Source organism: Psychrobacter glacincola, assembly GCF_965118485.1.
In the GTDB taxonomy this organism is placed as follows: domain Bacteria; phylum Pseudomonadota; class Gammaproteobacteria; order Pseudomonadales; family Moraxellaceae; genus Psychrobacter; species Psychrobacter glacincola_D.
Genome location: NZ_CBCPJH010000012.1, coordinates 1 through 57671, shown reverse-complemented (window position 1 = coordinate 57671; position 57671 = coordinate 1). Strand labels below are relative to the sequence as shown.

Annotated in this window: 59 protein-coding genes (1 of these 59 running past the window's edge); 32 read left to right on the top strand and 27 right to left on the bottom strand. The window is 41.2% G+C overall.

The annotated features are described in order from the left end of the window. Positions 1-33 carry the start of a lysylphosphatidylglycerol synthase domain-containing protein gene (locus ACMHKH_RS06460; RefSeq protein ID WP_413519847.1) on the bottom strand. 1167 nt of this gene lie to the left of the window's left edge, so only the first 33 of its 1200 coding nucleotides appear in the window; it begins with the start codon at positions 31-33; its stop codon lies off the left edge, out of view. A 162-nt stretch (positions 34-195) separates the two neighbouring features. After that, the gene (locus tag ACMHKH_RS06455) at positions 196-885 is read right to left on the bottom strand and encodes a hypothetical protein (RefSeq protein WP_413519818.1); all 690 of its coding nucleotides are present in this window, start codon (positions 883-885) and stop codon (positions 196-198) included. Positions 886-1547: 662 nt separating this feature from the next. On the opposite strand from ACMHKH_RS06455, the gene ACMHKH_RS06450 reads away from it, so the two are divergent. The 17 genes from ACMHKH_RS06450 (at position 1548) to ACMHKH_RS06370 (ending at position 16629) form a co-directional block, all read left to right on the top strand. Next, positions 1548-2072, top strand: coding sequence for a cytochrome b (locus ACMHKH_RS06450; protein ID WP_413519817.1), 525 nt, complete (start codon positions 1548-1550; stop codon positions 2070-2072). 180 nt (positions 2073-2252) lie between these two features. Beyond that, positions 2253-2831: a PepSY domain-containing protein gene (locus tag ACMHKH_RS06445; protein ID WP_413519816.1), complete on the top strand. Its 579-nt coding sequence runs from the start codon at positions 2253-2255 to the stop codon at positions 2829-2831. 317 nt (positions 2832-3148) lie between these two features. Next, the gene (locus tag ACMHKH_RS06440) at positions 3149-3583 is read left to right on the top strand and encodes a diacylglycerol kinase (protein ID WP_413519846.1); all 435 of its coding nucleotides are present in this window, start codon (positions 3149-3151) and stop codon (positions 3581-3583) included. Positions 3584-3630: 47 nt separating this feature from the next. Beyond that, positions 3631-4359, top strand: coding sequence for a PAP2 family lipid A phosphatase (locus ACMHKH_RS06435; RefSeq protein ID WP_413519815.1), 729 nt, complete (start codon positions 3631-3633; stop codon positions 4357-4359). Positions 4360-4660: 301 nt separating this feature from the next. Beyond that, positions 4661-5287 carry a cytochrome b/b6 domain-containing protein gene (locus ACMHKH_RS06430; RefSeq protein WP_413519814.1) on the top strand — a complete coding sequence of 209 codons (627 nt, stop codon included), beginning with the start codon at positions 4661-4663 and terminating at the stop codon, positions 5285-5287. Positions 5288-5323: 36 nt separating this feature from the next. After that, positions 5324-5998 carry a response regulator gene (locus ACMHKH_RS06425; protein WP_413519813.1) on the top strand — a complete coding sequence of 225 codons (675 nt, stop codon included), beginning with the start codon at positions 5324-5326 and terminating at the stop codon, positions 5996-5998. Positions 5999-6062: 64 nt separating this feature from the next. Continuing rightward, positions 6063-7541: an ATP-binding protein gene (locus ACMHKH_RS06420; protein WP_413519812.1), complete on the top strand. Its 1479-nt coding sequence runs from the start codon at positions 6063-6065 to the stop codon at positions 7539-7541. A gap of 88 nt (positions 7542-7629) precedes the next feature. Next, positions 7630-8160, top strand: a complete 531-nt coding sequence (locus tag ACMHKH_RS06415) for a hypothetical protein (protein ID WP_413519811.1) — start codon at positions 7630-7632, stop codon at positions 8158-8160. Further along, complete coding sequence (locus ACMHKH_RS06410; RefSeq protein WP_413519810.1) at positions 8153-8479, top strand: hypothetical protein; 327 nt, start codon at positions 8153-8155, stop codon at positions 8477-8479. Before ACMHKH_RS06415 ends, ACMHKH_RS06410 begins: the two co-directional genes overlap by 8 nt. A gap of 52 nt (positions 8480-8531) precedes the next feature. Continuing rightward, complete coding sequence (locus ACMHKH_RS06405) at positions 8532-9704, top strand: FAD:protein FMN transferase (protein WP_413519809.1); 1173 nt, start codon at positions 8532-8534, stop codon at positions 9702-9704. Positions 9705-9706: 2 nt separating this feature from the next. After that, complete coding sequence (locus ACMHKH_RS06400) at positions 9707-10390, top strand: ferric reductase-like protein (protein WP_413519808.1); 684 nt, start codon at positions 9707-9709, stop codon at positions 10388-10390. Between the two features lie 86 nt (positions 10391-10476). Beyond that, positions 10477-11175: a VIT family protein gene (locus ACMHKH_RS06395; protein WP_413519807.1), complete on the top strand. Its 699-nt coding sequence runs from the start codon at positions 10477-10479 to the stop codon at positions 11173-11175. 175 nt (positions 11176-11350) lie between these two features. Then, positions 11351-11980, top strand: coding sequence for a DedA family protein (locus ACMHKH_RS06390; RefSeq protein ID WP_413519806.1), 630 nt, complete (start codon positions 11351-11353; stop codon positions 11978-11980). Positions 11981-12102: 122 nt separating this feature from the next. After that, positions 12103-12717, top strand: coding sequence for a YceI family protein (locus tag ACMHKH_RS06385; protein ID WP_413519805.1), 615 nt, complete (start codon positions 12103-12105; stop codon positions 12715-12717). 88 nt (positions 12718-12805) lie between these two features. Next, positions 12806-14164: a cytochrome c gene (locus ACMHKH_RS06380; RefSeq protein WP_413519804.1), complete on the top strand. Its 1359-nt coding sequence runs from the start codon at positions 12806-12808 to the stop codon at positions 14162-14164. Positions 14165-14253: 89 nt separating this feature from the next. After that, positions 14254-15867 (top strand): flavin monoamine oxidase family protein, encoded by a 1614-nt coding sequence (locus tag ACMHKH_RS06375; protein ID WP_413519803.1) that lies wholly within the window; start codon positions 14254-14256, stop codon positions 15865-15867. A gap of 105 nt (positions 15868-15972) precedes the next feature. Beyond that, positions 15973-16629 carry a c-type cytochrome gene (locus ACMHKH_RS06370; RefSeq protein ID WP_413519802.1) on the top strand — a complete coding sequence of 219 codons (657 nt, stop codon included), beginning with the start codon at positions 15973-15975 and terminating at the stop codon, positions 16627-16629. A gap of 24 nt (positions 16630-16653) precedes the next feature. Here the strand turns inward: ACMHKH_RS06370 and ACMHKH_RS06365 are convergent, their stop codons facing one another. The 5 genes from ACMHKH_RS06365 to ACMHKH_RS06345 form a co-directional block, all read right to left on the bottom strand. Then, a complete protein-coding gene (locus ACMHKH_RS06365; protein WP_413519801.1) occupies positions 16654-17427 on the bottom strand; it encodes a sulfite exporter TauE/SafE family protein in 774 nt (257 codons plus the stop codon). A gap of 221 nt (positions 17428-17648) precedes the next feature. After that, on the bottom strand, positions 17649-19151 hold the full coding sequence (locus ACMHKH_RS06360; protein WP_413519800.1) for a tripartite tricarboxylate transporter permease: 1503 nt from the start codon (positions 19149-19151) through the stop codon (positions 17649-17651). A 5-nt stretch (positions 19152-19156) separates the two neighbouring features. Further along, positions 19157-19612: a tripartite tricarboxylate transporter TctB family protein gene (locus ACMHKH_RS06355; RefSeq protein ID WP_413519799.1), complete on the bottom strand. Its 456-nt coding sequence runs from the start codon at positions 19610-19612 to the stop codon at positions 19157-19159. Positions 19613-19730: 118 nt separating this feature from the next. Beyond that, entirely contained in the window at positions 19731-20768 is a 1038-nt protein-coding gene (locus ACMHKH_RS06350; protein ID WP_413519798.1) for a tripartite tricarboxylate transporter substrate binding protein, read from the bottom strand. Positions 20769-21278: 510 nt separating this feature from the next. Next, positions 21279-22568 carry an SLC13 family permease gene (locus tag ACMHKH_RS06345; RefSeq protein ID WP_413519797.1) on the bottom strand — a complete coding sequence of 430 codons (1290 nt, stop codon included), beginning with the start codon at positions 22566-22568 and terminating at the stop codon, positions 21279-21281. A 312-nt stretch (positions 22569-22880) separates the two neighbouring features. On the opposite strand from ACMHKH_RS06345, the gene ACMHKH_RS06340 reads away from it, so the two are divergent. Next, positions 22881-23606, top strand: a complete 726-nt coding sequence (locus ACMHKH_RS06340; protein ID WP_413519796.1) for a GntR family transcriptional regulator — start codon at positions 22881-22883, stop codon at positions 23604-23606. A 418-nt stretch (positions 23607-24024) separates the two neighbouring features. Here the strand turns inward: ACMHKH_RS06340 and ACMHKH_RS06335 are convergent, their stop codons facing one another. From ACMHKH_RS06335 to ACMHKH_RS06325, 3 genes are all read right to left on the bottom strand, one after another. Next, positions 24025-25020 (bottom strand): diaminopimelate dehydrogenase, encoded by a 996-nt coding sequence (locus tag ACMHKH_RS06335; protein ID WP_413519795.1) that lies wholly within the window; start codon positions 25018-25020, stop codon positions 24025-24027. A gap of 572 nt (positions 25021-25592) precedes the next feature. Continuing rightward, positions 25593-27071, bottom strand: a complete 1479-nt coding sequence (locus tag ACMHKH_RS06330) for a histidine kinase dimerization/phospho-acceptor domain-containing protein (protein WP_413519794.1) — start codon at positions 27069-27071, stop codon at positions 25593-25595. Position 27072: 1 nt separating this feature from the next. Further along, the gene (locus ACMHKH_RS06325; RefSeq protein WP_413519845.1) at positions 27073-27789 is read right to left on the bottom strand and encodes a heavy metal response regulator transcription factor; all 717 of its coding nucleotides are present in this window, start codon (positions 27787-27789) and stop codon (positions 27073-27075) included. A 202-nt stretch (positions 27790-27991) separates the two neighbouring features. Between ACMHKH_RS06325 and ACMHKH_RS06320 the strand changes: the two genes are divergently transcribed. The 5 genes from ACMHKH_RS06320 (at position 27992) to ACMHKH_RS06300 (ending at position 33017) form a co-directional block, all read left to right on the top strand. After that, positions 27992-28165 (top strand): hypothetical protein, encoded by a 174-nt coding sequence (locus tag ACMHKH_RS06320; RefSeq protein WP_413519793.1) that lies wholly within the window; start codon positions 27992-27994, stop codon positions 28163-28165. A gap of 176 nt (positions 28166-28341) precedes the next feature. Then, positions 28342-30765 carry a copper-transporting P-type ATPase gene (locus ACMHKH_RS06315; protein ID WP_413519844.1) on the top strand — a complete coding sequence of 808 codons (2424 nt, stop codon included), beginning with the start codon at positions 28342-28344 and terminating at the stop codon, positions 30763-30765. Positions 30766-30934: 169 nt separating this feature from the next. Next, a complete protein-coding gene (locus tag ACMHKH_RS06310; protein ID WP_413519792.1) occupies positions 30935-31573 on the top strand; it encodes a DUF411 domain-containing protein in 639 nt (212 codons plus the stop codon). Between the two features lie 62 nt (positions 31574-31635). After that, positions 31636-32121 carry a DUF305 domain-containing protein gene (locus ACMHKH_RS06305; protein ID WP_413519791.1) on the top strand — a complete coding sequence of 162 codons (486 nt, stop codon included), beginning with the start codon at positions 31636-31638 and terminating at the stop codon, positions 32119-32121. 143 nt (positions 32122-32264) lie between these two features. Then, the gene (locus tag ACMHKH_RS06300) at positions 32265-33017 is read left to right on the top strand and encodes a DUF305 domain-containing protein (protein WP_413519790.1); all 753 of its coding nucleotides are present in this window, start codon (positions 32265-32267) and stop codon (positions 33015-33017) included. Between the two features lie 710 nt (positions 33018-33727). Here ACMHKH_RS06300 and ACMHKH_RS06295 read toward each other — a convergent pair. After that, positions 33728-33838, bottom strand: a complete 111-nt coding sequence (locus tag ACMHKH_RS06295; protein WP_413519789.1) for a hypothetical protein — start codon at positions 33836-33838, stop codon at positions 33728-33730. Positions 33839-33873: 35 nt separating this feature from the next. Next, entirely contained in the window at positions 33874-33972 is a 99-nt protein-coding gene (locus tag ACMHKH_RS06290; protein ID WP_413519843.1) for a hypothetical protein, read from the bottom strand. 452 nt (positions 33973-34424) lie between these two features. Between ACMHKH_RS06290 and ACMHKH_RS06285 the strand changes: the two genes are divergently transcribed. Continuing rightward, on the top strand, positions 34425-35084 hold the full coding sequence (locus ACMHKH_RS06285) for a hypothetical protein (RefSeq protein ID WP_413519788.1): 660 nt from the start codon (positions 34425-34427) through the stop codon (positions 35082-35084). A 90-nt stretch (positions 35085-35174) separates the two neighbouring features. Here the strand turns inward: ACMHKH_RS06285 and ACMHKH_RS06280 are convergent, their stop codons facing one another. The 3 genes from ACMHKH_RS06280 to ACMHKH_RS06270 all read right to left on the bottom strand — a co-directional run bounded on the left by ACMHKH_RS06280 (position 35175) and on the right by ACMHKH_RS06270 (position 38124). Beyond that, complete coding sequence (locus ACMHKH_RS06280; RefSeq protein ID WP_413519787.1) at positions 35175-36128, bottom strand: EamA family transporter; 954 nt, start codon at positions 36126-36128, stop codon at positions 35175-35177. Positions 36129-36327: 199 nt separating this feature from the next. Then, on the bottom strand, positions 36328-37326 hold the full coding sequence (locus ACMHKH_RS06275) for a WG repeat-containing protein (protein ID WP_413519786.1): 999 nt from the start codon (positions 37324-37326) through the stop codon (positions 36328-36330). A gap of 102 nt (positions 37327-37428) precedes the next feature. Continuing rightward, entirely contained in the window at positions 37429-38124 is a 696-nt protein-coding gene (locus ACMHKH_RS06270; protein ID WP_413519785.1) for a hypothetical protein, read from the bottom strand. Between the two features lie 1337 nt (positions 38125-39461). Between ACMHKH_RS06270 and truC the strand changes: the two genes are divergently transcribed. Together truC and ACMHKH_RS06260 are read left to right on the top strand one after the other, a co-directional pair. Further along, on the top strand, positions 39462-40226 hold the full coding sequence (truC, locus tag ACMHKH_RS06265) for a tRNA pseudouridine(65) synthase TruC (protein WP_413519784.1): 765 nt from the start codon (positions 39462-39464) through the stop codon (positions 40224-40226). An 86-nt stretch (positions 40227-40312) separates the two neighbouring features. Continuing rightward, positions 40313-40591, top strand: a complete 279-nt coding sequence (locus ACMHKH_RS06260; RefSeq protein ID WP_413519783.1) for a peptidylprolyl isomerase — start codon at positions 40313-40315, stop codon at positions 40589-40591. A 506-nt stretch (positions 40592-41097) separates the two neighbouring features. Here the strand turns inward: ACMHKH_RS06260 and ACMHKH_RS06255 are convergent. Next, complete coding sequence (locus ACMHKH_RS06255) at positions 41098-41370, bottom strand: NAD(P)H-binding protein (RefSeq protein ID WP_413519842.1); 273 nt, start codon at positions 41368-41370, stop codon at positions 41098-41100. A gap of 255 nt (positions 41371-41625) precedes the next feature. Here ACMHKH_RS06255 and ACMHKH_RS06250 point away from each other — a divergent pair, with 255 nt between their 5' ends. Beyond that, on the top strand, positions 41626-42054 hold the full coding sequence (locus tag ACMHKH_RS06250) for an Rrf2 family transcriptional regulator (RefSeq protein WP_413519782.1): 429 nt from the start codon (positions 41626-41628) through the stop codon (positions 42052-42054). A 280-nt stretch (positions 42055-42334) separates the two neighbouring features. On the opposite strand, the gene ACMHKH_RS06245 is transcribed toward ACMHKH_RS06250, so the two are convergent. The 7 genes from ACMHKH_RS06245 to kdpF form a co-directional block, all read right to left on the bottom strand. Further along, positions 42335-42877: a DUF3124 domain-containing protein gene (locus tag ACMHKH_RS06245; protein ID WP_413519781.1), complete on the bottom strand. Its 543-nt coding sequence runs from the start codon at positions 42875-42877 to the stop codon at positions 42335-42337. A 75-nt stretch (positions 42878-42952) separates the two neighbouring features. Beyond that, positions 42953-43639: a response regulator gene (locus tag ACMHKH_RS06240; protein WP_413519780.1), complete on the bottom strand. Its 687-nt coding sequence runs from the start codon at positions 43637-43639 to the stop codon at positions 42953-42955. Between the two features lie 43 nt (positions 43640-43682). Beyond that, entirely contained in the window at positions 43683-46433 is a 2751-nt protein-coding gene (locus tag ACMHKH_RS06235; RefSeq protein ID WP_413519779.1) for a DUF4118 domain-containing protein, read from the bottom strand. Positions 46434-46517: 84 nt separating this feature from the next. Continuing rightward, the gene (gene kdpC / locus ACMHKH_RS06230; RefSeq protein WP_413519778.1) at positions 46518-47192 is read right to left on the bottom strand and encodes a potassium-transporting ATPase subunit KdpC; all 675 of its coding nucleotides are present in this window, start codon (positions 47190-47192) and stop codon (positions 46518-46520) included. Between the two features lie 21 nt (positions 47193-47213). Beyond that, a complete protein-coding gene (gene kdpB / locus ACMHKH_RS06225) occupies positions 47214-49352 on the bottom strand; it encodes a potassium-transporting ATPase subunit KdpB (protein ID WP_413519777.1) in 2139 nt (712 codons plus the stop codon). A 136-nt stretch (positions 49353-49488) separates the two neighbouring features. Further along, positions 49489-51201 (bottom strand): potassium-transporting ATPase subunit KdpA, encoded by a 1713-nt coding sequence (gene kdpA / locus ACMHKH_RS06220; protein ID WP_413519776.1) that lies wholly within the window; start codon positions 51199-51201, stop codon positions 49489-49491. Further along, a complete protein-coding gene (gene kdpF / locus ACMHKH_RS06215; protein WP_193032053.1) occupies positions 51201-51281 on the bottom strand; it encodes a K(+)-transporting ATPase subunit F in 81 nt (26 codons plus the stop codon). The genes kdpA and kdpF overlap by 1 nt, the downstream gene beginning before the upstream one ends. A 181-nt stretch (positions 51282-51462) precedes the next feature. Between kdpF and ACMHKH_RS06210 the strand changes: the two genes are divergently transcribed. Continuing rightward, positions 51463-51924: a Fic family protein gene (locus ACMHKH_RS06210; RefSeq protein ID WP_413519775.1), complete on the top strand. Its 462-nt coding sequence runs from the start codon at positions 51463-51465 to the stop codon at positions 51922-51924. A gap of 600 nt (positions 51925-52524) precedes the next feature. Here the strand turns inward: ACMHKH_RS06210 and ACMHKH_RS06205 are convergent. Next, the gene (locus ACMHKH_RS06205; protein WP_413519774.1) at positions 52525-53379 is read right to left on the bottom strand and encodes an AraC family transcriptional regulator N-terminal domain-containing protein; all 855 of its coding nucleotides are present in this window, start codon (positions 53377-53379) and stop codon (positions 52525-52527) included. A gap of 172 nt (positions 53380-53551) precedes the next feature. Here ACMHKH_RS06205 and ACMHKH_RS06200 point away from each other — a divergent pair, with 172 nt between their 5' ends. Together ACMHKH_RS06200 and ACMHKH_RS06195 are read left to right on the top strand one after the other, a co-directional pair. Next, positions 53552-53965, top strand: coding sequence for an organic hydroperoxide resistance protein (locus ACMHKH_RS06200; protein ID WP_413519773.1), 414 nt, complete (start codon positions 53552-53554; stop codon positions 53963-53965). A gap of 300 nt (positions 53966-54265) precedes the next feature. Next, positions 54266-55186, top strand: coding sequence for a glutaminase (locus tag ACMHKH_RS06195; RefSeq protein ID WP_413519772.1), 921 nt, complete (start codon positions 54266-54268; stop codon positions 55184-55186). Positions 55187-55291: 105 nt separating this feature from the next. Here ACMHKH_RS06195 and ACMHKH_RS06190 read toward each other — a convergent pair whose 3' ends face one another. The 3 genes from ACMHKH_RS06190 to ACMHKH_RS06180 all read right to left on the bottom strand — a co-directional run bounded on the left by ACMHKH_RS06190 (position 55292) and on the right by ACMHKH_RS06180 (position 56586). Beyond that, positions 55292-55660 carry a PepSY domain-containing protein gene (locus ACMHKH_RS06190; protein ID WP_413519771.1) on the bottom strand — a complete coding sequence of 123 codons (369 nt, stop codon included), beginning with the start codon at positions 55658-55660 and terminating at the stop codon, positions 55292-55294. 66 nt (positions 55661-55726) lie between these two features. Further along, a complete protein-coding gene (locus ACMHKH_RS06185; protein WP_413519841.1) occupies positions 55727-56113 on the bottom strand; it encodes a transposase in 387 nt (128 codons plus the stop codon). A 167-nt stretch (positions 56114-56280) separates the two neighbouring features. Next, positions 56281-56586, bottom strand: a complete 306-nt coding sequence (locus ACMHKH_RS06180; RefSeq protein ID WP_413519840.1) for an IS110 family transposase — start codon at positions 56584-56586, stop codon at positions 56281-56283. Positions 56587-56716: 130 nt separating this feature from the next. Here ACMHKH_RS06180 and ACMHKH_RS06175 point away from each other — a divergent pair, with 130 nt between their 5' ends. Both ACMHKH_RS06175 and ACMHKH_RS06170 read left to right on the top strand, forming a co-directional pair. Then, positions 56717-56998, top strand: a complete 282-nt coding sequence (locus tag ACMHKH_RS06175) for a transposase (protein ID WP_413519770.1) — start codon at positions 56717-56719, stop codon at positions 56996-56998. 349 nt (positions 56999-57347) lie between these two features. Further along, on the top strand, positions 57348-57671 hold a 324-nt coding region (locus ACMHKH_RS06170; protein WP_413519769.1), incomplete at its 3' end, for a DUF475 domain-containing protein.

Here is a 57671-nt window from a genome sequence, read left to right as displayed (position 1 = left end):
AATCAGCCAATGCCAGTTGATTTTTATTTTCATCATATTCACTGTTTTTATGGACGTTATGAATCAAGCGACTTTAACAATACCAACTATTAGTCAAAAGACTGTATCTATTCAAAATTAAAATTTATTCATTACCTTACTTATAGCACGCTCTTGTAGCAAATATTACTCTAAAGTAAGACTCAACTTTTAGCTTCATGCTTTTTTAACACCCTCTTTGTAAGTCTCATAACCAACTAGGCCCACAATCATCATTAAAAATACGATGCTGATACTAGTAACGCCCAAACCCAGCCCACCATTTTTTATCGGCTGTGACAACCAATCACCAAGCGCCGCACCTAAAGGACGAGTCAAAATATAAGCTAGCCAAAAGCACCAGACATTATTAAGTTTTAGCGCATAAAATCCCACTGCAATAAGTGCAATGCCACTAGCAAATATAAGGGTAGAGTTTTGGTAACCAATTTTGAGCCCTTCTGCAAACCAGTCTCCTGCAGCAGTGCCCAGTGCGAAAGTGGCTAATATGGCAACCCAATAAAACAGTTCACGGGAAAATGTATCAACGTGATGGATAGATAGGGTTTTTTCTCTGGCGTACCAAATAGCGAACACGACTGCTAGCACCATACTAAAACCTATGGTCGAAACAGACAATGGGATACCCAAATTATCGGTCATATTATCAGTGATGAGCGTACCGAGTACACTGACGAATACTACGGTGAGCCAGTATTTCCACGGTATATAGTCTTTGGCTTTTAACTGTATTGTCAAGGCAATCAAAAACAGTACTGTCATGATAAGGGAAGTCGTCGGCAAACCCAGCTTAAAGTTAAAAATCATAAAATCGTCAGCCGTTTCACCCACGGTGGTCGACATCATTTTGATTAGCTAAAACACCAAAGTGATTTCTGGTACTTTATTGAACATATTTGGGTACTTTGATTGTTTGGATGGGCTATTTTCTGATAGCAGTGTTTGAGAGGACGTAGACATGAGCGCTTTCCTTTTTCAGGTAGTTCTAAGAGAGCATCAGTATTTGCTATGCTTTTAACTCATGTTAACTACTTAACTATTAAGAAAGCGTTAAGACACGATAAAAATCATCGGCTCACTTTTAAGATTCTTGTCCTCAGCTATTAATACCTTTAACGCAATAAATAGGCAATTATCATGTTCTATAGCATTATTAGCAGGCTCTTTATCTTGTAGTAGCAGTAGTGATAAATCATCAAAATAATCTTGGATGAAAATCTGCTTTATCTCGCCGAATTCACTGAAGCCAATAAGTATGAAGCCAGAAAACCTTGGCACTGTGTGATTCGAATCTCAACTTTGCTTACCTGGTATTTTCATAAAAACAATTCATACTATTTCTTTAATAGCTTCTATAAATCAATCCTCTCTTAACATTTTCTTAATGATGCTAATCTTATACTGGTATCCAAGTGCTGACCAATGCCTTTCTACACTGCAAGCATTACCACAATAATGATATTACTGATTACACTTTTGATTTTCAAATTTACCAAATGAGGTGACTTATGGACAAGGCAATAAAAGTGCAAAAATGGCCAGTTAGCAGCCGAATATTTCACTGGATAAGTGCGATTTTATTACTGCTAACTTGGATACTCATGGTGATATACCAAAATAATGAACAGGACTTATATATAAACTTGCATAAAGCCTTTGGTCTCAGTGTGTTGTTTTGGATGATTGCGCGTGTATTCAATCGTTTATTAATTAAAGTACCCGCAGCCGTTGTCATGCCAGAGTGGCAAAAAAAAATATCGCAGCTGACTCATTTTGCTCTTTATATACTTCTGATGGCGATGCCTGTGGCAGGGCTATTGATGTCCGTCTATGGTGGTCATCCAGTTGATATGTTTGGGCTGTTTGAAATTCCTGTTTTTGTAACCCCTAATCGTAGTACAGCACGCTTTTATGAAAATATACATACGGGTGTTATTTGGCCGATGATTATAACCTTTACTTTACTGCACATTGGCGCAGCACTCTATCATCAGTTCATTCTAAAAGACAAACTGATCAACCGTATGAAATAGTTGTTTTTAATCACCAGTCTAATAAAGGTGCCTCTATTATTTTTACTTACTAATTAAACTCTAAATTCCCGTTAAGCTTCTCTTAAGTTTCAGGTCGTATTATAGATTCATACCAACAAGGTAGCTGACAAAACCACTGAACGTAATGTCACAATCGACTTAATACAAAGGATGAAGCTTATGAAAAACTTATCGATGTTAACCAAATCAATGATTGTCGCTCTGACGGTTGCTGGTATCGGCGCAACTGCTATTGCAGCACCTGTTGCCAATACTAAAGCTGTGGCAAGCTCAAGTGAAGCGCTCAGCGCTATGCAAAGTAAAATTAGCCTAGCGCAGGCAATCAATATCGCCAAACAAAATGCTAAAGGCGATCTGGTCAGTGCAGAGTTTGATTATGACGACGATGATGCGACTAGCAAATATGAAATCGAGTTTGTGGGAAACGGTATTTCGTATGAAGTGAAGGTTGATGCCAATACCGGTAAAGTCCTCAAGACTAAGCAAGAGAAACTAGATAAAAAGGAGTTGGCTGAGTATAGCGCCATGAAGCAAGCCAAAGTTACGCTGACCAGTGCCATGCAGAAAGCAGCACAAAGTTTGAATGGCAAAGTCATCAGTGCTGAGTTTGAGCTAGAAAAAGGGCAGTCTGTTTATGACATTGAAGTTGTCAAAGGTAATCAAATATATGATGTGAGTATAGATGCCAATACTGGCAAAGTGTTAAGCAGTCAAGTTGATGTAGAAGGTGACGATTAAACTAAACGCTTAACTTATCCCCGTTAATTGTTAACTTATAACCCAAAGAATAGGCAATAGCCGATACTATGATAGACATGGTATCGGCTATTGCTTGTTCGTATTTAACTTCCAAGTCGTTAGTCTTAACGCTATCACAATAACGCTAGAGTAATTATTTTTTTGCGTTTTCTGCCCCTATAAGTCAATACTCCCTTAACGCTTTCTTAATCCCTACTGTCTTATACTGCTTAAAATTTACCATATACCTTGATATTAATGACTATTGAGAACTCAATATGAGCAATGAAAACCCTATTAATCTTGACGACAAAAAGATGAATTATGATACTTCGAGCCAAGAGATCTCTAATCCGCTGCTGGCAGCCGATAGTTATGCGAGTATTGCTAAAGGCAACAAAGGTCTTTCTCGTATTATAAAAGCCGCTGGCTATTCTCTAGATGGTTTTAAAGCCGCTTATAAATATGAGGCCGCTTTTAGACAAGTGTTTTGGCTCAACCTTGTATTATTTATTGCAATCATACTTATCCCTTTTGATATCAGCATAAAAATGATGCTGATAATTACCTCTTTCTTATCTCTTATTGTGGAGCTGTTTAATACTGGTATTGAAGCCAGTGTTGACCATACCTCAACAGAGCAACATCCGCTTGCCAAAATAGCTAAAGACGTGGGTTCTGCTGCACAGTTCTTGGTATTATTACTTTTGTTTATCTTGTGGGTAATGGCGTTATGGAACCTTTTATATTGAGCAATATTTGGATATTTTTGACTTAATATGATTTCAAAGGTGACTCAATGGCTTCAGCAAAAAATTCAACTGATTGGATGTGGCTCAAACTGCTGTGCTTAACCATTATTGCGGCACTGACGTTTGAGCACAGCCAATTTGATGTTCGTATTAGTGAACTTTTCTATACAAATGGACATTGGTTACTTGAAAAAGACGCACAACCTTATGCGTTTGTCTTTTATGACTTTCCTAAATTGTTATTAATATTATTCGGCGTCTATTTAATAACCGTTTTAATTTGGCGCTATTGGCAAAGTCGGCACTCTAACACTGTGGATGCTCAAGCGTTTTTTATTAGACCCATCGCAGCATTGTCTAGCCGAGAAATAGCTTATCTATTAATCACTATAATTATAGTGCCTACAGTTGTCGCAACGCTCAAAAGCTTTACCTATGTTAGTTGCCCAAATACTTTATCTTTATTTAATGGTCACTTGCCATACCTGAATCTGTGGCAAGACATGATAGCTATGACACCAGGAAAATGTTTCCCAGCAGCTCATGCCAGCGCAGGGTTTTCTTTATATGGATTGGCGTTTTTACCGACATTACAAAAACACCGTTATAAAATTTTTGTAGTCGTCACAGTTTTAGGATGGACGATGGGGCTATATAAAATGTCTTTTGGCGACCATTTTTTTAGTCATACCTTAGTATCGATGCTGCTAGCATGGACGATAGCTTGTGGATTGGCGATGTTTTTCTTTGGTAGAACCAATATGAACAAAGAATGAATTTCTCACTTTAACCGTATTATAAGATAATGAATATAGTCCCACATCAAACCAGCATATTCATATCAACCGCATTTCTAAATCAATAACATATCGTTTTTTATCAATGCCATGACATATCACTCGCGGCTTCATTATTTAATTCTTTTATCTTCCTAAGCTCACCTTAAGATTTGTTTGTTGTAATAGCGATAAGACAGACGATGCTAACTCTAGTCTGCTTACGATACCTCGCTTAGCTTTTGTTTATAGCAGCAGGATATCGTCAATCAATAAACAACTTATTAAGGGAGTGACAACCATGCGCCAACAAGACATGCTTGATGTGGTCGACGACTCTGTCATAAAATCACCTAGCAATCCTAAAACTAGGCAAGTCAAAGTTTGGGATATTCTAGTAAGATTTACCCACTGGACAGTCGCGGCTGGTATTATTGCCAATCTACTCTTTACCGAAAATGGCAGCGATCTTCACGTCTATGTCGGCTATACCGTGGTAGGACTAGTGGTTCTACGCTTACTTTGGGGGCCGATAGGGACACGCTATGCGCGCTTTACGAACTTCTTCCCAACACCGACAAGACTTAAACGTCACTTATCAGCTTTAAGTATTCGCCGCGTCGATGAGCAACATCTCGGTCATAACCCATTAGCAGCCATTATGATGCTATCGTTATGGGCAGTGATTATAGGGCTAGGGATAACCGGCTATCTAATGGAATCTCATATTTTTAGTCATATACAGCTACTTGGTAATAAAGATTTACTTGAAGAGGTACACGAGTTATTAGCAAACAGCTTATATCTGCTCGTTCCTCTACATATCATCGCTGCGATTGCCATGAGCTATTGGCAACGCCAGAATCTGATTAAATCGATGATAACTGGGAAGAAAACGGTGACAGATAAGACGTCAGATATGGAATAGACAAAGCGGCAGAATAAATAAAGCGATGGAATACATATGGCACGCATATTACTGATAGAAGACGATAGCAGCATTGCTGAAGGTATTATCCTCGGCTTAAAAAGTCACGGTATGATGGTCGATTGGTTTAGTGATGCCAAACAAGGTGAAATGGCGTTGCAAGATGGTATGTTTGATGCGGTACTGCTTGATTTGACCTTGCCAAAAGGTGACGGTATGACTGTGCTGCAAAACTGGCGAGCCAAACAGATAGATACACCAGTATTAATTATCACAGCACGCGATGCGATTGCCAATCGGGTGGCAGGACTTAATGCTGGCGCTGATGATTATTTGGTCAAGCCGTTTGCTTTAGATGAAGTAATTGCCCGCCTGCAAGCATTAATACGACGCAGTCAAGGACGTAGCCAACCTGAAATTCGTTATGGTGAAGTCACCTATCAGCCTCACAATCAGCAAGTGTCTTATCAAGGTCAAATTGTTGAACTGACCATTAAAGAAGTTGCCATATTAGAGCACATGCTGACCCATCCTAAGCAAATCCACAGCCGAGCAAGCTTAGAAGATAAGCTATATGGCTGGCAACAAGATATTGAAAGTAATGCTATTGAAGTACATATCCATCATTTACGTAAAAAACTGGGTAATGACTTTATCTTAACCAAACGTGGTATCGGCTATTATCTGAATCCAGCCTATAATTATGGTTAGCTCTCACTAGTCATTATCGTATCGACCTTTAGCTTATCAACTTCGTCTCTTAATATGTGAGCCTATGAAAAGTATCCAGCAGCGGCTATTAATATCTCTACTAATTGGTCTACCTTTGCTATGGGTACTTACCTCCAGCTTTATTGCATGGCGTCTTTGGCACGAAATCAATGAGATGAACGATACCCAGATTACTCAAGTTGCGCGTTACTTAATAGGTGTTACTCCTAAAGAAGATAAAGATAGTCATCAGAGAGATGAGGATGGAAATAAAAGTAAAAACAAGCATGCTGCCAAAATATACAACTTAGACAGCAAACAGCTATCAGGTGACCTTGGTGAAGCTGAAGACGACTATATGGGCTTTGCCATTTGGGATAGAAAAGGACGCCTATTGATGGCTGATGAAAATGGTCAGTCATTTGCTTTTTTGCCAGACCAACGTGGGTTTTTAGAAGAACAGGATTCTGCCTATCAGCGCCTGAACCCTTTTAGTAAGCGCTGGCGTTTATTTTATGTGCATGATAACCATGACGATAAGCACGAAGGTCGGGTGATTGCTGTCGGCCAAAACCTTGAATCTCGCCAAGGGATGATTGTTGATGCTATGTCCGTACAAGTGCTACCAATGTTAATTGGGCTATTTGCCTTTATGGCTTTGGTGGTTTTATTGATTCGACGTGGGTTTATGCCGTTAACTCAGATCAGTGCCGAGCTTGAGCAACGTCAACCACAAGACGATAGTCCCATTACTGCCGATGTACCGAAAGAGATTCAGCCTTTGGTGATAGCATTGAATGCTTTATTTGTGAAAGTTGCGGATACCTTAGCCCGTGAGCAACGTTTTACGGCTGACGCTTCGCATGAGCTCAGAAGCCCACTGGCGGCATTAAAATTACAAGCTGACTTATTACAGCAGCAGATATTGCAATTGTCTGGCTTAGAATCTGGCGGGGAAGATGAGAATCAGCTGTTCTATCATGCCCAGAGAATTAGTAATGGTATTGAGCGCGCCACTCATTTAGTCGATCAACTGCTGATTTTAGCCAAAATAGAGCCGCAACAGCTGCTGCCCCCTAAACAACTAGAAAGTCCGGATTGGCTACTGCTTACAGATATTATACTCAGTGATGTCAACCGCCTCGCTCGCGAAAAGCACATTCAATTAAAACGTACCGTGAACTGTGATAATTCTACTGACATTCTCCCCATCCTTATCAATCCCATTTTATTTAAACTGTTAATCCGTAACCTGTTAGACAACGCTATTCGCTATTGTCCCGAAGGCTCGTTGATTGAGCTGCAGCTGGCTAGCAATGCCATTAGCGTGGTTGATAATGGCTTAGGTGTAGAGCCAGAACAACTCACTCGCTTAAGCGAACGCTTTTATCGTCCAGCAGGTCAAAGCCAATTAGGTAGCGGTCTCGGGCTATCAATCGCCAATCGAATAGCAGAGCTTCATGGTCTCAAATTGGAATTTACCAACCGCTCCGAGCCAGAAACAGGCTTTATCGTAACAGTTAGAAATAAAAATGAACTATAAGCATTTAAAACAAGCTGTCTTAAGCTTGATTTAATATTCACCCCGTATGCTATTTGTATTCCCTAATAACATATACGGAGTACATGCTATGAGCCTACCTCTATTAAAACCCTTATTATTGACTGTCGGTGCGACCTCACTAGTATTCTTTGGTGGCGTCATCGCCTTATCTACTCAGTCGTCTAACGCTGATAACGTCCTATCAGTAGCAAACTCCGTCACGCAATCTCAATCTACCCAGCCGTCATTCCTTGCTACGCTCAGCGCTGTGCAAGCAACCGCGCTTACCAAAAAAGACACGCCTGATGCGATATTGCAGGCGACCCCAGAGCTTATCAACTATAACGGCACAGCTGCCTATGAAGTGCTATTAGACAGTGGCGCCACTTATATTGATGCCAATCTTGGTGCCGTCCTAAATCCAATCGTTACCAACAATGATTACGTTGAGAATGACGATCATGACTCTAAAGATAAGCATGCTGACAAACATAAAGCGGATAAACACCATAGCAAAAAACACGATGACAAACGCTATAAAGAAAGTGAGCGTTTAATCGCTACCAGCTATCAGCAACATGATGAAGATGGCTTTGATGAGGCTAGCTATTATGACTAATACTAAATCACATCAGCTTAAAGTCCTTAATTCAGCCGCTACTAAAACTGTTAAAAAAGCAGATCCTTTTGCCTCTCTTAAGAGCAGCATTATGATTGTCTCGATTGCAGGCACCATGGCGGGATGGCTAGTATTACTTAATCAAGAGACAGACACGCCAGCTATGAATACTGCGGTGTTGAGCGCTAGCGTTCCTCAGAATAGCGAAATCGCTGCTGAGCCAGTGCCAATTGTGGATATCAGCAAGTTGCGACAGGTCAATGAAGTGGTGCCTGTTGAGACAATAAGGGTAGTCGCTCGTACACGTTCTTCTCAATAAGTAAAAAGAATAACGCTGATTGAATTTAAGTTTGTGGTAAGGGAGACAGCAAATGCAAACCAATATGCCCGATAAAAATATACCTGAACTGGCAACGATTAAACTATTTGCCATGGGTTGCCACATTCAAGTTAACTTAAATATTACAAGGCTGAGTACGCAGTACTCACAGATGGGAATAGACCAACAAGTCGATTTTCTGACGAGTGATGTGCAGCAGCGTATAGTGCACTGGGAGCAAATCTTCAGTCGCTTTGATGACAGCAGTGAGCTAATGAGACTTAATAACCATACCAATCATTGGTCTGAAGTGAGTGCAGAGTTATTCGAAGTTTTACAACGCGCTATTCATTTTGTCTCAAAGACTGAAGGTTTGGTAACACCGACCTTGCTTAAAGAGCTTTTGGCAACGGGCTATCAGCATTCATTTGAGACTTTGCCCAAAATATCTGTGCCATGCGTGCCCATTACTAGTTCAAAGGCTAGCTCATCAAAGATTAGCTCAAATACATCCTCAAACATTAACTTAAATACCAGTACAGATTTGCAAGATGCCTCTATAACCAACTGTTTTAAATTAAACCACGCCAATCAACAGATAGGACGTATCCAACTTCGCCAATTAGCTGACGGGCAGCATCAAGTATACCTTCCAACTGGCATAGCACTAGATTTAAACGGTTATGTCAAAGGCTGGTGCGCCATGCAATTGGCTAAGCATATTAGCCACATTCATGATTGGAAAATCCCCTGTTTAGTCGATATGGGCGGAGATATCGCGATTGGCGTTCCAACAGAGCAAATAGATAAACCCATTACGTGGGGCGTTGCCATTGCCAAACCTTATCTTTTTGATGGTGAGCAGGTTCAAGACGATGAAGATGTCGCTATTCTTAAGCTTAGCTCCGGTGCCGTCGCTACCTCTGGGCAAGACTATCGTCGCTGGTGGCATAACGGTCGTTGGCAATACCATTTAATCCACCCTCATTATTCTCGTCCAGTAAGCAGTGATGTCCTAACCGCCACTGTACTTGCCACAGATACGCTAATGGCAGAGGTCTACGCTAAATATTGTGTACTTCTTGGTGTTACGGAGGCGATGGCATGGCTTAATAAACATGCTATTGCTGCATTGTTAATCGATATAAATAACAAAGTGTTAGTGACATCTGCTATGCATCCAAATTTAGTCCAAGCAAACTTGATTACTGCTATAGGAGCATAGCCATGCATATCGATAATCCTGTTAGCAGTCACACTGCCTCCAATACAAATCTTCTTACTCAGGCGCTATGGATTGGATTGATTTTAAGCATTGCGATTGGAGTTGGTAGCTATGCACTATTGACGTGGGGAGAGGCAGCTGCCCAGCTACTGACAACCACGGATAAACACTTTTGGTATTTATCACGGGCAAGTGATGTTATCGCCTACACTTTGTTTTGGTTAGCAGTCGTTTTTGGCCTATTGCTAAGTACGCGTTTAGGCAAGCATTTTAATGCAGCGCGGGTATTTGCCTTACATCAGTATTTAAGCCTGATTGCGGTGGGCTTTGCAGCGTTTCATGCGGATATCTTATTAGCGGATAACCTTTTAAACCTTAACCTGTGGCAAATCTTACTACCTTTTGGTTTTCAGACTGAGCGTGGGGGCGTTGCATTAGGGCAATTGGGGTTTTGGCTCTTATTCATCTGTGCCTTTAGCTTTTATATCAAGAAATATATTGGGCAATCAGCATGGCGTTGGCTACACTTTTTAACTTTTATGGCTTATACGTTTATCAGCATTCATGTATTTATAGTGGGCTCAGACAGTCAAGCGCTGCCTTTATTAGTGTTTTATGCTGGTAGTCAGACGTTGGTATTTTTACTGATGACCTATCGATTGGTGGCGCTAAAACAAGCCAAATAATTATCCATTAAGAGTTGTGAAGTTGTGAGCAGTTATAAGCTAAACTGATATATTCAAATTCAAATTCATAATGCTCGAGGGTATCTATGCAGCACTCTATTCATGATGAAGTACATTTAAGCAATCGCAATCATTGGTTGAGAGCAGCAGTATTGGGAGCAAATGATGGCTTGATTTCAACCGCTAGCTTGCTGGTCGGTGTCGCTGCCGCAAGTACGAGTAGTCAGACATTACTACTAACAGGAATGGCTGCGTTAACCGCAGGTGCTTTATCGATGGCAGCTGGCGAGTATATTTCAGTCTCGTCTCAAGCAGATACCGAAAAGGCAGATTTGGATAAAGAGTTGCATGAGCTGACTCATAACGCTGAGCGCGAGCTGTTTGAGCTGACAAAAATTTATGAGACGCGTGGACTCGATCACGTATTGGCACATCAAGTTGCGGTAGCATTGACTGAGCACAATGCACTTGAAGCTCATGCCCGCGATGAGATTGGCTTAACAGATTTAAGTCAAGCAAAACCGATTCATGCGTCAGTGGCTTCTGGATTATCCTTCATTGCTGGCGCGATATTACCGATTATTGGCATTCTGCTGTTGCCGGCGCAAACACTGGTTTGGTCATTATCATCTTTGACCATAATAGGCTTAGCGCTACTTGGGGTAATATCGGCGCGTTTGGGCGGCGCACCTGTTATTCCTGCTACTGCTAGAGTCGTGATTTGGGGCGTGCTAGCAATGGTTGCTACCTCATTGATTGGACGCCTATTTGGGGTGGCGGTCTAGCGTTCACTGTATCTCTGAAAACGACCTATCAATTAAAACTATTCCTAACATTAGCCATCACCTTAACGCTATCTTAACGGCAAGCTAAGTTATGATGATAGAGGTAGAAATAGAAGGGCATGATATATTGGCTCATGGTGCAAAAATCACATCAGTTATTTAACAAGGTATTTTAATGAGTCAGGTAAGCGCGTGGGTACTGGTTATCATGGCAAAATTTGGCTATCTCGGTATTATCTTTGCTATGTTTGCTGAAAACGTTTTTCCGCCCATACCTTCTGAGCTTATCATGCCAGCCGCTGGTTTTGCGGTAGCAAGAGGTGATTTAAACTTAATATTAGTCATCTTAGCAGGTACGCTTGGCTCGGTACTTGGCGCACTGCCGCTATATTACCTAGGGCGCTTACTGAATGAAGATCGCCTAATGGTATTTACGCAAAAGTATGGCAAATACGTGTTCGTTAAGCCTAGCGATATACAGTCCTCTAGTGTTTGGTTTGATAAACATGGCAGCAAGGCTGTCTTCTTTGGACGTATGCTGCCGGGTATTCGCTCATTTATATCCATCCCTGCGGGAATGAGTAAAATGCCGATTCTTCCTTTTTTGGCATTTACTGCTTTGGGCTCAAGCATTTGGACAAGCTTATTGACCGTTGCTGGCTATTATTTTGGTGAGAATTACGAAGTGATTGAGACTATGCTAGCACCGTACTCTAAGGGTTTCTTATTACTCGCTGTGGTTATTATTATTGCTTGGTTTATGAAACGTCGTTTAATGGCTCGACGTAATATCAATAATATTTAATTGAAAACGTAGTTTTTTATCTGCTGTAATGAACGACCCTTGTATTTAGTTTAATAAGATAGGGCTAGTAAAAGTTTACGAAGCGTGTCATAAGTAAGATTACACAACAAAGGAATGTTGTCATGAGCCAGCTTGTATTTGACAAAGTCGTATTACGTTACTACAAGTCGTTAGGGATATTATTATTACTGGCAGGTTATACGGTTGGCAGCCATGCAGCCACCTATAAAATTGAGCCTGACCATTCCAACGTACGCTTCGCTATTGACCACCTCAAAACCTCTGCTACCACTGGCGGCTTCTATAATGTGACCGGAATACTCCAGTATGATCCGAGCGCAAAAACCGGCGACATCTCCCTTATTATTCCCATAAAATCCTTAAACACTGGTAACAAGATTTTTAATCTTAAACTGATGGGACCTGATTTTTTTAATATGGAACAGTATCCATTAGCACGTTTTGAATCTACCAAATGGCATTTCACCTCTGACAAAGACAATCCAAAGGTCACACAAGTGGATGGCAAGCTGACCCTAAACGGTCAGACCCATCCTATTAGCTTACTGGCGACCAAATTTAATTGTTACCTGAGCTCTCCAATGAATAGAACGGTCTGTGGCGGCAATTTTACCGCCACGATTGACCGTACTCAGTGGAATATCAAAAAATATGTCTTATTCGGCATGACTAAAAATCTGACTTTAAATATTCAAGTTGAAGCAGCTAAACAGTAGCTTTTCCAGTTCAGTAAAAAATCAGCGAGTTATAGAGCGATAGCCAAAGTTAATAAAAATGAGTTTTTGCCAGCCTAGCGAGGATACTATGAAGCCAATTTCTATAATGTTATCAGCACTTGCACTTAGTATGGCTTCCAGCGCTATCATGGCTGATAGCGCTGGCTTACCTCATGTAATAAGCCAGCTTAATATTAGTCCCGCTATTAGCTTGCCCAATGTAAGTCCTATGAATAGCGATTTAGCCAATCGCGGCGCCTATATTGCCCGTACTGCTGACTGTATGGCTTGTCATCGCGAGGACTATAGCGGCGGCGTCGCGATTGAAACACCGATTGGTAATATCTACTCGACCAATATCACGCCATCCACGCGTTATGGTATCGGCAATTATACCGAAGCCGACTTTAAAAAAGCGCTGCAAAAAGGTCGTGCACCCACGCATCAGCTTTATCCTGCGATGCCGTATCCGTCTTATCATGGTATAGCTGATGCGGATATCAGTGCACTATTTGCTTACTTTCAAACCGTACCTCCAGTAGAAGAGTCGCCTGAAAAAATAACTAAGCTACCATTTCCGTTAAATATCCGCACTTTGATGCTGGCTTGGAACGTAATTAATGTACCTTCTACCGAAAACCGTACAGGGCTCACCCAAACCCAGCAACGCGGTGAATATCTCGTTAATAACTTAGAGCATTGCGGCACTTGTCATACCCCACGCAACCTTACGCAAGGTCTTGATAAGAAAAAATATTTATCTGGTGCGCCGCTTGGTAAATGGTATGCACCTAACATTACCCCAGATAATGACAGTGGTATCGGGCGTTGGAGCGAGAATGATATCGTCACTTATCTACGTACTGGCATGCTCGATAAACGCGCTTATGCTGGTGGACCTATGGCTGAAGCGGTCGCCCATAGTACCCGCTATCTAAGCGATGACGACTTAAGCGCCATGGCTGCTTATTTAAAAGTCGTCCCTATCCTCAAGACTGACGATTACGTGATACCTATAGATACATCACGGCTGCCTAATCCGGTCAGCAGCTCTATTACTTATAACTTAATAGAGCAAAAAGACTATTTAGCGCAGGCAAAAACATCTACGAATGCTCATTCTAATAATGACCGCAACTCATCAAAAGCGCTATATCTTGCTGCCTGTGGCAGCTGTCATGGGGTCGATGGTTACGCGCAGCCCGATGCTCGTTACGCCTCTATCGTAGGACTGAGTAGTATTCGTCGCGTTAAGCCAGACGCACTGATTAACGTTATTGCTTATGGTGCAAAAGGGGCGTTAAACACAGCACCCAAAATGCCCGGCTTCGAGAAAGAGTTAAGTCATGCGCAGATTGCCAGTATTACCAATTACGTGCGGATAAATTTCGGTGGTCTACCAACTAGTGATGTCAGTGCTGCTGACGTCAAACGCATCTTAAAGTAAGGATTATTAACCTCACTATTAATCTAGCTATAAAAACACCTAGTACCACCTGATGTCATGGACGAATGCTCTATAACAAGGATAATAAAATGAACGATATGCTTCAATCGCCCACACGTCGGCAACTGCTGTCAATGATTGGTAAGACCGCAGGAGCGACGGCAATGTATCAGGCGATGACCACATTGGGCTTTGCCTCTGAATCTAGCTTTAAACAAGAGATGAATCTAAAGGGTGCACCTGCTGGCGCTAGCATTGTGATACTTGGCGCAGGATTGGGCGGGCTTACCGCTGCTTATGAGCTCCGTAAAGCCGGCTATAAAGTGACGGTTCTTGAATTTCAAAATCGCGGTGGTGGTCGCAGTTGGACACTAAACGCTGGTGATAAATATACTGAGCTTGGTGGCGGCGAGGTGACTTGCGACTTTAAAAAAGGCAACTACTTTAACGGTGGGCCATGGCGGTTGCCGGTTCATCATTATGCTGTATTCCATTATTGTAAAAAATTCGGTGTAGCACTACAGCCTTTTATACAAACTAATGACCGCGCTTATTTGCACCGTACCAGCCATTTTAATGGCGCACCGCAACGCTTAGGCGAGGTGCAAAGCGACATACGTGGCTATGTCTCAGAGCTATTATCTAAAGCGGTCAATACCGGTAGCCTTGATAAGACGGTCAATAAAGAGGATAAAGAAAAGCTATTAGAAGGTTTAAAGGGCTGGGGTGTCCTTGATAACAATTATCGCTATGTTAAAAGCCATGAAACCAGTAAGCATCGTGGCTATAGTGTTTATCCGGGTGGCGGTTTGATGCCTGATGCCAAACCCTCGACGCTAATACCGATGAACAAACTATTAAATTCAGGCATGTGGTCAGATATTTATAACAACTATACGATATATGACCATCAACCAGCGATGTTCCAGCCTGTCGGCGGTATGGGAAAAATTGGTGATGCCTTCACTCGCGAATGCCGCGATATGATTACGTTCAATGCTAAAGTCACTAAAATTTATCAAGATGAGAGCGGCGTCACTGTCGATTACGTCGATAGCAATAGCATCAGTAATAATCTAGATGGCGAAACTAAAACTGTACGTGCTGACTGGTGTATTTGCAATATTCCACTATCAGTATTGACCCAGATTGACATTAATGTCTCAGCGCCGATGAAGCAAGCAATGGCAGCCGTCCCTTATGACACCTCTTATAAAGTAGGCTTGGAGTTTAAACGGCGCTTTTGGGAGGAAGACGAATGGATTTATGGCGGTATCACTTATACTGACATGCCCATCTCACAAATATCCTATCCTTCACACGATATGTTTACCACTGGCTCAGGGGTGCTACTCGGTGCCTATGGATTTGGCGAAGCCTCTTATAAATTTAATACCCTTACTCCAAAAGAGCGCATCGATTCGGCACTACAGTATGGCAAACATATCCACCCGCAATATACCAAAGAGTTTCGCTCTGGGACGTCCGTCGCTTGGCATCGTATTCCATGGTCGCTCGGTTGCTATGGCATTTGGAGTGAAGCAAGCCGTGATCAGTACTACGATACGCTATGCGCGATTGATCACCGTATCGTGCTAGCAGGTGAGCACTGCTCGCATATCCCAGCATGGCAAGAAGGCGCAATTTTATCTGGCATGGATGCCGCTCAGCGACTACACCAAAAGGCAAAAACGCTCGGCTAGTCGGAATGGTTGTTGATTAACGGCATTGATTGGTGGCGTTGATTAGCAGCATTGATGAGTAACACTGCTTAAGAAGTGATAACGATAATGAATGTAGAGGTAATCATGGATATGATCAAACCAAACCCGCTTGCTGTGGTAATGATATTAACTATTGGAGGCACAGTCGCGTTATCTGGCTGTAGTCAATATAAAAAAGACCAAACCGCTCATACAACAGCCACTCTTTCCAGTCAGCAACAAGCCAAGCAAACGGTCTTTGATAATCAAGACAGTCGCAATAATGGTGCGTGGGGTGCTGTCTATATGACCAAAGAAGAGCTTAGGTCGCCAAGAGCTAATATCGTTGATATCAGCTCGCTACCAACAATGGCAGAAGATGCTAGTCTGCAAAAGTGGTTAGCAAAATTTGAAGGTAGTTCTGAAGGTAAAAAGGGCTTTATAACGACCAACGGCAAGAAGCTTTATGACGATTCCTGCGCTGGCTGTCATATGCAAGATGGTAAGGGTGCACAAGGCGCAGGTTACTATCCGCCGCTTGCCGATAACAGTAAGATGCAATCAAAATATTATATTATTAGCGTTGTGATGAATGGGCTGCGTGGTATGCCATCCTTTCACAGCATGATGAGTGATGAGCAAATCGCAGCGGTCACTCAATATGTGCATAGTGATTTAAATAGTTTTACAGATACAGTCACTGCGGCCAATGTCGCTCAACTACGTCATGATTTTCCACCGGGTGCTGACCCGAGTGAATAGTAACAGGATCGAATTAAAGACTTGTTACAACAGCACGTTTACGTTTCTTATTATCATTATTAGACCACTGATGACCATTAGCATAAGCAGCATTATCCTAAACTGACTAATACTCATTCCCGCCAAAAAGCGTTTGCCAATGATATTGCCAATAACGGCACCTAGTCCCAATACTAGACCATACACCCAGAGCTTGACAGTGAATATGCCAAAAAAAGCGTAGCTGCTAATCTGTATAATACCTACAAAAAACGAATTGGCCGTTTTGGTGGCAATAAGATTTTCTTTTTCTAGTCCAGCGTTCATATAAAAAGGGTTGAGTATAGGGCCGAGACCACCAACCAATGTACTCATAAATGCAATGACAAAGCCCAAAGGGATAAAACCTACTTTTGGCATATCAAACGTTTTACTTACTTTACCAAACTTATATTGGAAAATAGTAGACACTAAAAATACGCCAACCAACAACTGAATCCAGTTTGCATCCAAACGACTAAAAACCAATGCTGCTAACCACGCACCGACAATGGCACTTGGTACATAGTATTTGGTCAACGACCAATCAATATCATTCCAAAATAGATACAGCCGCGAGGTATTACTAATCAAGGTAGCCAAATTGATTACAGGTGGCGCAAACGCTGTTCCTATCATCCAAGAGGTAGCTGGTATCAGTAACATAGCACCGCCACCACCCGAGATAGTAGAGAGGATAAAAGCGACCATACCAGCGAAAAATAAGCCTACTAAGTGCCAAATCGGGATGGATTGCAATAAGTCTAAAACAAGGGACACTATAAAATCCTATTTCATGAGTGGCATCAAGTTGTAGTAGTGAAATTATTTTCTATATCTATAAATAATAATAGGTTCTACTAGAGTAGCTTTTCTCTTTCTGTATCGGTGTTAAATATTTCGTTAAAATATAAGGTCTAACGATAGCGTAAAAAAACGGCAGTCATACATAAAGCACAACCACCGCAGATAAAATATTTTGATAATAGAGTAGCTCGAATCTAAACAGCAGGCTTAAATTTTCTGCGGTAGATACTACGTATAATTGGCATGAAGATCATCAAAATAGCCAATAACCATAGTACTATCGTGATAGGGCTGCTCCACAAGATACCTAGCTCGCCTTGAGAAATAGACAGCGCACGTCTTAAGTTAGATTCCATCAGCTCACCCAATACATAGCCCAAAATAAGCGCTGATAATGGGAAGTTCAATTTACGTAAGAAGTAACCGAAAACACCAAGTGCTACCATAAACACCAAATCAAAAGTCGTGCTATGAATTGAGTATACCCCAACAAAGCTGACGGCAGCGATGCCTGGTATCAAGATATAATTTGGCACATCAAGTAGTTTGGCGAACAAACCAACCAAAGGGATGTTCATGACTAACAGAATAACGTTACAGATAAACAAAGAGGCGATAAGACCCCAGACGATGTCAGGCTGCTCAGTAAATAACTGTGGGCCTGGAGTAATATTGTACAAGGTCAATGCACCCATCATGACTGCTGTTGTACCAGAACCTGGCACACCCAACGTCAACATTGGTACAAATGAGCCACACGCTGAGGCGTTATTTGCCGCCTCCGGTGCCGCAACACCGCGAAGATCGCCGTCACCAAAAGTACCAGTGTCACCAGCAATTTTTCTTTCACTCGCATAAGTCATGGCACTGGCAATGGTCGCGCCTGCACCTGGTAAGATACCAACCACAAAACCCATTAAGCCACTACGTAGCATTGAACCTATGGTAAATGTAAACTCTTTAAAGTTTAATAAACTACGTTTACCTTGTTCAATGACCTTGTGTCCAGTGCTAGTTTTTTCTAATAAAATTAAAATTTCACTCACACTGAAGAAACCAATAACGATGGTGGTAAATTGAATACCATCAGATAGATTGACAGAATCAAAAGTAAAGCGATAAATACCGGTAACGGCATCGACACCAACCGTCGCTAGACCAAGACCAATTAACGCGGCAATACCCGTTTTAACGGGTTGATCTCCGACCAAACCACTTAAGCAGGTAATCGCAAATACCATCAACACAAAGTATTCAGCAGGTCCAAATGAAATAGCCCACTTAGCTAATAAAGGAGCAAATAAAACCACACCGATTGTTGCAATAGTGGCACCAACGAACGAACTAACAGCAGATAAAGACAATGCAATACCAGCTTTTCCTTGTTTTGCCAGTGGATAACCATCCAAAGTCGTCATAATAGCACCGGCATCCCCGGGCACATTAATAAGAATAGCAGAAATACGACCACCGTATTCACAGCCAAGATAAACAGCAGCAAGCAAGATAAGCGCGCTCTCAGGCGGTAGACCAAGTGCAAAAGCAAAAGGCAGTAATATCGCTACGCCGTTGATAGGACCAAGACCTGGCAACATGCCGACAATCGTACCCAAAAAAGCCCCGATCAGTGCAATCAGTAAATTCTTAGGCGTCGATGCAATAGCGAAGCCATGCATCAAAAAATCAAACGTATCCATATTGATTATCCTATTATCCCTGATAGCAATCCGAGCGGTAGTTTGACATCTAAAAGCGTGTCAAATAAGACGTATAAGCTAATACTGATGACAACTGAAAAAATAAGGCTTTTGAGCGGATTACCTGCAAACAGTAAACCTACTGCAAAAGACATCAGAATCGTGGCGATAATAAAACCTAATTCTTCAAAAATAAGACCATAGACCAATAAAGCAAGTGCACAAAGTACTAAGTTTTTGATGATTGGTTTGGTCAGCTCTAAATCAATAGGTTTGGTGAAACGTGCCGGACGAAAAGCGACAACTAAAGCGCCAAATGCCAACAATGAAAAAATCAAAATAGGGTAAGGACGAGGACCAATTGGGTCATAAGCAATAGGGGCGACATAACCAATGGCTAAATATATTAAAAATATACTTACTAGTGCCATTAGCCCAGAAAACAGGCGTTCCATTGTCATAAGGAATGTTCCTTGAGTTTTGGGGCAAAAAGGCTGACAGATATATGTCCTGCCAGCCTTTAGGAAATACCAGAAATAATGAGTATTCAATTATTAAGGTTATTTAATTTTTATATGACTACTTTGCTGCTGCTTCAACAAGACCATATTCAGCAGACAATTTACGTAGATCCTCAGTCTGCTTATAGACGTAGGCTTGTAACTCTTCGCCAGTCATAGCAAACGGTAGTAATTCTTGCTGCTCACGTATTTTAGCGAACTTTGGATCAACCAGCATTTTATCAAAGGCATCTTTCCACCAGTTATAAGCGCTAGGGCTCACGTCTGGACCCATATAGAAACCGCGAACGACTGGCCACGTGACATCATAGCCTTGCTCTTTTGCTGTAGGGATATCGGCCATCGTGCCGCCCAATCTTTCATCTGCAAATACTGCTAGTACACGTAATTTGCCAGCATTAGCTTGCGGCATAATTTCAGCAATACCCGCACTAACGGCTGTGATATGGTTGCCCATGACTGCTGTAATAGCCTCACCACCACCTTCCATCGCGACATAAGTCATGTCGCTAGGCTTAACACCAACTGCTTTGGCTAAGATAGCGGTTTGCATCCAATCCTGACCACCAACACTACCACCAGCGCCAAAGCTGATAGCTTTTGGATCTTTTTTGAGCTCAGCAACTAAGCCGGCTAGATCTTTGATCGGTGAATCAGCATTGACTGCGACAGCGCCATAATCAGTACCAACGCCGGCGAGCCATTTCACGTCTTTTTCAGTGAACTTACCAAATTTACCTTGTGATAAATTAAGAATAGAGCCGGTAGAGAAGGCGATGATGGCATCGCCATTGTCGCGGTCATTGGCAACAATTTTGTTATAAGCAACAGCACCGACGCCGCCTGGCATGTAAGTGACGCGCATAGGGTCTTTTAATAGACCTGTCTCTTTTAAGCCAGCTTGAGCAAGTTTACAAGTTAAATCAAAGCCACCGCCTGGCTTGGCAGGTGCAATACATTCCGGACGTGAAGGTGCTGTTAGCTCGGTTGAGCCATCTGCGGCAGTCGCATCTGTACTTGCAGTTTCGTTTGCCTTGTTACAAGCAGTCAAAGATAGGATAGACAGGCCAAGAGCCAGATAAGATAGTTTTTTCACACGACACTCCTTGTGTGTATTTTTATATGAAAAATTCAATGAAATTCTGATCAAAACATTACAGTTGTTGAAGCTGGACTTACAACTAACTTAACAAAGTTACTAAACTTCATCAAAGTATGTTTTTTTGTCACTGATGCAAAAGTAACAGAATATTTTAAAAAAAACAAGAAACATATGTATGTATATATGAATTTTATAGTAATATACGAAATTATAGGCTAACTAGAGTGATCTCTAATCATGTCAAGGTGAGCGTTAAAAGATATTAACCTAATAATCATTAAGGAATTTTTTATCAATAAAAACAATCGGATATGATTGATTTCTAAGGGAAGTAATTATTAGGATATGAGGAGAATTACATTGGTAGTAATGCATTCCTAAGGTGGCGACAATTGTTTTAGCAGTTATTCATTCAGAGCCAATAATACATGCATTAAGCTTAAAATAATAAAAGTAGCTGTAAGAACGCTTAACAAGACTGTGGCATATCTTGCTGATAAGCAGTTAGAACATAAACTGGATAATTATAATTGCTATTATGCCAACAGAAATGTCTAAGGGCACCGCCTTAAATAATAGGGCATTAAAAAGCTTGTTTTTTTCTATAACGACTTGGGAAGCGCCTAACATTAGACTACCTCCTGATGAGAAAGGGGACAGTGATGAGCTTTGCGCCCCTACAACGATACAGGTAAATAGTAGTAAAGGGCTTATGCCAGAGGCGACGGCTAGAGGCAGCACCATAGGAAATAAAGTGGGAGCGACTACGCCGAGTGTGCTAGCAAATATTGACATGATTGCGCTGATAACGAAAACTAAAATCGGGATCATCCAGATAGGAACATTGGTGCTTAGCCATTCGGTTAGCTCGTAAATGACACCTATTTCTACTCCGAGGCTAATTAACATACCGACGCCGCAAATCATAATGAGCGTATTCCAAGGTATGAGTGCAATCACTGCTTTTTCGTCACCTAACTTTAAAAGTAGGCTAATCAAAGCAAAAATAATGGCGATAAAACCAATGTCGATCCGAGCGTTTAAGAATTGAATTGCCGATACTTGCGGCATGAGTAGATTTAAAATGGGCACAATGAGCACAATAGCCATCATAATAAAAATCAGCATAATAGATTGTTTTTGCTTACTATCAAAAGGCTCTGGCACTGTGGTTTGAATTGCGATTTTGCTATGTCTAGCATTGAGAAAGCTATAACCACCCAACAGAATTACAGGTATGAAAAAAGTAGCGGCAAAGATTCCTAAGACATAAGTAAAGGTATTATCATTGGCGACGCCTGCGCCGCGCATCAGCTCCCTAAAAATAACACCACTTTGTGAAGTGATAAAGTTAGCACCGGCTAAAGCACCATAGTTCACTGATAAGGTAGCAATAACGATATTTAAGTTAGTACGTTTAGACAATAGCAGGATCATAGGCGCCATCGTGGCTAAGACCGTGTAATAACCGGCGCCTAAGCCTGCAATAATTGTGGCAACAAAGAAAATAACCAAAGGCAAGAATGCTGGGAAGTGACGACATTTATAGATTAAATGACTAGATAGCTTTTCTAAAGCACCGTTAGCCAGCGGAAAATTATAGAAGAGCGTAACGGCAAAAATAACAAAGAAAATCTTCAGCGGCCATAGCTCAATAATCTCATAAGCCTTTAGTCCCATACCAAAACAACCGATAAGGTATGAAAAGGCAATAGCAAATAGACCAATATTAATTTTAGTGGTATAGCCCAAAATAATACATATCACTATAGCGGCTAGAATATAAAGCGTCACGACTGCTCCTTGATCTTAACTGTATGAATTCTATAAAAAACCATAGCAGTTTTTACAGAGTAAAAAGCATTACGCTAAATGCTAATATTGCAAAATAGCTTTAAAGACTAAAAAATCGTACAAGCCTAACAGCGCCTCTAGTTGAATAGAATGATAGCAAAAAAAGTCGTGTTAATTAGATAAAATTGACTGCCAATATATAGGTGAGTCTTAACATTAAAATGAGTAGATATATCCTGATTTTTACAGTAAGAGCAACGCTTAACGAGATTAAGACAGTTAATAAAAACCTTTCCATAGTGGTGAAAAAAAATGATAGACAATTTCAAGAACTTTAAAATGCCACGCTATGAGCAAGTGCGATGGCATATACAGACGTTACTGACAGAGAGTCAATGGGATGAAAATACGCCTTTACCTACTGAACAGGAATTCGCTGATAAATACCAGGTATCGGTAGGAACTGTTCGTAAAGCTGTCGAAAAGTTAGTGGAAGAGGGCATTTTAATAAAGCAGCAAGGCAAAGGTACTTTTTTAAAGCGCCCAGATTTTGCAAGTTCATTATTAAGATTTTTTAAGTTCCGTGATAAAGATGCTCGCTATGTCACACCGACAGGTGTAGTGACAAAAATCACTGTAATAGACGGTATTGATGATATTAATGAGAAACTAAATATAGCTAAAAACAAAGCACTAATCTATATAGAACGTATGCGTATGGTCGAAGATAAAGTCTTGTTGAGTGAAAGAATCTGGTTACCTAAGAGCCGTTATCAAGCCTTTACCAGCTTAAATCCTGAAGATTTTGAGAACCTTCTTTATCCTTTTTACTACACAAAGTGTGGCCAGTTTGTGTCGTCTGCCGTAGAGACACTATTTTTTATAACCGATTACAGCGACCCTTATTTGGACAATACTAAGCAAGAAAACTTAGTTAAAGTATGCCGCGTTGCTAAGAACTTAGAAGGTAATCCCATTGAGTATAGAGAGTCATATGGGCTGGCAGAGAAGTTCAGTTATGAAATTAATATTATTTAGCGATAAGTAAGGATAATAGTTAACTCATTTAGGTTGCTTGAAAAGTGAACTATGCTGTCAAGCCCGTAGAAATTAACTTGGGAAATCTTAATCAAAGAGCTTGATAATAATGTTCCATAATGTCTATTTCATAAGCATTAAATTTATATTCAATATGAGTATTTCAATACCTGTATAGAGAACCGCTTTTTATCTCCATAAGAAACGTTATGACAAACGACTCTAGATAGCAGAATTCGGTTTAAACTGCTTCCATTGACGAATACTTCAAGCAGACTTTATCTCCGAAGTTTCATGAGCGGCATTGCACTAACTAAAGTAGCGATACCCAAGATTAAACCATAAAAAAGCACCAAGCCTTAATGGATTGGTGCTTTTTTAGATCACAGCTTTTATGTTTCTGGCTCAGAGCTAACGTTTACAGCAGTTCTTTACGCAGCTCTGCCGGTGTCTTAGGCGATAATAAGCCAGGTGCTACGTCGAGCACGGTCTTCGCACCACTATCTCCTGCTAAGTTCATCTTATAGGCTGCGCGGGCGTAGGCTACGAGCACACTGGAAGTAAACTCGGGATTACTGCCAAGCTTTAATGAAAACTCTAACACTTGATTGTTTTTCTCATTATCTATACTGCTGACACCACTACGAATGACGAAACCACCGTGCGGCATCTTGCCATGCTCAGACTCAAAAGTTTGTTGGTCGATAAAGTGTACTGCAGTGTCGTAGTCGGTAAAGTAATCCGGCATAGTCACGATGGTATTGCGCACAGCATCGGCATCGGCACCATCTGCCAATACAATATAGCATTCGCGCGTATGCTTCTCGCGAGTGCTTAGCGTTGGCTGCTCGCCGTTGCGCACCCGTGCCATGGCAGATTCTGAGGGAATGGTGTATTGTACGCCTGCCTTAACACCATCCACGCGGCGTACCGCATCTGAGTGTCCTTGGCTTAATCCCTTACCCCAGAAGGTATAGGTTTCGCCGACCGGTAAAATGGCTTCACCGTATAAGCGATTGATGGAAAACAGCCCAGGATCCCAACCGACGGACAACATAGCAACTTTGTTAGCTTTCTTAGCAGGCGCATCAAGCGCGGCAAAGTACTCAGGAATTTTTGCGTGAGTATCAAAGCTGTCAACGATATTAAATAAACCTGCAAATGCTGGGCCTTGCTCAGGCAAATCAGACTTGGAACCGCCACATAAAATCAGCACGTCTATGTCATCTTTGTATTGTGCAATATCGTCCATGGCGTATACGGGTACACTTTGGTCAATGAGGGTGACGGCGGCAGGATCTCGGCGGCTGAATACACATACTAATTGCATGTCTGGATTTTGCTTGATGGCTGCTTGGGTGCCACGGCCGAGATTGCCATAACCGGCGATGGCAACTCTAATTGCTGGTGTCATTATGATTAGCCTTACATTGTTGTAGGGGAAGGTCGGTTACTGCTCCTGTGAAATGTATCAAGTAATACAGGCTACGTAATAAGGATATGCAGTAATCCACACTGTAATAAATTGATGATTTTGAGAAACAGCACTTATTTTAGATGATTACTATTATAAGTGATAGTTTACTTTGCATATTTGAATCCATCTGTACAAGCCCACTTATTTAACCTACCTACAAATAGATTGTGAGTATTATTATGGGTATAAATTAAAATCGAAAAATTCAGTAAACACTGGAAATATAGCTGAAAGTTTAGCTCCTACAGTGTCTCTCATGTTCAAAATACCTAGTGATTCTACAGTCAAAGATATTTCTAATTAATTAGAGCAAGTACATTAATTGAATAAATAAAAATATCTCTTCATAAATTAAATGTTTATGTTATTCATAATCTCTGCTAGAGATGAGAATAATTCTTTGCTCCTATAAAGAGATATTATAGAAAATAATTTAAATTTAATACCTCAATCATTTTCGCTGAGCTTGTCGTTTTAATGGAATGGTAGTATCAAGACAGAATCTATTATTAATAGATTAGCAGTTCTACACTGACCTGGAAACAGTATTCATCTTTAATAATGATGCTTATTCTACCGTTATGAGCGCTAACAATCGCTTGTACGATAGATAGTCCCAATCCTGTACCTGAATGCAAGATATGGTTTTTATGATGACGATAAAAACGCTCAGACAATTTATCTGCTTCTATCTGTGTCAAAGGTGCCTCTAATTGATTGGTAAAAACTATTTTTAAATGAGGTTTGAAAGCAGATTGAAATTTTTTCTCCGAATCCTTCACACCACTATTAGTGACAGCAGAGGCAGTAATAGTAATAACGCTATCACTAGTAGAATAGTAGATAGCATTTGATATTAGATTGGCAAAAAGCCTTTGTAATAAGCTGTCATCTCCCAATACAGCCTTAAAGTCTCCGCTTTTTTCAAATACAATCCCACGATCTTCCGCTATAAAATCATAATAAGAAATCATTTTAGTAACGAGTGACTCAGTATCAACTGCCGTAAACTGGGAGTCATAGACTCCTTTTTGTGTTTTTGCTAATAACAGCATGTTATTAATCAAGCTAGATAGCTGCTCAAGTGTGTCATGCTGATCGTGCAGTTGCTCAACGTATTCATTGCTGTTTCTAGGCTTACTTAACATCACTTGGGTTTGGGTACTTAAGGTTGCAAGTGGGGTACGAAGCTCATGGGCAATATCATCTGAGAATCGCGATAACGACTCAAAATTTTGCTCGAGTTTTTCCATCATGGCGTTATAAGCATCAGCAAGTGGTCGCAGCTCACTTGGCATCTCACTAATGACAATACGATCATCAAGCTTTTCGGCATTGATACGAGTCATCTTCTGCCTGATGGTTGATAGCGGGGCAAATCCTAAATGCACACTAAAAGCCGCAACAGAAACTAAGATAAAAGTAATCGCCATTAAGATAAGAATGAGCTGACGGTTAAACTGGGCGAGGTATTCATGATGAACATCGATAGGTAGGGCGATGAGCGCTAAACGTTCCGAATGCTGAATGACAATAGCCCTGTAATGACGACTATCCATTTTTAAATCGAACGGCTTATCATGATGCGCCTGCCATAAATCTTTTACTGAACGTCTATTCTGCGACTGACTCATAAAGCCTTTGGGATTACTGGTAAGTATTTGTCCCTGATTGTCAGTAATCACTGTTTTTACATCATAGTCCAATACAGCATCTTGTAGTGGCTGTGACTGCTTATTCACAGACTGATTAGGCTGATTAGAAAGTTGTATTTCACCCTGATCATCAAGTGTATTGTCATTCATATGCTGACGCAAATTAAACGCAGCATGGGTTAAAATCTCCGAGTCCATTTGCTCAAAATGACCATTAACTGAACGCTGAATCCATAAATAAAGGCAGATTTGGGTAATTACCACACAAAGCGTTAATAAAAACAGAGTTCGCCATAATAGTGATAAGCGTCCGTCTGTGACGATAGGGGTCATGTTAGTACTTTTCTATTATGGGCGTTAAGTCGTGACTGCTATCTATAACTTCTAAGCGATAGCCCATACCGCGTACTGTGTGTATCAGCTTTACCTCATAATCGTCATCAATCTTAATTCTTAAGCGCCTAATGGCCACATCAATGACATTGGTGTCGCTATCAAAGTTTATATCCCAAACTTGAGAGGCAATAACCGAGCGCGGTAACACTTCACCTTGGCGCTCAAGTAAAAATTGTAATAAGGAAAATTCTTTGGCGGTTAATTTAATAGACTGCTCATTTCTATGCACGGTGCGTTTAGTGATATCCATCTTTAAATCTGCAATTTGCATGAGGTTACTACTGTAGTCAGACTGGTTGGCACGGCGCAGTAAACTTTTTATTCGTACTAACAGCTCAGCAAAGGCAAAAGGCTTAGTAAGGTAGTCGTCACCGCCAATCTCAATCCCCTTGATGCGATCACTCAAATCATCTTTAGCCGTCAAAAATAAAACCGGCGTGTGCTTACCAGCGGCGCGGTAATTACGTACTAGCTCAAAACCACTGATATCAGGCAGCATCACATCCATGATGACGACATTAAAATCATCGCTCATTAAAGCATGGTAGCCGTCGAGCCCAGTAGTGTGATGCTCAACGATAAATCCTGCTTCGGTCAGACCTTTTTTTATATAGTCACCGAGTGATACTTCATCTTCGACTAACAGTAGTTTCATAACAGACACACGCTGATTGGTTGGGTTGATGCTATCAATTATAGAGTGATAATAAGGGAATGATAGAGGAATGTCAGCGATATTCCTATGATATGAGCGCAACATGACAAAATTGTCATCTGAGCGTCATGTTGTTGTCAGAGCTATTACGTTAAGCTGTTGTTAATGCTGATTGTGGTGTTGACCGTTACGGAGCAATATTATGTTGAGTATTATAATGCATGGAATGATGAATGGATCAATGATGCATGGAAGTATGATGAACGGCATGGGCTGGGCGATGATGATTATCTGGCTGCTGTTTGTAATACTGATTTTTGCCATACTGTTATTGACCGTTATGGCGCTGCTCAAGTATCTGCGTCAACCAGAATAAGCTTAACGAAAAACATCTGATTTTGATAATAAAAAAATGGTGTTCGAGTACCAATTGCGTAGAGTCTAAGCGTCTACTCACCATCTTCAAGGAGTGATTTTATGAAACACGATAAGCATGAAGAACGAGAAATGGACAGTAACCATGACCACGCAAGCGGCAAAGGTACAGCGAGTATGGATGTAAAATCTACCAAAGGTGGTCAGTACGATAAGGTTCCAGCTGACTATAGTGGAACGATCTATATTTGCCCTATGCATCCTGAAGTCAGAGATATCGAACAAAGCAGTTGTCCACTATGCAAAATGTCTCTCAAACCTGAAGGCACTGTTGTCGAAGATAATGTTACCGAAATGGCAGAAATGACTGATAAGGATACAGTAGATGACCATACAAACTGTCATGGTACAGCTAATACAGAAGTAAAATCTGTCAAAGGCGGCAAATATGACAAAGTGCCAGCTGGCTATAATGGTACTGTTTATATTTGTCCGATGCATCCTGAGGTTAGAGATGTGGAGAATAGCGGTTGTCCGATATGCGGAATGGCACTTGAACCAGAGACGGCTACTATCGGTGTGGAGGACACCTCAGAGCTCGATGATATGACGCGCCGTTTCTGGATATGTACGGCGCTGACCATACCGCTATTTCTGTATGCCATGAGTGACATGGTCGGGATAAACCTAGACAGCCTTATTCAGAGCGATACCTCCGGGCAGATCGCTCAGTGGATTCAGCTGGCGCTTGCCACACCTGTAGTCGTGTGGGGAGCGGCGCCTTTCTTCGTCCGTGGTTGGCAATCAATAAAAAGCCGAAATCTAAACATGTTTACCTTGATTGCAGTGGGCGTAGGCGCTGCTTTTGGCTTCAGTCTAGTAGCAACCTTCCTTCCTAGTATATTCCCAGACAGTTTTAGAGATGCCACTGGTCAAGTCGGGGTTTACTATGAAGCCGCCGCTGTCATCGTAACTTTAGTACTATTGGGTCAAGTTCTAGAACTCAAAGCCAGAAGTCAGACCTCTGGCGCAATCCGTGCGCTACTCGAGCTAGCACCACCAACGGCAAGACGTGTCGATGAGAACGATGTCGAGACCGAAGTCTCACTTGACGAAGTTATCAGCGGTGACACACTGCGAGTGAAGCCAGGAGAAAAGCTTCCGGTAGACGGCACGGTACTTGATGGCAATAGCAACGTCGATGAATCAATGGTAACTGGTGAACCACTACCTGTCTCAAAAACAACAGGGGATACGGTCACCGGTGGTACAGTCAACGGTACTGGGACGCTATTAATTAAAGCGGTCGATGTTGGCGATGACACCGTATTGTCCAAGATCGTCAAAATGGTTGCTGAAGCCCAGCGTAGCCGCGCACCAATACAAAAACTGGTCGACAAGGTAGCAGGGTGGTTCGTGCCGATCGTCCTTATCTGTTCTGTTATAACCTTTATTGTCTGGGCGATGTTCGGACCTGCGCCTGCAATGGCTTTTGCACTGGTCAATGCTATCGCGGTATTAATCATCGCTTGCCCTTGTGCATTAGGACTTGCCACACCAATGTCGATTATGGTGGGCACTGGCAAAGGAGCTCAAAATGGCGTACTTATCAAGAATGCTGAAGCGTTAGAGAGCATGGAAAAAGTCGATACTATCGTTGTCGATAAAACCGGAACACTGACAGCAGGCAAACCAGAGCTCACTGCTATTGAAGCGCTTGGTAGCCTAGATGAGGATGAACTTCTTATACTTGTCGCTGCGGTAGAGACTGCGAGCGAACATCCTCTAGCAGAAGCTATTGTCAAAGCTGCGAAGGCAAAATCCCTTACCACTGCAAAAGCCAGCGATTTTAGTTCAACCACCGGTGAAGGCGCACAGGCGCTAGTTAATGGCAAACAAGTAGCCGTAGGCAATTCTAAATTCATGCAACGCCTCAATAGTTTTGACAGTGCGCTTTCAGAACGCGCCGACAAACGCAGGAAGGACGGTGAAACTGTCATGTTCGTCGCAGTAGATGGGCAAGCTGCTGGTCTAATCTCAGTCGCTGACCCGATCAAGCCGAGCACGAGTGAAGCCATATCGCTACTGCACAAAGCTGGACTGCGGGTAGTCATGCTAACAGGTGACAATGAAATAACGGCTAAAGCGGTTGCCAGTAAATTAAATATTGACGAGGTACATGCCGACGTCTCTCTAGAAGACAAAAACCGTATCATCAAAGAGTTGCAAAGTAGTGGCAAGGTTGTGGCCATGGCGGGTGATGGTATCAATGACGCTCCTGCCCTTGCGCAAGCAGACGTTGGCATAGCCATGGGCACAGGAACAGATGTGGCGATGGAGAGTGCTGGCATTACGTTAGTGAAAGGTGATCTGATGGGAATCGTAAGAGCCCATAAACTGAGCCATTCTACGATGCGCAATATCAGACAAAATCTGTTCTTTGCGTTCATCTACAACGCCCTTGGAGTACCGATTGCGGCAGGTGTGCTGTATCCGTTTTTCGGGCTTTTACTCAGTCCAATGATAGCGGCGGCGGCTATGAGCCTTTCTTCAGTATCTGTTATTGGTAACGCGCTGCGATTGCGCCGTTTGAAGTTGTAGGGTTGATACTGTGAATGTATGGTAGCCCTATTTATATACCAAGTTCGCAACATGACAAAATTGTCATCTTAGCGTCATGTTGTTGTCAGAGTTGTTGTATTAAGCTATTCGTTATCTTAATTTATCATCGACACTATTCGTCGTTGTAGAAAAAATATGAGAAAGCCTTATGACAATCTTTAAAACAGAGTCTAGCCCTATGTCCAATAGTCAACCTTCTAAGCTACTGCGCAGTACACTGGTATTATTTGCCGCCTCATCACTGTTTGCTTGCGGTCAAGCCAATACTAGCGCCGCTGATGCAAGCTCAGCACCCATTACAAAATCAGCCACTGCCAACGTAGCTGAATCACAGCCTACTTCTGCGGCGGTGATGACAACACCAGTAAGTAATCCAGAGCTACTCAAAAATGTCTCTGCAACCGTCTATAAAGATGTGAATTGCGGCTGCTGTAAAGACTGGATAAGCCACGTAGAGGATAATGGTTTAGGCGCAACAGCGCACGATGTTGCGGATGTCGCATTATTTAAAGACCGTTATGGCGTACCAAGCGAGATGCGCTCTTGCCATACTGCTGTTACTACTGATGGCTATGTGTTTGAAGGTCATGTCCCTGCTAAGTATATGGCGCAGTTTTTAGAGAATCCACCTGTGCAAGCGATTGGTCTTGCTGTACCCGGCATGCCAGTTGGTAGTCCAGGTATGGAGTATCAAAATAAATTCGAGCCTTATCAAATCATGCAGCTTAATAAAGACGGCACGACTCAAGTTTATGCTGATATTGAGTCTTCTCAGCAGCAGTTATAACATCAAGAACAGTTTTCACTTTGTACTATTTATAAAGAACATATTCTTATAAAGGTTACCTTATGGATAACTCTAATCAAGAAAACATTAGTAATGAAAAGCATATGAATCCTTATATCAAATTCTCTCTGATGATTCTAACCTCAACGGTTGTCATGTTTATCATGATGTATTTTAATACTTATAAATGGAACCACGTGTATTTTAGTGAGACTAGAGCCTATATGGCATTATATATGGGCGCTATGATGGCCGTCATTATGTTGGCCTTTATGGGTAATATGTATAAAAAAACCAAAGTTAATTTGATGGTTTATGGTCTGAGCGTCGTGTTATTCGCTTTTGGTCTATGGGGCGTTCGATCACAAGCAACCGTCGATCAAGTCGATTGGATGCAAGCAATGATACCGCATCATTCCATTGCTATATTGACCAGCTCAAGAGCAGATACCGAAGATCCGCGCGTACGACAATTGGCGGATGATATTATCGAAGCACAAAAGCGTGAAATCGGTGAGATGCAAGCGCTTATTGAAGAATTGAAGTAAAGGTTTACCCACAAAATTATCGTAACTTTTTAAACCCTATTTTTCAAACAAGCAAAGCTTATCTAATAGCATTTAATTTCTTTAAATTGTTATTGGATGCCTTGCTAGTTTTTTATTTAACCTGTGTATGTTAAGGATATACCATGAACACTCATTATAAATTACGCGGCTCTGTTATAGCTGCTAGTGTTAGTGCCGCATTATTACTAAGTGCTTGTCAGCCAACAGCTGAGAAGGTTGATCCTGCTACAACAGAAGACGTCGCACCGGTCGAAACAACGGATACGACTGCCGCAGTAGACCCGCATGCTGGTCACGATATGAGTGCAGATTCTATGGTAGCAGATGGAACTCCGATGACCCCTATGCTCAAAGAATACAGCGAATCAATGACTAAAATGCATGAAGAAATGATGGTAGGCATGGATTATAACGATCCTGATGCAGCATTTGCTCAAGGCATGCTCGGTCACCATATCGGTGCGGTAGATATGGCAGAGATTGAGCTCAAGTACGGTACTGATGCAGAGATGCGTAAGCTTGCGCAAGAAATCATCGACGCTCAGCAGTCTGAAATTAAGCAGATGAAAACATGGTTAGCCGATAACCCTGATAGCAAAACACCAACGCCTGATACCAAGGCAATGCAACAAGCTTATGCCGACGGTATGGATGCGATGCATGAAGAAATGATGGCAGGTATTGCCGATCCAGTGCCAGATATGGCATTTGCTCGTGGTATGTTACCGCATCACATTGGCGCAGTAGATATGGCAGAAACTCAGCTTAAATATGGTAAAAACCCTGAAATGCTGAAGCTTGCGCAAGAAATTATTGATGCACAGAAGGCTGAAATCGAGCAAATGCAAAGCTGGATTGCAGCGAATAAAGCATAAGCAAGGCGCTCAAAAAATTTCCCTTAATTAAGGGCGTTATTGTTAATTCTGTAATGAATAAAAGGCTTAACAGTTCTTTTTAGCGCTTAAATCTAAAAAAGCAGCACCCTAGAATAAATTTCTAAGGTGCTGCTTTTTTAATCATTATTAGTAGCTTAAATAGCTATGGTAATAGGTATTACTTTTCACCACATTGACAGCATTTCGAACATCTATCGCATTTATCACAAGTTGAAGCACACGTGCATCCACATTTTGGGCAAGTACAGCTAGAACTGTAGTGAATAGAGGGTATCAACGAGTCTAATTTATCTTTAGAAGTAAAGTTCATACTGAATCCTTATTTATAATAGATAATTCATTGTGGCAGGGATTAATCAAACGTTAAGTAATCTTATTGTTAGTTTAGTAGATGAGTTAGTTAACTAATACTAAAGCGATTACCTACTAAGTATCTAGCTATTTTTATAGCTAGCACTCTACAGACCAATACATCAATACGGTAATTCTCACTTGCTTAACAAAATCTAAGTTCGAAAATTCTGGTTAAAAAAAGGTATATTGGAAAAAAGCTTAAATCTAATATCTGATAGTATGCTATGAATAAAAAAGAGTCACTATTCAAGCTTATCTTTCATCTTAAATGGCTCCGAGAATTGTAGGATTAAGAAATTGACCACCGACAATATGATCGCAATCTCATAACGTCCCTAAGCGACAGAGATACCACTAGTAGCGGTATTCCATAAGCTTGCCGCCGTTGCAGTCCCTTTTACCGTATTATCGCCTTTAAAAATAGCACCACCACCGATAAAACCCATGCCGGTAATAATCGCTACATAATTCTCGCTTCAGGCTATAAGCCGTGATAAATATCTACAGCGACTAACATGAAAGCACAGGAGGCCATACTTACTAGTGGAAAGGTTCTGAGTCCTGCACTTTTATCTTTCATCTCGCGATTAAGCGCAATCGGTAGCGATAATATGAAAGCAATACCTAATTGAATAAGATGATACATCAGTAATTTTAAGCTTAAATCAAATACAAACATCACTTATCACACTCTTTAAAAGTTGGTTTGTATAGATAAATAAATGGATAATATCTAAAAATAAAAATGTCGATAACTGTGGTTTTGTAGCTTTTGATAAAGCTGCAGGTATGGATTACCTATGCTGTGATCATCAGTGTCTGAGGGAGACCTAGAAATAAGGTCAGGGCTTTGATATCACTTGAAGTAATTGTATTCATATTATGCCAGTATGTATTTACAAACTCAATAGAGTGTTCTGGAGCATTTCTAACGAATTTAGAACAAAACCATCTACATTGAGATACGGAATATAAAACTAAAGTCACTTATTATTAAGTGTAAACAAACTTTAATAATAGAGATTATAAATTATGTCAAACAAGTCTACTAACAACGATAAAATAGAGAGCGCTTTAGAGTCTCTCGAAAATACAGCCGTTACGCCTTCAAATGATGGAGTAACAGCTGTTGAAGTTGTAAAAGGCGATACCGTTGTGTATGAAGACGGAGATTTTGATGGTTATAATGCCGAGCAAAATATCGAATCTAGTAAAGAAGACAAGTCTGATAAAGAAGACAAGTCTGATAAAGAAGATAAGTCCGATAAAGAAGATAAGTCCGATAAAGAAGATAAGTTTGGTATGACGATCACCAATATTTATCATTGGGCTGCTAAGCTTAAGGATGACCTTATATCTGATAAAGGCGATCAATCTGATACTAATGAAAAAGATGCATCTGACAAATCGGATAAAGAAGCCAGTAATAGCGTAACAATAGCGAATATTTATCAATGGGCGTCTAAACTCAAAGATGACTTTGCTTCTGAAGCGTCTACTATGGCACATGAAGTTTCTGAAAAAGCGGTTGCTATTATGCTTAAACGACTTTTAGATAATGTGGAAACCGAACTAGAAGTGTTTGATAAAAAAGGTGAGGATTCAGAAGAATTATCATCGAATGCAGAAGACGAACGTAACAAAATTGTAGCTAAAAAAGATAAGTACCAAGCTATGATTGATCAACTGTAAAGTTAATTATCATCTTATATATTATTGATTCAATTGTAGTATTTTGCAGGCAAGAATCCCCAGTTCAATAACTGAGGATTTTTGTATCTATTATCGGGCCAATTGCGGCTTTCTACCTATTTTCACATTTGCTAATAACAGCCCTGACAAGATCAATAGCATTGCTAACATCTTCCACCATGTCACCACTTCCCCTAAGAGCAGCACTGACGTTGCCATGCCAAACACTGGCACTAGTAAAGCAAACGGCATAACCTTGGAAGCAATATTTTGACTGAGCAAATGTGCCCACAGTCCGAAGCCTATCAGTGTTGAGATATATACAATAAACCCAAGCGATAGCCAAGATTTAACGGGTGCTTGTGTAAACGTTGCTAACTGCCATGCGTCAGTCTCAAATAGAAGAGAAGATAGGGTTAAAACCATACAAGCGATCAAACCTCCCCATACCACTAAAGCCAGGGCAGATAGCGCGGATGCTTTATTCTTCTGAGTGTTAGGTAAAGCCAGTGATACGCTTGATCTTTGCTGAGTAACTTTTAAGGCAGCTTGTGTGGATGCCTGCTTTGAAGCAATGTTGCCAAAGCTCCAACCGATTGCCGCAATCAAGATACAGATAAACCCGATCAAAGGCATATCACCGCCAAGGTTTAATGCAATTACGCCAAGCCCCAGTACACCAACTATCATACCGATGATCTGCATGCGACTCACTGTCTCACCCAATATGACATACGCCAGTAATACCGTGATGAATATCTGGACTTGTAGCAGTAGTGCTGTTAACCCTGCCGAAGCACCCAAATGCATGGCAGTGAATACAAACGCATACTGCATGACAAACGTACCGATGGCATAGATAAATAGCGTACGGTTGAATTTGGGCGGTTTAAGAAATAAAACCAGTGGTACAGCGGTAAAGAAAAAACGTAAAGCCGTGAGAATAAGTGGTGGAAAACTTTTGAGTGCCCATGCAATAAAGGTGAAATTGACGCCCCAAATAAAGGTAACCAGTACCGCTAATGCAATGTGGATTGGGGTCATATAGTTGGCCTAGAAAGTCAGGATTGGTTATTAGGTTTACTAGTGGGCTAAAATATCATGAACCTCGTATATAACGGCTATGGTATTAATTTTCTTTACAGCGATTTTATGGGCTGCGTCTGTAGTAACTTATGCATACTATTTGAGACTGCTGTACTTAGCAGTTTTTTTGATATTTTTATAAATCTAATAGAGTTTTTTAAAAAGTATTTTTGCTAAATATATCGTCATAACTATCATAAGTTTGGCGCTTAACTTCATTGCCTTGCTTATCAATAGTGACCTGCGTAATTTTGTCGTCTTCTATATACATCGTAGCAAGACCATTAGTAAAATGTCCGCCACTGACATCAGTATATAGAGATAAATCACCAACATCAGGCGTGACTGCATCATACTTTGGTTTGATAACCACTTTACCTTTGCGGTCAATAAATCCCCATTTCAACTTATCGTTATCTTCTACAGCTACTGCTGCTAGACCTTCAGAAAAATCTAAGCCTGCATACCATGTAGGCGCAATGACTGGTTTACCTTTAATATTGATATACCCTAGTCGGTTATCATCAGTTAGCCTGAAACTTATCAGACCTTCTTTAAAATCACCAAGAGATTGGTAGCGAAAATCAATAACGATATCACCATTACGATCAATGGCACCAAATTTTTCATCTCTTGATACAGTGGCTAATCCATTTGAGAAATCTCCAACATAACGATAGACATAAGGAGTGACGGACTTACCTTGCTTATCGATAAAGCCCCAGTTGTCATCCTTGTATACCGCAACGCGGCCTTCACTGAAATCACGCATCTCAGGTATAAAGTCAAAAAAAATAGGATAAATAATAGGTATGGCAACCTTACCTTGAGTATTAACATAACCGATGGTGTCATAACCGTGCGTTACATAGGCCATGCCGTCATGGAACTCACCGCAATGATCATATATAGCCGGAGTAATAATACGTCCTGCATGGTCTTTAAATCCGCAAGTGTCGTCACGACCTTCTATCGAGCTATTATATTTAATGGGTAATTCAGAACTGATACCGCGCATCTTATCATCTATAAAAGAAGGCTGAGTGCTAGCAGTAGTATTAGAAGCCTCTAACGGTAAATGGTTGCTTGAAACCTCTGCTTCTGCGCAGCTTGATAACAAAGCTACTGATAAACTAAAAATAGTTAATCGTATCATCCCAATTATCCTCCAGATTAGGGCGTATTGAGCATTCAAAAGCAGGCACTGCTACGGGAGAATGTTTAACACGACTGATAACTACGTACTGTTAAACAAAAGTTATTTTTTCATATAGACGTCTTTTTTCAAGCCTTTATCAGTAGGATAAGTATACTCAATTCTCTTATCTAAAATCTTACCATGAGGGTTAATGACATAGCAGTCCACTGGCGTGCCAGCATCAGTAGCCACCAAACTATTAGCTGAACGACTTATACATAACCAAGCGCTATTATTAGTGGCTTTCGACAAAGACCACGCCTTGAAATAAGTGCCTATTTTCTTATTGAGACTACTATCGGTATAGACGTTTTCAGTCAGAAAAGTGCTGGAATCACCTAGAGTGGCAACTTTAGGTATGTCTTGAGTTTGTGAGGTTATCGAATACCTTTCAGCACTTGAAAATCCATGAAAGACTAGAGGATCAAAAGTATAGTAGTTGTCTTCTATAGATGTCTTAACGTTTTGATTATCGACATATATAGTTGAAGTCATTCGACTGGCATGTACTGGCTGGCCGTTAAAAGTCACTATGCCTAAAGGTAAAGTTATCAATTGTGAAGCCAATTGAAATTTGTCATCCACAATGTACAAAGTATGGTTAGAGGGTTTGGAGTAGATATTGATTAAAGCGCGCTCAACGGGATATTGAGTGATTATCTTATTGGTAGGACTTGTCAATACACGACTATTCATACCTGTAGTACAAGCACTTAAGCTAAGTGCGGCTAATATACACAATCCTAGTGTTTTCATCGCTTAACCCTTCAGCTTATTTAATTGGCTTATATCACTGTCTACTATAATCGAATTATTAAGTAACCTTACCCTTTATCTGTTTATGGCGTCTGCAGTTAAAATTAAGTGTGTTTTTCATCTTACCTTTGGTCGTGAGGTACTTTTGTAGCTAAGGGTTATACCACTAAATTTTATATTGATATTTTACATTGACATATTACTGAATAAATCGGTGGTAGATGACCTAAATGAAAGCAAACTGACTCCGAATGTCTCTTGTATTATCAAAAAAGGAGCTGATTCTAGCGAAGCTGTACAAGTTGGGTTAAGAGTCTGTTATGAGCAAGAGGATAAGCTTTTAAGTTATAGTCGATGCTAAACAAAAAGGATATATTTTTTGAGAACGAGGGACTGGTATAAATTTTTTTGGCTTGCTGTGTCTACGCAGACAGAGGCTGCAAAAAATTTATCCCAGTCCTGCTGTATCTTTTTCGTATTGGACTGACTATATTCGGGTTAACATGTCATAGATTCTATTTAAATGTACCGTTCAATACGTATTTTTAACCTTTCGTCTGTTTTTAATCGTTTTCATCAATATTAGGCGTAGTATATTAAGTGATTTCTCCTTAATGATTGAGAGGAAAATTATGATAAATACTGGTGACAACCTAATATGTGTATGTGGTAATGACTGTTATGTCCAAGGTGTTGTCTATACTGTAGGCGATTATATAAATCTAAGATTTTTTGCAGTAATGACAGGTTATAATGACGAGTGTTGGTATGCTACAGCAGAATGTGAAAATGCTGGTATATGTATTCGCTTTGACGCCATAAACGATGCTTATTTTGAGCACTACACTTGTGCATTGGATGTAAGGAGCTAATAATATGTCAAACGAAAAAACACTAAACACTAAGCAAAGAAAAACCCACTTATTAGATGGGTTTTTTTATACCTAAAATAACATACTCAATGTGAGCGACCTTGCAAGATTAGGGAGTGTTTCAAACAGAAAAAACCAATAGCATTACATTACGCATCAAAGGTTACGGCTGGCGGTTAGGTTCCTTGCTTAGGATTTTAATGGATATAGATTATTAGATTGTACATCTGGGCATATTAGATGAAATCGGCTGAATATTTTTTAATCATGTTATTTATATTCAAAATACTATCAAAGCTATTGAACAGCGATTAAAGAATGGGGAAGTGATCCCCTAAGACACTGTATCTTAAGTAATTAGCCTCCGATAGAGTTGGTGGGGTTCAGATATGATAGAAAGGATATATAGCAGATAAAGGATAGCAGAGATATAATTGTAATATCTAAAATATAGGCACTGAAAACATGAATATCGAAAGCGAAACCGAAACCGCTAACCAAATAGATATTATCTATGAAGATGAATTTCTGGTGGCGATTAATAAAGAGGCCGGACTATTGGTGCATCGCAGTTGGCTGGATAAAGATGAGACGCGCTTTGCCATGCAACTCACTCGTGATTCGGTAGGTTGCCATGTATTTCCGGTGCATAGGTTAGACAGGCCTACCTCAGGCGTGTTGTTGTTTGCCAAGAGCTCAGCTGTGGCACGTACCCTTACCGAGGCTTTTACTGAACATAACGTGACTAAGCGATATCTAGCCGTGGTGCGCGGCTTTATGCCAGAGCAGGGCACCGTTGATTATGCATTGAGCTTTAAGCCCGATGCTATTGCTGATAAGTTTGCCGACTTGGACAAACCCCCTCAAGAGGCGGTGACCCATTGGCAAAGTTTGGCACAAGTTGAGCTACCATTTGCGGTATCAAAAAAGCATGACACTAGCCGCTATAGTCTAGTGCGCTTAACACCTGAGACTGGGCGCAAGCATCAGCTACGTCGGCATATGAGACATGTATTCCATCACATCGTGGGTGATACCAGCCACGGCGACGGACGGCATAATCGATTTTTTCGTACTCAATATGATTGCGCGCGTATGCTATTACATGCTCAGAGCTTAGCGCTCAGTCATCCGGTCACCGGTGAGCCATTGTTGCTAAAAGCAGGATTGGACAGTCAATGGATAAATATCTTAGAAGAGTTTTCTTGGGAAAATAATGCTGAAGGTTAAGTAGCGTAAGTTTTATGGGTTATATTAGACAATCATTTCAGTGATATAATGACCCGCTAATTGATATTTTATAAAGGATTTACATTATGGCTCGCACCGCTAGCGCATTACACATTTTAGTAAAAAATAAAGAGCAGGCTGAAGACATCATGGCCAAGCTTAAAAAAGGCAACATGTTTGATGTGTTGGCTAAGAAATACTCAACCTGCCCATCAGCTAAAAAAGGCGGCAGCTTAGGTGAGTTTAAACAAGGCGACATGGTAGCGCCATTTGATAAAATCTGCTTCAGTGGCGAACTTCTCACCCCGCATTTAGTAAAAACCAAATTTGGCTGGCATGTAGTTAAAGTGCTTTATAGAACTTAATAGTCAGAGCTTTGACTGTATGACATAGATTAAATGTTCAGTCGCTTGCTTACTGTGAATGACAGCAACACTAACAAGCGACTATTGGCTATGAATACTGGTTGGCAGTACTTAAGTAATAGCTACCATCTCTTAATATTCAGAGACAATCGCATAACGCTCGTTACGATGCTCAGGCTGCTCAATCTCATCAAGCATAGCACTGGCAAAATTAGCATAGCTGGTATAAGCTTCACTTTTACTATTCACTAACGCAACATCGCGACCGGTATTATAACGACCTGTACGTTTACCTTGGGCATCGAACAGACCACAAGGGCTTAGATAAACCTAATTCAAGTCTGACGTACTTTGTAATTCTTCCAAGTTTTTGCGCATCTGCAATGCTGTATCTAAGAATTGAGCAGGAAAACCTGCGGATTCATAAATCCGCTCACTGCGACTCTCATCCGTGAATAAGCTACCACCGCTACCGGCAATCGCAAGGCGGGTAGTCGTATGCCCTTTTAGTGCTTCAGTGCTCCAATCAACACATGACCTGCAGTTGCATGTTGCTCTTCAGTACCAAAAATTGCATTAAACGCATTAAACGCATTAACTACCACATCGTATGGCGTCAAGTCTGCACTTGTCAGCTCAAAAACATCTTTTACGACCACTTTAATCGCGCTATCTTGTGGTAGTTTTTCTAGAATCCGGACGATAGCCGTCACTTGATGACCTCGATCTAAAGCTTCTTGCATAACCAAACGCCCAGATTGACCCGTAGCACCGTTAATCGCGATTTTTATAATGCATTCCTGTTTATTGATGATGAGTATTAGAATATTAAGGTTAATCTAAAACCATTTCCTGTAACTATTTAAGTTACAGGAAATGGTAAAATGAATACTTATGGAAATTAACTATGAATAATTATTAAAAAATAATCAGTTTTTAATAAGCGTGTTTGAACCGTAAACTGTCAAAAGTAGTGATTGTCTCAAAAATTTTATTCTGTAGACTATTAAATTAATCAGTGGGAGAGAGACGGTATGTCTATCACGACGCGTTTTTCGGTCGGCATTCATATTTTGGCGGTATTGGATATTTACCAAGATGAGGTAACGTCATCAAGTTTTATCGCTTCTAGTGTGAATACCAATCCAGCGGTGATTCGTAAGATTATGAGTTTGTTGAAAGCGGCGGGGCTGATTCATACGCAAGCTGGGGTTGCCGGTGCGCGCTTAGCGAAATCACCAGAGCAGATTCCGCTATTAGCAGTATATGAAGCAGTTTATGCGGACAATAAGTCGCAAGAGTTATTTGATGTACATCAAGATACTCGTGAGCGCTGTTTAGTAGGAATGCATATTCAATCAGCGATTAATCCGATCTTGCATCGGGTAGAAGAGTCTTTAAAAGCAGAGCTAAAAAAATCCACGCTTGCAGATGTGGTTAAGGAAATTCGTAGTCAAGAATAAAAACAGAGAAATATAAAATGGATAGTAATGAATAAAGACATCATACCGATAAATCAGAGCTGTTGAGGGATTTTAGATAGCGCGAGGTTATGTCTAAATATAATAATTGGTGCGCCTACCAGAATCCAAACTATTGATAGTTTTATCTAAGTCTAAAATGCAGTTTATCTAATAGCTTTGAAGAGCTGATCCAAGGTAAAAAGGGGACCCATTGACTGTGTTCTTATACTCTTTTTATATGATAAATAACGATACACATTTAATATAAAATGATTTTTTGTCAGTGCATAACTGGCGTCCCCTGTGTGTTGAAAGCAAAAGCTTTATTACTGAAATTACCTATCATTACCGCCTCAATTACTGGTTTAACTGTATCATCTAAACCTTCAACCTCAATGATAAAGTCTGCACCAGGACCACCTTTATTTTCTTCTTTTTCAACGATATAGTTGAGGGTTGCCATGGGTGGTAGCTTAATTGAGTTCTTGATATATGACTTTATTAGCTCTCCGTGAGTACCGTAATAATCAATTTTATTGATATAAAGTGACTTATTTAATGTGGTATTACGAATGCTCAACGTAGCCGATAGCAGTACTTTTTGATTGTAACTATCAATATAAATGTCTGAATAAATAGGCACATAAAAGGTTTGTTTATAATTCAACTGAAGGGGGTCGACGGCTGAGGTGACTTCAAGCTCTTTAATAGGATCTTTATTATTTTCTGAGAATACTATATTGGGATCTTCTATTGATTTATCACAACCTGATACCAGCACCAATATCGCAATAACTATGGTGGACATATTGAGCTTGTTCATGATGTTTCCCTCTTTTTTTGTATCTTATCATTAGCTTAAGATTCTAGTTAGGAGACTCAACATATTAATATATTATCAGTCTTTAGGAATATGTAGCTTGTAGCCAACACCGATTTCGGTTAAGAAGTAGTTAGGGCGAGAAGGATTGTCCTCTAGTTTTTGACGTAAATTTGACATAAATATACGGACATAATGTTCTTGATGGTTATGACCTTTACCCCAAACTTCATTAAGCAGTTGTTTATGGGTCAGTACTTTTTCTGTATAACGGATCAGAACAGTAAGCAAACGATACTCAATAGGTGTTAAATGGACGTCTTCACCATTTTTCTTGACCTGTCTCTGCGTAAGATCGATGCTGATATTACCAAGTTCTATCTGACTTGGTGCTTCGTAGCCAACCTGCCAGCGGCGCATATGAGCATTAACACGAGCAACCAATTCGCCCATACTAAAAGGTTTTACTAAATAATCATCTGCACCTAAATTGAGCGCTTTTATTTTATCCTGTTCATCACTGCGAGCTGATAGTACTAAAATAGGTAACGAGGACCACGTCCTAATATCTGCAATGACGTCACAGCCATCACCGTCAGGTAAGCCAAGATCTAATATAAGTAAGTCAGGACGGCGCGTGGCAGCTTCTATTAAGCCCCTGTGCGAGCTATCCGCAGTAAAAATTTGATAGCCTTCTTGCTCCATCGCTGTTTTGATAAATCGTGCAATATGGGCTTCATCTTCAATGATTAGTATGGTCTTCATAAGTGTGTTTTTCGCTATTAGTATTGACCTTATGATATAGCACTTATCGTGCTAAGTTTGCTGAATCAATGTTTGGGCTGCTTGCTATAAAGTCGTCACTCAATAAATCCTGTTCAGGCAAAGGTTGCCAAGGTAGGGTTATGACAAATTGTGCACCATGAGGTTGTATATTGTTAGCGCTTAACGTGCCACCTAGATGCTCAACTAAATCTCTGCTCAAAGCTAAGCCTAAACCCAATCCCGTTGTGGTACCTTCCGAATTCCCTCGAGTAAAGCGCTCAAATATTTGTGCCTCCATACCTACAGGTAAACCTTCTCCTGTGTCTGTCACCGTTATCAGGTATTGCTGATTGTCATCAAGCATTGCTTTGATGCAAACACAGGCATCGTCTGGGGTATAATTGATTGCATTGGTTACTAAGTTATTTAAAATACGTGACAAAATCAATTCGTCGGTATAAATAAAGTCAATATTATGAGGAATGTCTATTTCTATCTGTCGCTCTTTTAAATAGTGCTCAAGCTGACGGATATTACTGCCAACGATTTCTTCTAAGCTCACCCATTGCTTGTTTAGTTTCATGCCACCAGACTGGAGCGATACGTAATCTAAAATATTAATCACCAAACGCTGAATAACGTTTGCTTGCTGCTCAATATCAACGGCCAGTTGCTTTTGCTCACTCACCGTTACAGTCTGGGTGGCAAGAGAGGATGCTAAACCAGATAATACCGTTATTGGCGTTCGGATATCATGAGACAGCGCCGATAATAGCGTCCCACGAAGCCTTTCTGACTCTACCTTTATGAGCGCGGTTTGAGCCACTTTTGCATAATATACCCGCTCTAAAGCGAGCGTTATTTGGGCAATAGCCACATCAAGCGTTCGTTGTTGTTCGGGTTGACTGAAGCTCCCACTATCTGTCGGCATCACTGCTAGGACACCGAGCACCTGATTTGATGTTGCAAGTGCCCGATAGTGCATCGTATTGGCGTTGAGCGTATGAGTGCCTAGGCCAGCGCTTTCATTATGATCAAAGACCCATCGGGTCACAACCCAGTTGAATTCTGCAGGTATCGTACAGTCAGTCATAATAACGAGTTTATTGTCCGTATCTGGCATCACTATGATTGCAGTGCTAGCAATATGCTGCGTTAGCCATGCTGCTGCTTGGCTGATAATGTCATTATTTTTACGAGCCGCGCTCAGGCTTTGAGCAAGATAGCTCATGGATATCGCTTGCTGTTCACGTTTACGCGCAGCTTGTGCCTGAAATCGCAGTCCAACGGCTAAATTGTTAATGATTAAAGAGACGATAAGCATAACGGCAAAGGTGACTAAGTATTGGACATCACTGACATTAAACGACAGCTTAGGTTCAACAAAGAATAAATCAAAGCTTAATACGCTCAAAAATGCAGCCAATATGCCAGGAGCGCGTCCAAAGCGTACCGAGATAAAGACAATCACTAATAAGTACAGCATGACGACGTTGGCTAAATCAAACCAGCGCGTTAGGGCCACTAGGGTAACGGTCACTAGTCCGCATCCCAAAACTGCCATGAGATAACCATTACGGTTATCTACCGAGGATAATTCTGCCACGTTCCAAGACGGCAATTGACGCTCGTTAGTGGTTTTGCGTAACTTCTTAGTTTGATTGACTAAGATCAAATCTAAGTTAACGTCTTGCTGTGAGATGCGCTTTACCAGCGATTGCCCCCAATGATACAATCTGGAACGGTTAGCATAATTTTGTCCAATAATAATGCGGCCAATATTGAACTGATGGGCATAGCTGGTCAAACCCTCCGCCACGGTAATGGCACTAATCACTTCAGTTTTTGCACCTAAACTATCCGCTAAACGCAGTGCCTCCAAAACTTTCTGCTTATTATTAAATGAACGATTCAAACCTCGCGGTGTATCGACATGCACCACATACCACTGTGAATGTAAGCTACTAGCCAGCCTAGCAGCATGGCGAATGAGGCGTTCACTGTGTGCGCCCGTACTGATTCCTACCAATAACTGATCTGCAGTATTCCAAATGGGTGAGATTCGGGCTTGGTTGCGATAATCTTGCATGTCGGCATCGACCAAGTCTGCGGTTCGGCGTAATGCTAGCTCCCGCAATGCAATCAAATTACCTTTACGAAAGAAATTGTTGATAGCATGTTTGGCTTGGCTTGGAATGTATACTTTGCCTTCGTGAAGACGCGCTAATAATTCATCTGCCGGTAAATCAACCAATACTACTTCATTGGCCTGATCAAAAAACCAATCGGGTAAGGTTTCTTGAACCACCACGCCAGTAATTTGATTGACGACATCATTTAAACTTTCTAAATGCTGAACGTTTAGAGTCGTGTAAACACTGATACCGGCTTTTAGTAACTCTTCAACATCATGCCAACGTTTAGGGTGGCGAGATCCTGGAATATTACTATGCGCCAGCTCATCAACCAGCAAAATATCTGGATGACAAGCTAGAGCGGCATCAATATCAAACTCTTGTAGCATCTGTCCACGATATTCAATCTCGCGTAGCGGCAGAACGGATAGTCCTTGTACCAGTGCTGCCGTTTCACTGCGGCCATGCGTCTCTATAATACCAACCAACACATTCAGTCCATTCGCTTGTGCTTGGTGCGCAGAGGTCAGCATGTCATACGTTTTACCAACCCCAGCCGACGCCCCAAAAAATATCTTTAACTTACCTCTATTGACCGTATACTCTTGCTGCTTGATTTGCTGCAGCAATGCTTCTGGGCTAGGGCGGTTAATATTCATAAAGACCCTCGATAGCTCTTAGGTAAAAGTAAATTAAGGCGGCGGCTTTTAGTTAAGCTGGTAGTTTTAATTAATATTGGCGCGCTATTTAGCTGAGCTGGTAGAGATTTCATCTAATGCTAAGTTTACTGCTAGCACGTTAACACGCGGCTCGCCAAAGATATTAAACTGCTTACTGTCGGTATTATCGTCGATCGCTTTTTGTACTTGTTCAACGCTGATTGCGCGTATGCTTGCCACTCTATTTGCTTGCCACTGTGCGGCCGCAGGTGAGATATGTGGATCCAAGCCACTTCCTGACATGGTTACTAAGTCAAGCGGTATCGGCGCTTTGTTCTGTGGATCAACCGCCTTGAGCTTTTGTAATTGCGCTTCAACATTGCTGGCAAGTTCAGGATTTAAAGGTCCTAAATTACTACCTGAGGATTGGGTGGCATCATAACCGTCACCTGCAGCAGAAGGTCGCGTCCATAGATATTGTGGTTGGTCAAACGGTTGACCGATAAGCGCAGAGCCAACCAATTGTCCCTCTTTTTCTACTAAGCTACCATTTGCCTGATTGGGCATAGTCACTTGCCCGACGCCCGTCATTATTAATGGGTAGCATAACCCTAAAATGATACTTAATAGTATAAATAGCAATATAGCAGGTTTGAGCATCGGCATATGAGCAGCAGCGTTATCTAGTGCGTTGCTGGTATCTGTTGCGTCTTGCACTGATGGCTTAGTGTTGGTATCTGGGTGAGAATGAGTATGCATAGTAATATTCCTTATGAATGGTTAGACCAATTGCAAGACGTTGATAAGCATATCGATAAGTTTAATACCCACAAACGGTAGCAGCAGTCCGCCCAATCCATATATCAAGAGGTTTCGGCGTAATAAGTTAATAGCAGAATCCGGACGATACTTAACCCCTCGTAGCGCTAATGGAATTAGAAATACGATGATTAAGGCATTAAAAATAACGGCCGATAAAATAGCGCTCTTTGGGCTGCCCAAATGCATAATATTTAAGACGTTTAGGGCAGGATAAGTACCGGCAAAGGCCGCTGGAATAATCGCAAAGTATTTAGCAACGTCATTGGCCAAACTAAAAGTCGTCAGCGCCCCGCGGGTCATCAGCATTTGCTTACCGGTTTGCACCACTTCAATAAGCTTGGTTGGGTTTGAGTCCAAGTCCACCATATTTGCAGCTTCTTTGGCCGCTTGGGTACCACTATTCATAGCGACGGCAACATCAGCTTGGGCAAGTGCTGGCGCGTCATTGGTACCGTCACCAGTCATTGCTACTAGCTTACCTTGGCGCTGGTAACTACGAATCAGCTCAAGTTTTTGCTCTGGTGTGGCCTCCGCCATAAAGTCATCAACCCCAGCTTCAGCCGCGATAGCTGCAGCGGTTAAAGGATTGTCACCAGTAATCATCACGGTAGTAATACCGATTTTACGAAGTTCAGCAAAGCGCTCTTTGATACCAGATTTGACCACGTCTTTAAGCTCAATAACGCCTAATATCTGCTGACCGTCTGCAACTAACAGTGGTGTACTACCACGGCGCGCCACTTCCTCTACTTGTTGTTCTAAATTACTCGGTAGCGCACCGCCTTGTTCTGTCACCCAATTTACAATGGCATCATAAGCGCCCTTACGGATGCGACGTTGCTCAATATCGGTACCACTCATGCGAGTTTGTGCGGTAAATTCGATAGTTTCAAATGGCTTTGATTTCCAGACATTCTCATCGATATCAAAACGGCTTTGGGCCAGTTTGACGATACTGCGACCTTCTGGTGTCTCATCGGTTAGCGAGCTAATCAATGCCACTTCAGCCAGCAAGTTCTCGTTAATACCGTTAGAAGGCAGAAATAACGAAGCTTGGCGGTTACCATAAGTAATGGTACCGGTCTTATCGAGCAATAGCACATCGACATCGCCAGCAGCTTCTACCGCCCGTCCAGAGGTCGCAATCACGTTAGTTTGCATCATACGGCTCATACCTGCTACCCCAATAGCCGATAATAAACCGCCAATCGTTGTTGGAATTAGGCAAACCAATAATGCGACTAAAATAACAATGGAGATGGGATCGCCTTGACCTGATGCGAGCACTGCAAACTGAGAGAACGGCAACAGGGTCACGCAAACCATTAAAAATATCAGGGTTAGTGCAATAAGAAAAATAGTCAGGGCAATCTCATTTGGCGTTTTGGTACGTTTGGCACCTTCTACCAAGGCAATCATACGATCCAAAAATCCTTGCCCCGGCGCTTGAGTAATACGAATAATCAGCCAGTCAGACAAGACCTTAGTACCGCCAGTAACTGCGTTAAAATCACCGCCACTTTCACGGATTACAGGAGCGGATTCACCAGTGATGGCTGACTCATCGACTGAGGCAAGACCTTCTATCACCTCACCATCCGCTGGAATGATTTCTCCCATTTGCACTAAGACAATATCATCTTGATTAAGCTCAGTCGCCTGCACCATAGTAGCGGCAGAGAGTCGGTCGCTATCAGCAAGCTTACGAGCTTGCACATCTTGACGTGCCTGCTTAAGGCTCGATGCTTGCGCTTTACTGCGACCTTCTGCTAACGCTTCAGCAAAGTTGGCAAATAATAAGGTAAACCATAGCCAAAACGTAATTAACAAGGTAAAGACCAGTCCAGTTTGACCCTGAATTAACATATTGATGGCTAATATGGTCGTCAACCATGAACCGATATAAACGACGAACATCACCGGATTGCGCCACTGGACGCGAGGATCAAGCTTGAGTAACGCATCTTTTAGCGCCGGTTTAATCAACGCCGGATCTAACAGACCTTGGGCAGGCTTTTCGGGTAAATCAGACTTATCAGGCTCTTGTTGGGGCGGCACATCTAGTGCTTTATTATTAGAATCTATTGAAACATTCATGGTCTTTATTCCTAACATAATCATAAAAAGGGGGCAATTCACCACTAAAAAGGTAAGAGGCTATTTATCAAATTATCAAGTTATCAAATCTGTCAACTTTGCCAAATTTGCTAAAGTCTAGACAAATAGGCAGCGGCTAACCTTTCATCATCCATATATGCTCTACAATAGGTCCAAGCGCTAAAGCAGGAATGAAGGTCAATGCACCAATCATCAGCACGGTTCCAACTAATAGACCCACAAATAATGGCGTGGTCGTCGGTAAAGTACCGCTATTGACTTCAAGTCTTGGTTTTTTCGCCAACGATCCTGCCAAAGCCAGCACTGGAATGATGACCCCAAAGCGCCCGACCACCATCGCAAGCCCAAGCATGGCGTTATAAAAGACCGAATTGGCCCCCAATCCTGCGAAAGCAGAACCATTATTATTGGCAGCAGAGCTAAAGGCATACAGCACTTCACTAAAACCATGAGCGCTAGGATTAAAAATTCCTGCTTGACCGCTGCTAGTCATAACACTAATCGCCGTTCCCATTAGCACCATAGTAGGCGCTGCAAGTAATGCTAATACCACCATTTTCATCTCAAATGGTTCAATCTTTTTACCGAGATATTCTGGTGTCCGTCCAATCATGAGTCCTGATACAAATACCGCTAATATTGCAAATAGCAACATGCCATAGAGACCTGCTCCGACACCGCCAAATACCACTTCACCTAACTGCATCTGTAGCATTAGACCAAAGCCACCCATAGGCGTAAATGAGTCATGCATGGCATTTACTGCACCACATGATGCCGCAGTAGTAATAGTGGCAAATAACGATGAGGCCACAATACCAAAGCGCACTTCTTTACCTTCCATATTGCCACTGACATCAGCAGCGGTTAGTCCTGACACTTGTGACGTTAACCAAGGATTACCAGCAAGCTCGCTGCTCACCGTTAATGAATACATACCGACGAACAATACGGTCATGGCTGCTAATATCGCCACACCTTGCTTGAGGTTGCCACTCATTTTACCGAGACAAAAACATAGTGAAGTAGGAATAAGAAAAATAGCGAGCATCTGAATTAAATTAGAAAAAGGCGTTGGATTTTCAAACGGGTGGGCAGAGTTGGCATTAAAGAAACCACCGCCGTTAGTACCCAACATTTTAATCGCTTCTTGTGATGCGACTGGTCCTAAGGCGATTGTTTGGGTGTCACCTTGTAGGGTTTGTACGTCCATATAGGTCGATAAAGTTTGTACGACGCCTTGGCTCATTAATAACAGCGCGATGATTGTCGCTATCGGTAGTAGGATATAAATATTACAGCGCCATAAATCGACCCACGCATTACCAAGATGAGCGCTTTTCCTAAGCACCAAGCCACGCATCAAAGCAAAAGCGACGGCAATACCCGTTGCTGCTGACAAAAAGTTTTGTAGCGACATACCAAGCATTTGCGTGAGATAGCTCATCGTGCTCTCACCGCCATAAGCCTGCCAGTTGGTATTGGTCATAAAACTAATGGCCGTGTTCATAGCCAAGTCCCAAGTGACTCCACCCATCGCTTGCGGATTGAGCGGTAGATTACCTTGTACCAGTTGCAATATAAATAGCGCCAAAAAGCCAATAATATTGAACAAGACAATAGCGAGTGCATACTGTTTCCAGTTCATCCCAGACGCAATATTACCTTTGGCATCTCGTCCAAGCATACCGAGTGCTGTAAAACCGCGAGATTCAAGACGAGATATCGGCGCCTGCATATGCTGCATAATGTAACCGGATAAAAAATATCCTAAAGTAAATAAAATGAGAAGATAAATAATCAACTGAGATAAGGCCTGGATGGTCATTAGAATGCCTCCGGTTTAATCAGTACGTATAGCAAATAGACAAATAAACCTAGAGCAATAAACCCTGCAAACACTTCCATGGCACTCTCCTAAATCAATAATAACGGTCAGTTAATTAATGGCTGCAAGATTACTAAGACCTTGCTGCTCATTGGATAATGTCGTTAGTATGCTGAGAGAGGTATAAAAGTGTTATTAAGATGAGGAGGTAGGATATAAAGAAAGTATAAAGATGAGAGTTAGTAGATAGGCAGATGTTAAGTGTTGATAATACTGAAGTTTACGGAAAGAGTGCTGGCGCAAAGTGAGGATAGCGCCCAACGTTTTTATAGTATGTCAGCGCAGATTATTAAGCAGCGCGAAGACTATTATAAAATACTGGAGCGAACGCAAAAAGGCGATACTGATATCACGGATTGGCTGTGCTGGTTTCTACAAATGCTAGAACAAGCACTGATTGCTGCTCAAACGGCTATAGATAAAATCATCAATAAAGCCAGCTTTTGGCAGACTCATCGACAGCATGCTTTGAACACCAGACAAGTCAGTAGGCTGAATATTTTACTCACAGACTTTTATGGCAAGTTGACTACCAAAAAATGGGCAGTGATGAATAAGTGTTCTATAGACACAGCACTACGGAATATCAATGATTTGATAGAGAAGGGGATGAAAAAACCTGAGGCTTCGGGGCGTAGTACGAGTTATGAGGTGGCTTTGTGATAAAGATCATGTAGTTCTATGATGCGTAACGAAATAGACGAGCTAGTTCGGTATTCTGTTATAAGCAGTTCCGTTATAGCGGTCTATTTTAAGTGCTCTATTAATAGGTTTGAAGAGTGAAATAACTGGTTCCCTTGGGGTATACCTTAATAGTTTTCATAGGTAGGTATGTATGTGAAAATCAAAACCTCCTTTTCTATACTCGTATGGAATATTAATATCGGCATGTAAGCAGTCTGAGCTATGCTGATAATACCGTAGAAAATAATCTATGAATTTTTAATCAGAAAGCTTAATGATCATGACCTACCTATCGGTTTAACAGTCATTAAAGTTGCATCTAACACTAGAAGCTCGATGCCTGTATAGCGCACCGAACTATAGGCTAACTCTTTGTTAACTCATCATTATAATCGGTCTTTGATGCAGGAACACGTTTGAGCGATACTGAAGAAAATGTAGATAAAATGACAATCTTAGTGCGACTGCTCTGTACCTAGGTATAGCGAAGCAAATGTTATCCATTAGTAAAACGAATAATATAGAAAGCAGAATAGTACTAGCTACAGTCACGTCATCATCGAAATTTTCCGTAAGACTTTAATTCAAATCACTATTTGGACTGTTGCCAAATAAGCGTTTATATTCTCGGCTAAATTGGCTAGGGCTTTCATAGCCTACCTGCATCGCAACCTGTGCTATTTGAGAATCATTGATTACGATCAGACGCCTCGCCTCCATTAATCGTAATTTTTTTTGATACTGTAGCGGACTTAATTGGGTAATCTCTTTAAAGTGTTGGTGAAACCCTGAGACACTCATACCGCATCGGCTCGCTAAGTCTGCAATCACCACGGGTTCATCTAAATGCGCTTTTAGCCAATCGGTTGCTTGTGCAATACGGTGGGTATGACTGCCGTTGATGACCAGTTGTCGCAACTTATGACCTTGTTGTGCTGAGAGCAAGCGATAATAAATTTCTTGCTGTATTAAAGAAGATAAAAACTCAGTATCATTTGGATAATCAAGTAAGTTTACCAATCGCTCAAATGCTTGCATGATAGTGTCATCTAATTGCCATTTTATTCCCAAGTGACTTTCGTTTAGCTGTTGTCTAGACGGTACTCTAGCGAGTACTTCTTGAATCATGACAAGATTTAATTTCATTGATAAAACGATGACAGGATGGTCTGACGAGGCATGCTTAATATGCATACTTAAAGGGATATCGACAGGGCAAAACATCAAGTTGCTACTATCAAATTTTTGGCACTCTTTTCCTAAGTAAATCTCGCGCTCACCTTGTAGAACGATACATATACTAGGCTCTTGGATATAGCTGACGGTTTTACTTGGTCTGTCAGCACAGTAGAAGAATAAGTTTGGAATAGTAGATTCGATGGTTTTATTTTTGGGCAATAGTGTAAGTAATTGCTCAATGGTCTTTGATTGCATGATGTTTTTCTTATTCTTAGGTTTGCTTGATAGTATAAATTTTTGGAGAATTAGGCAAGATTTTTGTAGTACTGTTCTAACGAATTATTGGTTGCGCCTCTATAATAATCCCATCACGACGCATCAAGTCTGATTCTAATAATATTCAATAAATCCAAATAAGGAATGCATCATGAAAGTATTTTATAAAACTCGTGCCACAGCCACTGGTGGTCGTTCTGGGCATACAGGTCTTGACGATGGCTCGCTCGGTTTTGATTTGGTATCATTTCAAGAAAACGATAAAGAGGGTGTGAATCCAGAACAGCTGTTTGCGATGGGTTATGCCGCGTGTTTTGATAGTGCGCTGAACATGACAGCGCAACAAATGAAACTACCAATAACCGCTTCAAAAACATCTGCTCAAGTTGGTATTGGTATGAAAGCTGATAATAGCTATAACTTAGATATAGAGCTATCTATCGAGGTATCTGGTATTGATGAAGCGCAAGCACAAAATCTGATCGAGACGGCTCATCAAGTTTGCCCGTACTCTAATGCCACTCGTGGCAATGTTGATGTGCGCTTGCATGTTACTGTTGTTTAAATAGCGTTCGTGCTTGATAGCTAATAACGATAAGAAATAACACAACAATAATAAAATTTAAAATTGCTTGGCTAATTAGAGTAGCCAAGCAATTTTTTATGGTAATAGGTGATTATTAAAAAATGCAATAGCACCAGTTTATTGTCATATTCTCTAAGAATATAGAATCTCATATAACCTCAGGACAGTTCAATTCAATATGTCCTAATTAAAATACAATTTTCTTATCTTTAGTGTTTTTTATTCAGTTAAAATCCTTGTTATCTAATAACGCAGCAGAAATACGGTTACCCAAATCATATGCAACAAATTCTTGATGATATTGCCGCAGAGATAGCGCTTGAAACCGACCGTGGAAAAGTAGCGGATTACATCCCACAACTGGCTCATGTCGATCTAAACCAATTTGGTATTGCCGTAGCGACACCTGATGGACAAGTATATGCAGCAGGTAATGCGAGCACTCTGTTTTCGATACAAAGTATCTCCAAGGTATTTACTTTAACCATCGGTCTTGGCAAGTTAGGGGATGCAATCTGGACACACGTTGGTCGTGAACCATCCGGAGATCCCTTTAATTCGATCATGGTATTGGAGAAAGAATTTGGTCGGCCGCGTAATCCATTTATCAATGCCGGTGCGATTGCGGTGGTAGATTCAATCATGATGGGGCATGAGCCAAAAGAGATATTGGGTGAAATTTTGAGGTTTGTTCACTTTATTGCAGACGATGATTCGATCCGTTTTGACCATAAAGTGGCAGCGTCTGAGATGGATCACAGAGACCGAAACGCCGCCTTAGCACACTTTATGAAATCCTTTGGTCATCTAAAGCACGATGTGGATAAAGTGCTGGGTGTTTATTTTCATCAATGCTCAATTGCAATGAGTTGTGAGCAGTTAGCCCGTGCAGGTCTCTTTTTGGTGTCTAATGGTGTCAATCAACCCACAGGGATAAGGGTGATTAATGCACAGCAGTCTCGACGGATCAATTCGTTAATGATGATGTGCGGTCATTATGATGGCGCTGGTGAATTTGCCTACCGTGTCGGTCTACCGGGTAAAAGTGGGGTTGGCGGTGGCATTTTAACGATAGCACCAGGTAAAGGATCTATCGCTGTATGGTCACCAGGGCTTGATCATGTCGGAAACTCTAAACTTGGATTAAAAGCATTAGAGCTGCTAGTACAGAAAACCGGCTGGTCGGTTTTTTCGAATTAAAAGCGATCACTTGACTTTTTTAATTCGAACACCCCTGTAAGTACTTGTCCTGTCCAGTTAATATAAAAACTTATCCTCATAAAGGTAGAATCTATTAAAGACAGCTTACTTTAATAGACTGTGTAAAAATTTAACGCGCGATATTAATAGGAAGTCTAATAAAGCGATGACAACAATAGTAATGATTGCCGTTGGGAATAGGATAGCGACAATAAGTAATGGAATCGCAAGCATCCACTCTATAGAAACACTATGACTACGAGCTGGCGGATTGAGTCCAATCATCTCGCTAGCTGAACGAGGACGGCGTTGCCACCACATCACATAACCATTCACACAAATAGCAATAACAGATAGGCAAAATAAGACATTGGCTAATACGCTCCATAACCCAAGCGTACCCATGTGTATGGCAGCACCCGCTGCCATAAATTTACCAAACGCATTGTAATCATCGAAGCGTATATCAGCCAAAACTTCACTGTAGTGGCATAATAAAATTGGACAACTGCTAAGAGATACCATCTTTAAAAAGCCAAGTTAAGTACTAATTAGCTCAACTCTTGCTTGGTAAGGCTGCTGATGCTTAATCACACCGAAACGGATATGCACAAGCTTACGCATCGCCGCACAGACAGCCTGCATTTTGCACTTACCATTAGCAAGCAGACGCTCATACTGCGCCTTAATATCAGGATTATGCTTAATGGCGACTAGCGCTGGCATATACATTTTGGCTCTGATATCACTTGAGCCATTTTTTGCTAAGCTAAACTTGCCTTTAAGAAATTTGCCTTTAAATAGCCATGATTCACTATTTTTGGGAACTAAGCCTAAAAAGGCTGCCATTTGTGACGCTTGACTAAACTGCTTATTATGCATCAGCGACACCATCTGTTTTGAGACAACAGGGCCGACACCTTTAATGGTTTGTAGCAGATTCTAGTCTTGCTTTAAATTGGGATGACGATCGATATGGTCATCAATATCACCATTGAGCTTAACAATGGGCGCTTACAAAGAGGCTATCATCTGCTCAATAGACGCTTTAACGATAGGAGCGGTGTCTGTGGCCTCCGCTTTTTCCAATAGATTCAGCTCAGTTGTAAGTCTTCTTGTGGCGCGTCTAAGCGCGACAGTAAAGACTTGAGATAACGCGTCTCTGCTGGCGGCGGTGTCCATAATTTAGGCTTAGCACTATAGGTGTAGCGGGCTAATAACATACTATCTTTTTTATCCGTCTTGTTGCGACGTCCTAAACTAGCAGCATAGCTTTTGACGTAAGCAGGATTGATGATACTGACGTTAAGCTTTTTATCAAATAGGTAGTAGGCGATGTTCTCGTGATAGACGCCTGTGGCTTCAAGGGTCATGTGGATGTTGTTTAAGTCATCAGTGATGTTAGCAATGAGCCAGTCGATATATGAAAAGATGCTGTTTGCGCTTGATTACTTTGAACAGAATATCAACAGCCATCTATTTTATGACTAGTGCAATTTCACGCTAATTCCAATTCTCAAGACTAAATGTATGATCGTTATGGATATGAGCGAGGATAAAGCAAAGCACTGCTTTGCCCGAGTGCAAGGCGAGAGCTGCGCTCGAGTGACTCGGTTTCATAAGAATAAACATAGTCAGAAATTACTGAACAGGCATAGCCAACGTATCCTTTGGCTACCACCCCACAGTCCTGATCTTAATCCCATTGAAAAGAAATGGGCACAGGTAAAATCTCTACGCCAAGGCTGGATGGAGAATAATCTGCCTAAACTGTTTCATGATATGGGTTGTATCGATTTTATAAAGACTTAACTATGATAATAGGTTAGTTAATTTATAACACTTTTATAAGAGATTGACTATAGAATAAAACTGATTCAAATCGGAAGCAATTTGTAACGATCGCTTTTAATAATCTTTTTATCAGTCGTTGTCGTTATTAATGATACTTAAGAATTATTTTAGAAAATTATTACTTTAACAACAAATTATAGAATTTTGATCATAATAAATACGTTCACAATTTTCTATAGAATATTTTTCAAAAATGCTTTATCTTTCATTAAAAATCACATAGGAAAGTGGCTCGCGATAGCCACTTTTTTTATGCCCTAATTTTTAGTAGATACACTTAGCTTTACGCAACCAGACAGGATGTGTCATGAGACATTTTTATTTAGACTTCATCTTCACAGCTATCGCATTGATGATTGCTGCATGGTGGGGATATTCACATGGCGGTATGGGCGGCTTGATAGCCACCCTATCTATTACCGCTATTTTAGCCGTTATGGAAATCTCATTATCATTCGATAATGCGGTGGTCAATGCCTCAGTTCTTAAAGGCTGGGACGAATTTTGGAAAAAGATTTTTTTAACGGTTGGTATCTTGATTGCCGTATTCGGTATGCGCCTGGTATTCCCGATTGTTATTGTTGCGCTTACCGCAGACCTTGGCATGATGCAAGTTATAGATTTGGCATTG

Excerpts from the sequence above, each read along its gene's own strand:
- ACMHKH_RS06205 (WP_413519774.1), bottom strand. The coding sequence starts at position 53,379 with ATGCAATCAAAGACCATTGAGCAATTACTTACACTATTGCCCAAAAAT.
- ACMHKH_RS06405 (WP_413519809.1), top strand. The coding sequence starts at position 8,532 with ATGCAAACCAATATGCCCGATAAAAATATACCTGAACTGGCAACGATT.
- ACMHKH_RS06395 (WP_413519807.1), top strand. The coding sequence starts at position 10,477 with ATGCAGCACTCTATTCATGATGAAGTACATTTAAGCAATCGCAATCAT.
- ACMHKH_RS06390 (WP_413519806.1), top strand. The coding sequence starts at position 11,351 with ATGAGTCAGGTAAGCGCGTGGGTACTGGTTATCATGGCAAAATTTGGC.
- kdpC (WP_413519778.1), bottom strand. The coding sequence starts at position 47,192 with ATGCATACTCATTCTCACCCAGATACCAACACTAAGCCATCAGTGCAA.
- ACMHKH_RS06385 (WP_413519805.1), top strand. The coding sequence starts at position 12,103 with ATGAGCCAGCTTGTATTTGACAAAGTCGTATTACGTTACTACAAGTCG.
- ACMHKH_RS06245 (WP_413519781.1), bottom strand. The coding sequence starts at position 42,877 with ATGAACAAGCTCAATATGTCCACCATAGTTATTGCGATATTGGTGCTG.
- ACMHKH_RS06235 (WP_413519779.1), bottom strand. The coding sequence starts at position 46,433 with ATGAATATTAACCGCCCTAGCCCAGAAGCATTGCTGCAGCAAATCAAG.
- ACMHKH_RS06325 (WP_413519845.1), bottom strand. The coding sequence starts at position 27,789 with ATGAAACTACTGTTAGTCGAAGATGAAGTATCACTCGGTGACTATATA.
- ACMHKH_RS06420 (WP_413519812.1), top strand. The coding sequence starts at position 6,063 with ATGAAAAGTATCCAGCAGCGGCTATTAATATCTCTACTAATTGGTCTA.
- ACMHKH_RS06330 (WP_413519794.1), bottom strand. The coding sequence starts at position 27,071 with ATGACCCCTATCGTCACAGACGGACGCTTATCACTATTATGGCGAACT.
- ACMHKH_RS06270 (WP_413519785.1), bottom strand. The coding sequence starts at position 38,124 with ATGAAAACACTAGGATTGTGTATATTAGCCGCACTTAGCTTAAGTGCT.
- ACMHKH_RS06285 (WP_413519788.1), top strand. The coding sequence starts at position 34,425 with ATGTCAAACAAGTCTACTAACAACGATAAAATAGAGAGCGCTTTAGAG.
- ACMHKH_RS06445 (WP_413519816.1), top strand. The coding sequence starts at position 2,253 with ATGAAAAACTTATCGATGTTAACCAAATCAATGATTGTCGCTCTGACG.
- ACMHKH_RS06195 (WP_413519772.1), top strand. The coding sequence starts at position 54,266 with ATGCAACAAATTCTTGATGATATTGCCGCAGAGATAGCGCTTGAAACC.
- ACMHKH_RS06450 (WP_413519817.1), top strand. The coding sequence starts at position 1,548 with ATGGACAAGGCAATAAAAGTGCAAAAATGGCCAGTTAGCAGCCGAATA.
- kdpA (WP_413519776.1), bottom strand. The coding sequence starts at position 51,201 with ATGACCATCCAGGCCTTATCTCAGTTGATTATTTATCTTCTCATTTTA.
- kdpF (WP_193032053.1), bottom strand. The coding sequence starts at position 51,281 with ATGGAAGTGTTTGCAGGGTTTATTGCTCTAGGTTTATTTGTCTATTTG.
- ACMHKH_RS06295 (WP_413519789.1), bottom strand. The coding sequence starts at position 33,838 with ATGGGTTTTATCGGTGGTGGTGCTATTTTTAAAGGCGATAATACGGTA.
- ACMHKH_RS06275 (WP_413519786.1), bottom strand. The coding sequence starts at position 37,326 with ATGATACGATTAACTATTTTTAGTTTATCAGTAGCTTTGTTATCAAGC.
- ACMHKH_RS06305 (WP_413519791.1), top strand. The coding sequence starts at position 31,636 with ATGGATAACTCTAATCAAGAAAACATTAGTAATGAAAAGCATATGAAT.
- ACMHKH_RS06290 (WP_413519843.1), bottom strand. The coding sequence starts at position 33,972 with ATGAAAGATAAAAGTGCAGGACTCAGAACCTTTCCACTAGTAAGTATG.
- ACMHKH_RS06315 (WP_413519844.1), top strand. The coding sequence starts at position 28,342 with ATGGATGTAAAATCTACCAAAGGTGGTCAGTACGATAAGGTTCCAGCT.
- ACMHKH_RS06260 (WP_413519783.1), top strand. The coding sequence starts at position 40,313 with ATGGCTCGCACCGCTAGCGCATTACACATTTTAGTAAAAAATAAAGAG.
- ACMHKH_RS06400 (WP_413519808.1), top strand. The coding sequence starts at position 9,707 with ATGCATATCGATAATCCTGTTAGCAGTCACACTGCCTCCAATACAAAT.
- truC (WP_413519784.1), top strand. The coding sequence starts at position 39,462 with ATGAATATCGAAAGCGAAACCGAAACCGCTAACCAAATAGATATTATC.
- ACMHKH_RS06300 (WP_413519790.1), top strand. The coding sequence starts at position 32,265 with ATGAACACTCATTATAAATTACGCGGCTCTGTTATAGCTGCTAGTGTT.
- kdpB (WP_413519777.1), bottom strand. The coding sequence starts at position 49,352 with ATGAATGTTTCAATAGATTCTAATAATAAAGCACTAGATGTGCCGCCC.
- ACMHKH_RS06440 (WP_413519846.1), top strand. The coding sequence starts at position 3,149 with ATGAATTATGATACTTCGAGCCAAGAGATCTCTAATCCGCTGCTGGCA.
- ACMHKH_RS06415 (WP_413519811.1), top strand. The coding sequence starts at position 7,630 with ATGAGCCTACCTCTATTAAAACCCTTATTATTGACTGTCGGTGCGACC.
- ACMHKH_RS06355 (WP_413519799.1), bottom strand. The coding sequence starts at position 19,612 with ATGACAATGGAACGCCTGTTTTCTGGGCTAATGGCACTAGTAAGTATA.
- ACMHKH_RS06335 (WP_413519795.1), bottom strand. The coding sequence starts at position 25,020 with ATGACACCAGCAATTAGAGTTGCCATCGCCGGTTATGGCAATCTCGGC.
- ACMHKH_RS06380 (WP_413519804.1), top strand. The coding sequence starts at position 12,806 with ATGAAGCCAATTTCTATAATGTTATCAGCACTTGCACTTAGTATGGCT.
- ACMHKH_RS06360 (WP_413519800.1), bottom strand. The coding sequence starts at position 19,151 with ATGGATACGTTTGATTTTTTGATGCATGGCTTCGCTATTGCATCGACG.
- ACMHKH_RS06175 (WP_413519770.1), top strand. The coding sequence starts at position 56,717 with ATGATCGTTATGGATATGAGCGAGGATAAAGCAAAGCACTGCTTTGCC.
- ACMHKH_RS06410 (WP_413519810.1), top strand. The coding sequence starts at position 8,153 with ATGACTAATACTAAATCACATCAGCTTAAAGTCCTTAATTCAGCCGCT.
- ACMHKH_RS06435 (WP_413519815.1), top strand. The coding sequence starts at position 3,631 with ATGGCTTCAGCAAAAAATTCAACTGATTGGATGTGGCTCAAACTGCTG.
- ACMHKH_RS06370 (WP_413519802.1), top strand. The coding sequence starts at position 15,973 with ATGGATATGATCAAACCAAACCCGCTTGCTGTGGTAATGATATTAACT.
- ACMHKH_RS06425 (WP_413519813.1), top strand. The coding sequence starts at position 5,324 with ATGGCACGCATATTACTGATAGAAGACGATAGCAGCATTGCTGAAGGT.
- ACMHKH_RS06200 (WP_413519773.1), top strand. The coding sequence starts at position 53,552 with ATGAAAGTATTTTATAAAACTCGTGCCACAGCCACTGGTGGTCGTTCT.
- ACMHKH_RS06280 (WP_413519787.1), bottom strand. The coding sequence starts at position 36,128 with ATGACCCCAATCCACATTGCATTAGCGGTACTGGTTACCTTTATTTGG.
- ACMHKH_RS06455 (WP_413519818.1), bottom strand. The coding sequence starts at position 885 with ATGATGTCGACCACCGTGGGTGAAACGGCTGACGATTTTATGATTTTT.
- ACMHKH_RS06240 (WP_413519780.1), bottom strand. The coding sequence starts at position 43,639 with ATGAAGACCATACTAATCATTGAAGATGAAGCCCATATTGCACGATTT.
- ACMHKH_RS06430 (WP_413519814.1), top strand. The coding sequence starts at position 4,661 with ATGCGCCAACAAGACATGCTTGATGTGGTCGACGACTCTGTCATAAAA.
- ACMHKH_RS06320 (WP_413519793.1), top strand. The coding sequence starts at position 27,992 with ATGTTGAGTATTATAATGCATGGAATGATGAATGGATCAATGATGCAT.
- ACMHKH_RS06340 (WP_413519796.1), top strand. The coding sequence starts at position 22,881 with ATGATAGACAATTTCAAGAACTTTAAAATGCCACGCTATGAGCAAGTG.
- ACMHKH_RS06310 (WP_413519792.1), top strand. The coding sequence starts at position 30,935 with ATGACAATCTTTAAAACAGAGTCTAGCCCTATGTCCAATAGTCAACCT.
- ACMHKH_RS06375 (WP_413519803.1), top strand. The coding sequence starts at position 14,254 with ATGAACGATATGCTTCAATCGCCCACACGTCGGCAACTGCTGTCAATG.
- ACMHKH_RS06250 (WP_413519782.1), top strand. The coding sequence starts at position 41,626 with ATGTCTATCACGACGCGTTTTTCGGTCGGCATTCATATTTTGGCGGTA.